Annotated in this window: 61 protein-coding genes and 1 riboswitch (2 of these 62 cut by a window edge); of the genes, 54 read left to right on the top strand and 7 right to left on the bottom strand. The window is 37.9% G+C overall.

Going from position 1 to position 57,671, the window contains the following annotated elements:
• The 14 genes from CWS20_RS19635 to CWS20_RS19570 all read left to right on the top strand — a co-directional run.
• Positions 1–413, top strand: partial view of a superoxide dismutase gene (locus tag CWS20_RS19635; protein WP_066200748.1) — the 3' portion only. The gene continues 478 nt to the left of window position 1, outside the view; 413 of the gene's 891 nt are visible here — the last part of the coding sequence; its start codon lies off the left edge, out of view; its stop codon occupies positions 411–413.
• Positions 414–874: 461 nt separating this feature from the next.
• Entirely contained in the window at positions 875–2,026 is a 1,152-nt protein-coding gene (locus CWS20_RS19630; protein ID WP_066200745.1) for a D-alanyl-D-alanine carboxypeptidase family protein, read from the top strand.
• A complete protein-coding gene (locus tag CWS20_RS19625) occupies positions 2,019–2,606 on the top strand; it encodes a nucleoside recognition domain-containing protein (RefSeq protein WP_066200742.1) in 588 nt (195 codons plus the stop codon). The genes CWS20_RS19630 and CWS20_RS19625 overlap by 8 nt, the downstream gene beginning before the upstream one ends.
• A gap of 6 nt (positions 2,607–2,612) precedes the next feature.
• On the top strand, positions 2,613–3,146 hold the full coding sequence (locus CWS20_RS19620) for a spore maturation protein (RefSeq protein WP_066200739.1): 534 nt from the start codon (positions 2,613–2,615) through the stop codon (positions 3,144–3,146).
• A 376-nt stretch (positions 3,147–3,522) separates the two neighbouring features.
• Positions 3,523–4,248 (top strand): pseudouridine synthase, encoded by a 726-nt coding sequence (locus CWS20_RS19615; protein WP_066200736.1) that lies wholly within the window; start codon positions 3,523–3,525, stop codon positions 4,246–4,248.
• A gap of 255 nt (positions 4,249–4,503) precedes the next feature.
• Complete coding sequence (gene resA / locus CWS20_RS19610) at positions 4,504–5,028, top strand: thiol-disulfide oxidoreductase ResA (protein ID WP_066200733.1); 525 nt, start codon at positions 4,504–4,506, stop codon at positions 5,026–5,028.
• A 20-nt stretch (positions 5,029–5,048) separates the two neighbouring features.
• Entirely contained in the window at positions 5,049–6,698 is a 1,650-nt protein-coding gene (resB, locus tag CWS20_RS19605) for a cytochrome c biogenesis protein ResB (protein ID WP_066201858.1), read from the top strand.
• 3 nt (positions 6,699–6,701) lie between these two features.
• Positions 6,702–7,889, top strand: a complete 1,188-nt coding sequence (gene ccsB / locus CWS20_RS19600; protein ID WP_066200730.1) for a c-type cytochrome biogenesis protein CcsB — start codon at positions 6,702–6,704, stop codon at positions 7,887–7,889.
• 116 nt (positions 7,890–8,005) lie between these two features.
• Entirely contained in the window at positions 8,006–8,722 is a 717-nt protein-coding gene (locus CWS20_RS19595; protein ID WP_066200727.1) for a response regulator transcription factor, read from the top strand.
• Positions 8,719–10,500, top strand: a complete 1,782-nt coding sequence (locus CWS20_RS19590) for an ATP-binding protein (RefSeq protein WP_101226369.1) — start codon at positions 8,719–8,721, stop codon at positions 10,498–10,500. Before CWS20_RS19595 ends, CWS20_RS19590 begins: the two co-directional genes overlap by 4 nt.
• A 440-nt stretch (positions 10,501–10,940) precedes the next feature.
• Positions 10,941–11,492 carry an RNA polymerase sigma factor SigX gene (sigX, locus tag CWS20_RS19585; RefSeq protein WP_066200721.1) on the top strand — a complete coding sequence of 184 codons (552 nt, stop codon included), beginning with the start codon at positions 10,941–10,943 and terminating at the stop codon, positions 11,490–11,492.
• A complete protein-coding gene (locus tag CWS20_RS19580) occupies positions 11,467–12,765 on the top strand; it encodes an RsiX family anti-sigma factor (RefSeq protein WP_066200718.1) in 1,299 nt (432 codons plus the stop codon). Before sigX ends, CWS20_RS19580 begins: the two co-directional genes overlap by 26 nt.
• Before the next feature lie 179 nt (positions 12,766–12,944).
• Entirely contained in the window at positions 12,945–13,775 is an 831-nt protein-coding gene (locus CWS20_RS29065) for a M23 family metallopeptidase (protein WP_066200714.1), read from the top strand.
• A 63-nt stretch (positions 13,776–13,838) separates the two neighbouring features.
• Positions 13,839–14,651, top strand: coding sequence for a histidinol-phosphatase (locus tag CWS20_RS19570; protein WP_066200710.1), 813 nt, complete (start codon positions 13,839–13,841; stop codon positions 14,649–14,651).
• A gap of 409 nt (positions 14,652–15,060) precedes the next feature.
• Here the strand turns inward: CWS20_RS19570 and serA are convergent, their stop codons facing one another.
• Positions 15,061–16,635, bottom strand: coding sequence for a phosphoglycerate dehydrogenase (gene serA / locus CWS20_RS19565; protein ID WP_066200706.1), 1,575 nt, complete (start codon positions 16,633–16,635; stop codon positions 15,061–15,063).
• Positions 16,636–16,855: 220 nt separating this feature from the next.
• A riboswitch (FMN riboswitch) is annotated at positions 16,856–17,038 on the top strand.
• Between the two features lie 160 nt (positions 17,039–17,198).
• Here serA and CWS20_RS19560 point away from each other — a divergent pair.
• Complete coding sequence (locus tag CWS20_RS19560; RefSeq protein ID WP_066200701.1) at positions 17,199–17,783, top strand: ECF transporter S component; 585 nt, start codon at positions 17,199–17,201, stop codon at positions 17,781–17,783.
• A 108-nt stretch (positions 17,784–17,891) separates the two neighbouring features.
• Here CWS20_RS19560 and CWS20_RS19555 read toward each other — a convergent pair whose 3' ends face one another.
• Entirely contained in the window at positions 17,892–18,140 is a 249-nt protein-coding gene (locus tag CWS20_RS19555) for a ferredoxin (RefSeq protein WP_066200694.1), read from the bottom strand.
• A gap of 384 nt (positions 18,141–18,524) precedes the next feature.
• Between CWS20_RS19555 and CWS20_RS19550 the strand changes: the two genes are divergently transcribed.
• The 5 genes from CWS20_RS19550 (at position 18,525) to CWS20_RS19530 (ending at position 22,994) form a co-directional block, all read left to right on the top strand.
• Positions 18,525–19,577, top strand: a complete 1,053-nt coding sequence (locus CWS20_RS19550; RefSeq protein WP_066200691.1) for a YpbB family protein — start codon at positions 18,525–18,527, stop codon at positions 19,575–19,577.
• Positions 19,578–19,583: 6 nt separating this feature from the next.
• On the top strand, positions 19,584–21,065 hold the full coding sequence (locus tag CWS20_RS19545; protein ID WP_066200688.1) for a RecQ family ATP-dependent DNA helicase: 1,482 nt from the start codon (positions 19,584–19,586) through the stop codon (positions 21,063–21,065).
• A 13-nt stretch (positions 21,066–21,078) separates the two neighbouring features.
• Positions 21,079–21,663 (top strand): CPBP family intramembrane glutamic endopeptidase, encoded by a 585-nt coding sequence (locus CWS20_RS19540; RefSeq protein WP_066200685.1) that lies wholly within the window; start codon positions 21,079–21,081, stop codon positions 21,661–21,663.
• Positions 21,664–21,680: 17 nt separating this feature from the next.
• Positions 21,681–22,457, top strand: a complete 777-nt coding sequence (locus CWS20_RS19535; protein WP_066200683.1) for a LysM peptidoglycan-binding domain-containing protein — start codon at positions 21,681–21,683, stop codon at positions 22,455–22,457.
• Between the two features lie 78 nt (positions 22,458–22,535).
• Positions 22,536–22,994, top strand: a complete 459-nt coding sequence (locus CWS20_RS19530) for a YpbF family protein (protein WP_066200680.1) — start codon at positions 22,536–22,538, stop codon at positions 22,992–22,994.
• Positions 22,995–23,122: 128 nt separating this feature from the next.
• Here the strand turns inward: CWS20_RS19530 and CWS20_RS19525 are convergent, their stop codons facing one another.
• Genes CWS20_RS19525 through CWS20_RS19515 form a run of 3 tightly spaced genes read right to left on the bottom strand, consistent with a single transcriptional unit; the run spans position 23,123 to position 24,224 of the window.
• Complete coding sequence (locus CWS20_RS19525) at positions 23,123–23,692, bottom strand: manganese catalase family protein (RefSeq protein ID WP_066200677.1); 570 nt, start codon at positions 23,690–23,692, stop codon at positions 23,123–23,125.
• 45 nt (positions 23,693–23,737) lie between these two features.
• Positions 23,738–23,998: a spore coat protein CotJB gene (locus CWS20_RS19520; protein WP_066200675.1), complete on the bottom strand. Its 261-nt coding sequence runs from the start codon at positions 23,996–23,998 to the stop codon at positions 23,738–23,740.
• 1 nt (position 23,999) lies between these two features.
• On the bottom strand, positions 24,000–24,224 hold the full coding sequence (locus CWS20_RS19515; protein ID WP_066200671.1) for a spore coat associated protein CotJA: 225 nt from the start codon (positions 24,222–24,224) through the stop codon (positions 24,000–24,002).
• Between the two features lie 90 nt (positions 24,225–24,314).
• Here CWS20_RS19515 and CWS20_RS19510 point away from each other — a divergent pair, with 90 nt between their 5' ends.
• The 4 genes from CWS20_RS19510 to CWS20_RS19495 all read left to right on the top strand — a co-directional run bounded on the left by CWS20_RS19510 (position 24,315) and on the right by CWS20_RS19495 (position 28,627).
• Entirely contained in the window at positions 24,315–25,142 is an 828-nt protein-coding gene (locus tag CWS20_RS19510) for a metallophosphoesterase (RefSeq protein WP_411814283.1), read from the top strand.
• A 105-nt stretch (positions 25,143–25,247) separates the two neighbouring features.
• The gene (locus CWS20_RS19505) at positions 25,248–25,832 is read left to right on the top strand and encodes a genetic competence negative regulator (protein ID WP_066200667.1); all 585 of its coding nucleotides are present in this window, start codon (positions 25,248–25,250) and stop codon (positions 25,830–25,832) included.
• Between the two features lie 376 nt (positions 25,833–26,208).
• On the top strand, positions 26,209–27,486 hold the full coding sequence (locus CWS20_RS19500) for a Glu/Leu/Phe/Val family dehydrogenase (protein ID WP_066201855.1): 1,278 nt from the start codon (positions 26,209–26,211) through the stop codon (positions 27,484–27,486).
• 169 nt (positions 27,487–27,655) lie between these two features.
• Positions 27,656–28,627, top strand: coding sequence for a YpdA family putative bacillithiol disulfide reductase (locus CWS20_RS19495; RefSeq protein WP_066200663.1), 972 nt, complete (start codon positions 27,656–27,658; stop codon positions 28,625–28,627).
• 47 nt (positions 28,628–28,674) lie between these two features.
• Here the strand turns inward: CWS20_RS19495 and CWS20_RS19490 are convergent, their stop codons facing one another.
• Positions 28,675–29,652, bottom strand: coding sequence for an asparaginase (locus CWS20_RS19490; protein ID WP_066200660.1), 978 nt, complete (start codon positions 29,650–29,652; stop codon positions 28,675–28,677).
• A gap of 138 nt (positions 29,653–29,790) precedes the next feature.
• Here CWS20_RS19490 and prsW point away from each other — a divergent pair, with 138 nt between their 5' ends.
• The 9 genes from prsW to fni all read left to right on the top strand — a co-directional run bounded on the left by prsW (position 29,791) and on the right by fni (position 38,268).
• Positions 29,791–30,474 carry a glutamic-type intramembrane protease PrsW gene (prsW, locus tag CWS20_RS19485; protein WP_066200657.1) on the top strand — a complete coding sequence of 228 codons (684 nt, stop codon included), beginning with the start codon at positions 29,791–29,793 and terminating at the stop codon, positions 30,472–30,474.
• A gap of 307 nt (positions 30,475–30,781) precedes the next feature.
• Positions 30,782–31,660 (top strand): spore cortex-lytic enzyme, encoded by an 879-nt coding sequence (gene sleB / locus CWS20_RS19480; protein WP_066200654.1) that lies wholly within the window; start codon positions 30,782–30,784, stop codon positions 31,658–31,660.
• Positions 31,661–31,674: 14 nt separating this feature from the next.
• Positions 31,675–33,024 (top strand): germination protein YpeB, encoded by a 1,350-nt coding sequence (gene ypeB, locus CWS20_RS19475; RefSeq protein WP_066200652.1) that lies wholly within the window; start codon positions 31,675–31,677, stop codon positions 33,022–33,024.
• 356 nt (positions 33,025–33,380) lie between these two features.
• Positions 33,381–34,049, top strand: coding sequence for a flagellar brake protein (locus tag CWS20_RS19470; protein ID WP_066200649.1), 669 nt, complete (start codon positions 33,381–33,383; stop codon positions 34,047–34,049).
• A gap of 49 nt (positions 34,050–34,098) precedes the next feature.
• Positions 34,099–34,287 (top strand): YpfB family protein, encoded by a 189-nt coding sequence (locus CWS20_RS19465; RefSeq protein WP_066200646.1) that lies wholly within the window; start codon positions 34,099–34,101, stop codon positions 34,285–34,287.
• A gap of 298 nt (positions 34,288–34,585) precedes the next feature.
• A complete protein-coding gene (cmk, locus tag CWS20_RS19460; RefSeq protein ID WP_066200644.1) occupies positions 34,586–35,257 on the top strand; it encodes a (d)CMP kinase in 672 nt (223 codons plus the stop codon).
• A gap of 2 nt (positions 35,258–35,259) precedes the next feature.
• Positions 35,260–35,841 (top strand): lysophospholipid acyltransferase family protein, encoded by a 582-nt coding sequence (locus tag CWS20_RS19455; RefSeq protein WP_066200641.1) that lies wholly within the window; start codon positions 35,260–35,262, stop codon positions 35,839–35,841.
• A 215-nt stretch (positions 35,842–36,056) separates the two neighbouring features.
• Positions 36,057–37,196 (top strand): 30S ribosomal protein S1, encoded by a 1,140-nt coding sequence (gene rpsA / locus CWS20_RS19450; protein ID WP_066200640.1) that lies wholly within the window; start codon positions 36,057–36,059, stop codon positions 37,194–37,196.
• Between the two features lie 13 nt (positions 37,197–37,209).
• Positions 37,210–38,268, top strand: a complete 1,059-nt coding sequence (gene fni / locus CWS20_RS19445; protein ID WP_066200637.1) for a type 2 isopentenyl-diphosphate Delta-isomerase — start codon at positions 37,210–37,212, stop codon at positions 38,266–38,268.
• Positions 38,269–38,551: 283 nt separating this feature from the next.
• Here fni and CWS20_RS19440 read toward each other — a convergent pair whose 3' ends face one another.
• Positions 38,552–38,692 carry a YpzI family protein gene (locus tag CWS20_RS19440; protein WP_066200633.1) on the bottom strand — a complete coding sequence of 47 codons (141 nt, stop codon included), beginning with the start codon at positions 38,690–38,692 and terminating at the stop codon, positions 38,552–38,554.
• Between the two features lie 108 nt (positions 38,693–38,800).
• Between CWS20_RS19440 and CWS20_RS19435 the strand changes: the two genes are divergently transcribed.
• The 21 genes from CWS20_RS19435 to CWS20_RS19335 form a co-directional block, all read left to right on the top strand.
• Positions 38,801–39,412: a YphA family membrane protein gene (locus CWS20_RS19435; protein ID WP_066200630.1), complete on the top strand. Its 612-nt coding sequence runs from the start codon at positions 38,801–38,803 to the stop codon at positions 39,410–39,412.
• Positions 39,405–40,283 (top strand): YIEGIA family protein, encoded by an 879-nt coding sequence (locus CWS20_RS19430; RefSeq protein ID WP_066200627.1) that lies wholly within the window; start codon positions 39,405–39,407, stop codon positions 40,281–40,283. Before CWS20_RS19435 ends, CWS20_RS19430 begins: the two co-directional genes overlap by 8 nt.
• Before the next feature lie 13 nt (positions 40,284–40,296).
• The gene (locus CWS20_RS19425) at positions 40,297–40,482 is read left to right on the top strand and encodes a capping complex subunit for YIEGIA (RefSeq protein WP_066200624.1); all 186 of its coding nucleotides are present in this window, start codon (positions 40,297–40,299) and stop codon (positions 40,480–40,482) included.
• Positions 40,483–40,862: 380 nt separating this feature from the next.
• A complete protein-coding gene (der, locus tag CWS20_RS19420) occupies positions 40,863–42,173 on the top strand; it encodes a ribosome biogenesis GTPase Der (protein ID WP_066200621.1) in 1,311 nt (436 codons plus the stop codon).
• Between the two features lie 159 nt (positions 42,174–42,332).
• Positions 42,333–43,400 carry an NAD(P)H-dependent glycerol-3-phosphate dehydrogenase gene (locus tag CWS20_RS19415; RefSeq protein WP_066200618.1) on the top strand — a complete coding sequence of 356 codons (1,068 nt, stop codon included), beginning with the start codon at positions 42,333–42,335 and terminating at the stop codon, positions 43,398–43,400.
• Between the two features lie 319 nt (positions 43,401–43,719).
• Positions 43,720–43,923, top strand: coding sequence for a DUF2768 domain-containing protein (locus tag CWS20_RS19410; protein WP_066200615.1), 204 nt, complete (start codon positions 43,720–43,722; stop codon positions 43,921–43,923).
• Positions 43,924–44,013: 90 nt separating this feature from the next.
• Positions 44,014–44,727 carry a YphF family lipoprotein gene (locus tag CWS20_RS19405; RefSeq protein ID WP_066200613.1) on the top strand — a complete coding sequence of 238 codons (714 nt, stop codon included), beginning with the start codon at positions 44,014–44,016 and terminating at the stop codon, positions 44,725–44,727.
• 256 nt (positions 44,728–44,983) lie between these two features.
• On the top strand, positions 44,984–46,462 hold the full coding sequence (spoIVA, locus tag CWS20_RS19400; RefSeq protein WP_066200610.1) for a stage IV sporulation protein A: 1,479 nt from the start codon (positions 44,984–44,986) through the stop codon (positions 46,460–46,462).
• Positions 46,463–46,872: 410 nt separating this feature from the next.
• Positions 46,873–47,145 carry a non-specific DNA-binding protein Hbs gene (gene hbs / locus CWS20_RS19395; protein WP_066200607.1) on the top strand — a complete coding sequence of 91 codons (273 nt, stop codon included), beginning with the start codon at positions 46,873–46,875 and terminating at the stop codon, positions 47,143–47,145.
• A 274-nt stretch (positions 47,146–47,419) separates the two neighbouring features.
• Complete coding sequence (gene folE / locus CWS20_RS19390; protein WP_066200604.1) at positions 47,420–47,986, top strand: GTP cyclohydrolase I FolE; 567 nt, start codon at positions 47,420–47,422, stop codon at positions 47,984–47,986.
• Positions 47,987–48,066: 80 nt separating this feature from the next.
• Positions 48,067–48,306 (top strand): trp RNA-binding attenuation protein MtrB, encoded by a 240-nt coding sequence (gene mtrB, locus CWS20_RS19385; RefSeq protein WP_066200601.1) that lies wholly within the window; start codon positions 48,067–48,069, stop codon positions 48,304–48,306.
• Between the two features lie 327 nt (positions 48,307–48,633).
• Entirely contained in the window at positions 48,634–49,458 is an 825-nt protein-coding gene (locus tag CWS20_RS19380; RefSeq protein ID WP_083957466.1) for a heptaprenyl diphosphate synthase component 1, read from the top strand.
• 4 nt (positions 49,459–49,462) lie between these two features.
• Entirely contained in the window at positions 49,463–50,170 is a 708-nt protein-coding gene (locus CWS20_RS19375; protein WP_066200598.1) for a demethylmenaquinone methyltransferase, read from the top strand.
• A 78-nt stretch (positions 50,171–50,248) separates the two neighbouring features.
• Positions 50,249–51,211 (top strand): heptaprenyl diphosphate synthase component II, encoded by a 963-nt coding sequence (hepT, locus tag CWS20_RS19370; RefSeq protein ID WP_066200596.1) that lies wholly within the window; start codon positions 50,249–50,251, stop codon positions 51,209–51,211.
• Between the two features lie 136 nt (positions 51,212–51,347).
• A complete protein-coding gene (ndk, locus tag CWS20_RS19365) occupies positions 51,348–51,794 on the top strand; it encodes a nucleoside-diphosphate kinase (RefSeq protein ID WP_066200593.1) in 447 nt (148 codons plus the stop codon).
• Positions 51,795–51,934: 140 nt separating this feature from the next.
• Complete coding sequence (locus CWS20_RS19360; RefSeq protein WP_066200590.1) at positions 51,935–52,747, top strand: CheR family methyltransferase; 813 nt, start codon at positions 51,935–51,937, stop codon at positions 52,745–52,747.
• A 141-nt stretch (positions 52,748–52,888) separates the two neighbouring features.
• Entirely contained in the window at positions 52,889–54,061 is a 1,173-nt protein-coding gene (gene aroC, locus CWS20_RS19355) for a chorismate synthase (RefSeq protein WP_066200587.1), read from the top strand.
• Entirely contained in the window at positions 54,061–55,131 is a 1,071-nt protein-coding gene (aroB, locus tag CWS20_RS19350) for a 3-dehydroquinate synthase (protein ID WP_066200582.1), read from the top strand. Before aroC ends, aroB begins: the two co-directional genes overlap by 1 nt.
• Before the next feature lie 18 nt (positions 55,132–55,149).
• Positions 55,150–55,530: a chorismate mutase gene (gene aroH, locus CWS20_RS19345; protein WP_066200579.1), complete on the top strand. Its 381-nt coding sequence runs from the start codon at positions 55,150–55,152 to the stop codon at positions 55,528–55,530.
• A gap of 39 nt (positions 55,531–55,569) precedes the next feature.
• Positions 55,570–56,670 (top strand): histidinol-phosphate transaminase, encoded by a 1,101-nt coding sequence (gene hisC, locus CWS20_RS19340; protein WP_066200576.1) that lies wholly within the window; start codon positions 55,570–55,572, stop codon positions 56,668–56,670.
• Positions 56,671–57,074: 404 nt separating this feature from the next.
• A protein-coding gene (locus CWS20_RS19335) for a prephenate dehydrogenase (protein ID WP_066201850.1) crosses the window boundary here: on the top strand, positions 57,075–57,671 show its 5' portion. The gene runs 510 nt beyond the window's last position; 597 of the gene's 1,107 nt are visible here — the first part of the coding sequence; it begins with the start codon at positions 57,075–57,077; its stop codon lies beyond the right edge, outside the window.

The raw sequence follows: 57,671 nt of genomic DNA, 5'->3' as shown, positions 1-57,671 counted from the left end.
ATGGTTCTGGCCATTATTTGCATACGATTTTTTGGAATAATATGAGCCCTGAAGGCGGCGGAAAACCATCAGGGCCACTGCTGAAACAGATTGAAAAATCTTTTGGCAGCTTTGAAAAATTCAAGAATCAATTTACAGCAGCAGCCAAAGAAGTGGAAGGTGTCGGCTGGGCAATCCTTGTCTGGTCGCCCCGTGCGCGCCATCTCGAAATACTGCAATCAGAAAGGCATCAGCTTCAGACCCAGTGGGATACAATTCCTCTGCTTGTCCTCGATGTATGGGAGCATGCCTATTATTTACAATATAAAAACAATCGGGGAGATTATGTGGCAAACTGGTGGAACATCGTTAATTGGCAAGACGTTGAACAGAGATTCCAGCATGCATCACAACTAAAGTGGAAACCTGCTTAGGCTAAAAGACTAACTTTTGGTTAGTCTTTTAGCAAGGAGAGTTTGGGATTTTCCATGGCCTACTGCTCCCTCCATAAAGATTTGAACAATATGTGTGCTTCGTTGGTACACAATGCCTCGAAATAGGGAAAATGAGTAAAATGAACACTTTCTTCGCAAAAGCAGTGCCCGAAAACGGGAACTACGTCGAAAAAGCGCGACTGTCTCGCTTCTCTCTCGCAGGAGTCGTGCGGAAACCTCTCCAAGTTCAACTTTTCTTATTATGGCTTTCTCTACACTCTGAAAGACTAGCTTTCGGGTTAGTCTTTTTAATTGTGCTTCTTCGGTGACCCAATGTGTGCAGAAGACTAGAGAAACTCTCTTGAAATCATTTCCATTTGTTTTTCAAAGATGAAATTGTCATAACGGAACTTGTCCTGCATAAACTTGTACAAACCAATAAATGAGGCGGGGTCTGTACAATGAAAAAATGGAACAAGCTCATAGTCTTTTCAATCATAACCGTTCTATTATTTGCAATTGTTCCGCAAAAGGCAGCGGCAAATGTTTCTGTCAGCGCCAGAAATGCGATATTAATTGAACAAGAATCCGGACGAATATTATATGAAAAAGCGGCAAACGATCAAAACCGGATTGCAAGTATAACAAAAATTATGACTGCTGTTTTAGCAATTGAATCTGGCAAGCTGGAAGATATGGTGAAAATAAGTGAATCAGCAGTCAAGGCTGAGGGTTCTTCTGTATATTTGAAGCCGGGTGAAGAGGTGAAGCTGGAGGACTTAGTTTATGGACTTATGCTTAGGTCCGGTAACGATGCCGCTGTAGCGATTGCGGAATATGTCGGAGGCAGTCTCGATGGATTTGTTTATTTAATGAACCAAAAGGCAGATGAAATTGGCATGAAAAATACTCGCTTTGCCAATCCACATGGACTGGACGATCATGAGAATCATTTATCGACAGCATTTGATATGGCGATATTAACCCGCTATGCAATGGAAAATGAAACCTATCAAAAGATCGTCGGTACCGAAGTACATAGAGCGCCGAATCCGACAGAATCATGGGACCGTGTATGGAAAAATAAAAATCGCCTCTTAACTGGCTTATATAAGTATACAACTGGCGGAAAGACCGGCTATACGAAGCGGGCAAAAAGAACCTTAGTTTCATCTGCATCAAAAGATAATCTTGACTTAATTGCCGTTACTTTAAATGGGCCAGATGATTGGAATGATCATATCCAAATGTATGAAAACGGGTTTGATCATTATCAAAAAGTTGAAGTACTAAGCAAAGGTACGATTGAAAAGATTGAAGATGATTTTTATAAGGGGAAGGTTTATTTACATAGCGCCTTCACCTACCCTGTAACAAAAGAAGAGAAAGGCTCATTTGAAGTAGAGTACAAGCTCATTAAACCAAAGGAAGATTGGGAAGATCATGCGCGCGTGCCAGAGATTGTCGGGAAAGCGGTCGTCTACTTTGAAAATGAGAAAGTGAAAAGCCTCCCTATTTTCTATCAGCAGCCAGAGCGAAAAGAAAATCAATCCTTTTTTGATTATTTTCGCAGCTTATTTACCTCAATAGTTGGTGTTAGAACAGATGATTAATATTATATGGGCATTTTTAGCGATAGTAGGAATTGTGTTCGCTATGTTCAATGGCACAATCAGCGAAGTAAACGAAGCTGTTTTTAAAGGAGCAAAAGAAGCGGTGACGCTGTGCATCGGATTAATTAGTATTTTAGTATTTTGGCTTGGCATGATGAAGATTGCAGAACATGCGGGTCTTCTCGATAAGCTGGCGAAGCTATTTAGACCGCTTATCACTAGACTGTTTCCAGAAGTGCCAAAGGACCATCCGGCAATGGGCTATATACTCTCAAATATGATGGCAAATCTGTTTGGGCTCGGAAATGCAGCCACACCGCTTGGCATAAAGGCGATGGAAGAGCTAAAAACATTAAATGGCGGAAGCACAGAAGCGAGCCGTTCGATGATTACTTTTCTTGCTATCAATACATCAAGTATTACATTAATCCCGACAACCATCATTGCCATCCGTATGAATTATGGGTCCGCTTCACCAACTGACATCGTGGGGCCGACATTAGTGGCTACTATTTGCTCAACCATTTCTGCCATTTTAATAGACCGCTATTTTTATTACCGAAGAACCCGTAAAGGATGAGATAGCATGCAGATTGTATCATTAATTTCCCTCTGGTTTATACCTGCATTAATAGGATTCATTTTATTATATGGAACATATAAAAGGGTTCCTACCTACGAGAGCTTTGTTGAGGGAGGCAAAGACGGAATAAAAATTGCGATTTCGATTATTCCCTTTCTTGTAGGGATGCTAGTCGCCATATCGATTTTTAGAGCTTCTGGCGCATTAGAGTTTTTTCTCGATATGATTCGGCCGTTATTCACTGCGATCGGGATTCCTCCTGATGTTGTGCCACTGGCTATTATACGCCCGATTTCCGGTAATGCTGCATTGGGAATGACAAGTGACTTAATCGCTGAACATGGGCCTGACTCATTGATCGGAAGAATGGCGTCAGTAATTCAAGGAAGCACGGATACCACATTTTATGTCCTGACAGTTTACTTTGGTGCGGTTGGCATTAAAAAGATGGGAGACGCTTTGAAAGTTGGTCTGTTAGCAGACCTTGCCGGTTTCATTGCAGCAATTGTGATTGTGTTAATAGTTTTTGGCGGATAATATTCATATTAGAAAAGAGCAGCTATCAATTAAATGTGCAGAGACTGGGACATAACTAAACCATTCTTAAAACCGAATCATTTCTAATTTAATTTAGTGATGTTATTAAATAAACCGACTATTACGAAACTCTAATCAGAATTTCGCTTGATAGTTCGGTTTTTTCATTGGCTGAAATACTTCTGTCCAAGCCTCTTTTTCTATTATTTTGAAGAGTTCTTTCTATTTGTAATATAAAAAAGTTGCAAAGTTTAGTCAGTATATCATCCTGCAATCCTTCCTACTTTTTTTACCCACTTTGAAAAACGCTGAACTTATGGCATAATTCATAAGGATAGATATATGAGTGAATTTGAGATTTTTGAGGTGACTTATAATGGAAAGGTTACAAAAAGTCATTGCCCATGCAGGCATTGCATCACGTAGAAAAGCCGAAGAGCTGATTGCGGAAGGCCGGGTAAAGGTGAATGGCAAGATTGTAAAAGAACAAGGGGTAAAAGTCTCCCCATCTGATAAAGTGGAAGTAGACGGGATTCCGGTTGAAAGAGAACAGCCAGTATATTTCCTTCTTTATAAACCTAGAGGAGTACTATCAGCTGTTTCTGATGACAAGGGCAGACAAGTGGTAACAGATTATTTTTCAGAAGTGGAACAAAGAGTCTACCCGGTAGGCAGACTGGATTATGATACATCTGGCTTATTAATTCTCACTAATGATGGTGAATTTGCTAATCTGCTTATGCATCCACGTAATGAAGTAGAAAAAGTGTATGTTGCCAAAGTGAAGGGAATACCAACAAAAGAAAGCCTGCGCACTTTGCAAAGAGGTGTAAAATTGGAAGATGGAAAAACAGCTCCAGCTAGAGCAAAAGTAATTTCCGCCGACAAGAAGAAACAGACGGCAATCATTGAGCTGGTTATTCATGAAGGGCGCAATAGACAAGTGAGAAGAATGATGGAAGCTATTGGGCACTCAGTATTGAAGCTGAAGCGTGAGCGCTATGGATTTCTTACATTAAAAGGATTATCCGCTGGCGAGGGCAGAGAACTATCTGCTCATGAAGTCAAGCAATTAAGAACGCTTGCTACACAGAAAAAGTAATAAACTGGCTGAAAATTCATAGAGTTGTCACAGTTACTTCACACCGTTTACAAGGTCTAATATGGAAGTAATGATATAATAAATACCAAATGTTTAGAAAAACTTGGCTTTTGCCAAGTACTTCTGCGAATGCCTGAGTTTTTCTTAAGCATTATTTTAACAAGACTTCAAAGGATATAGGGAGTTTATATTCTTTATCTTTCGAATTGATTAAAATAATGCTACAATACCTAGAATTTTTTAGGGGGAATTTTTATGAAAAAACGGCGGCTGGTAATGCGTTCGGTCATACTACTCATTTTGGGAGCGGCCGTTGCCTACACTTTATATGCGAATTTTAGTAAAGATAAAATTCATAAAGTGGAAATGGGAAAGGAAGCACCTGATTTTGTCCTTGTAGATATGGATGGTGAGACACATCGTTTATCAGATTATAAAGGACAGGGCGTCTTTTTGAACTTTTGGGGTACATGGTGTAAGCCATGTGAAAAAGAAATGCCATACATAAACAATCAGTATAAGCAATTTAAGGATCAAGGGGTACAAACGATAGCAGTCAACATAAGCGAGTCTAAACTTGTCGTAAATAAATTTTTGGAACGGCATGATCTTGAATTCCCAGTAGTTATTGACAAGGACAGGCAAGTAGAGAATGCTTATGGAATTGGCCCGCTGCCGGCTACATTTTTAATCGATCCAGAGGGGAAAGTTGTTAAATATCACACGGGGACATTAACAGAACCTATGGTCAGGGAGTTTATGGAACAAGTTAAACCATAGTTTATGGGGAGTTTTTTATGATGAAACAGGTAAAATGTGAATGTGGTCATGTGAACCCACATGGTACAGTACTTTGTGAATCTTGCGGAAGAGTTTTAGTAGAAGAAGAAAAGAAGAAAAAATTAGTAGACATGCGCTATGAAGGAAGTGCAAGAAGATCCCAAACGTATAATAAAACAATCATAGATAAAATTTGGAACTTCTTTTCTTCCGTAAAAGTGGGCGTCACACTGATTATTATTACACTCGCTGCATCTGCAATTGGAACGATATTCCCGCAAGAAATGTACATTCCGACGACTGAACCGGCTTCAGTATACTACGAAAGCCAATACGGTGTTGCCGGAAAGCTATATTATCTTCTTGGCTTTCATAATTTATATAGCTCATGGTGGTATTTGCTATTAATTGCGTCTATTGGAATATCACTTGTAATATGCAGTCTTGACCGTGTCGTACCATTATATCGGGCATTGAAAAATCAAAAGGTCAGCAGACATGAAGGATTTCTTAAGCGCCAACGGCTATTCGGTACATCACAGGTTGAAGAATTGGACAGCTCTTATGAATTAGTGAAGGAAAAACTGAAAAAAAATCGCTATAATATTCGCGAAGAAAACGGTAACATTTTAGCGGAAAAAGGCAGATTCTCCAGATGGGGTCCTTATATCAATCATATTGGACTTATTATTTTCTTAGCAGGCGGTATGTTGCGATTCGTGCCAGGTATGTATGTGGATGAACTGTTATGGGTTCGTGAAGGAGAAACAGCAGTCATCCCGGAGACGGATGGAGAGTATTATTTAGAAAATCATCAGTTTATTCTTGAAGTTTATGATAAAGATAAAGATAATGAGGCATTTAATAATGCAATAGAAAATAGCGGTATGGTAGCAAAGAATTTTCAGTCAGATGTTACTTTATATAAGAAATCTGCTGAAACAGTGGCAGGAGAAGAACCTATTTTAGATAAGGTTCAAGACTACGAGCTGCGCGTCAATGAGCCTTTAAAATTTGAAAACTTCGCACTATACCAACAAAGCTACAAGCTTGATGAACTGAATAAAATGAGTTTTGCTTTGACTAATAAAGAAAATAATGAAGAATTTGGTGATTTAACCATCGATTTATATAACCCTCAGGATGAATATGATTTAGGAGATGGCTATAAGGTGGAGGTTATGAGCTACTTCCCTGATTTTGAGTTTGATGAAAATTCTGAGCCTGTCACTAAGTCGCGAATTCCAAATAATCCTGCGTTTATATTCAAGATGATCACACCGGATAAACCAGATGGTGAAGTCAGCTTCGTTGCGATTAAACAAACAATTGAGCCATTTGGGGATAATGAATTTAAAATGGCATTCAAAGGTGTGGAAACGAAAAACGTGACTGCCTTAACCGTTAGAAAAGACTTAACGTTAGGAGTACTGGCGGTCGGCGGCTTTATCTTTATGGTAGGTGTCGTTCAAGGAGCTTATTGGAATCATCGCCGTATTTGGATTCGTCGTGTAGATGGAGAGGTTTGGGTTGCCGGCCATACAAATAAAAACTGGCACGGTCTTAAACGTGAAATTTCTACTATTTTCGATGGCACAGGTATTAACGAGCCAAAAGATCAATCAGATGAATCGGACAAGTCGATTGAAAGTAATAGTAAGGAGGAATAAACGGTGGTTAGTTTAAGCGGAAATTTATTATTTGCTTCATTTCTTCTTTATTTAGTTGGTACAGTTGTCTTTGCTGGCTCAATTAAAGATAAGAAAGGCAGAGAGAAAGATCATGGCCCGAATAAATGGGCGAAAATAGGTGTAGGAATAACGATCGCCGGGTTCTTATCCCAATTAGGTTATTTCATTACAAGATGGATTGCTGCTGGTCATGCACCAGTAAGTAATCTATTCGAATTTACAACATTTTTTGGCATGTGTTTAGTCGGCGCTTTTATTGTCATTTATTTTATTTATAAACTTCCAGCTTTAGGTTTATTTACATTACCAGTCGCACTGTTATTAATCGGGTATGCTGCTATGTTCCCGCGTGATATTTCGCCACTCGTGCCATCATTGCAAAGTAACTGGCTCCATATTCACGTAACAACTGCTGCACTGGGGCAGGCGATATTAGCGATTAGCTTTGTTGCTGGACTAATCTATTTAATCAAAGCAATCGATCATACGAAAAGCTCAAAGGAATCAAATTGGCTTGAAGCGGTTCTATTTGGAGTGGTTTGTACTGTAGGCTTTATCGTCATTTCATCGATTTTCTCATTTTCTGGTTACAAGTCGGAATTCCATTGGGTAGACAACAATGATGTAGAAGCTAATGTAGAATTTCATTTGCCAGCACTAGTGGGTCCTCATGAAGGAGAGCATTTAACGCCTGAAAAATTTAGTCCGCTAGTGGAAGCACCAGGTATTATTGATGCGAAAAAACTCAATACAGTGATTTGGTCTTTAATGACGGGTGTAATCCTCTATCTTTTATTTAGACTGATATTCCGCAAGCGAATTGCTCAAGTTTTACAGCCGCTTACAAAACGGGCAAATTTAGATTTAGTTGATGAAATCGGCTATCGTTCCGTACTGATTGGCTTCCCAGTCTTTACCCTCGGTGCATTAATATTTGCGATGATTTGGGCACAAATTGCCTGGTCGCGTTTCTGGGGTTGGGATCCGAAAGAAGTATGGGCATTGATTACATGGTTATTTTATGCAGCGTACTTGCATTTGCGCCTTTCTAAAGGATGGCATGGGAAAAAGTCAGCATGGCTTGGCGTTATTGGCTTTCTCATCATTATGTTTAATCTGATTGTTGTCAATCTCGTAATCGCTGGTCTTCATTCCTATGCAGGATCGTAATCAACTGGTAAAATAGATATATGTAAAAGGTATACTATGATGCCTTCACTTCACTATAGTGAGGTGAAGGTTTTTTACTATTAACAATGGTATCAATGATAAGGAGTTGTAATCCTATGGAAAAAGATATTAAAGTTTTAGTTGTTGATGATGAGGAAAGAATTCGCAGATTATTAAAAATGTATTTAGAAAGAGAAGATTATATGATTGAAGAAGCTGAGGACGGAGAAACAGCTCTAGTAAAAGCGTTGGAAAACGAATATGATGTCATCCTGCTTGATTTAATGATGCCTGGTAAAGATGGCATTGAGGTTTGCAAAGAGATTCGTGAGAAAAAGGGAACGCCAATTATCATGCTGACAGCTAAAGGTGAAGAAGTTAATCGTGTGCAAGGATTTGAAGCTGGCACAGATGATTATATCGTAAAGCCGTTTAGCCCGAGAGAAGTCGTTCTTCGTGTAAAAGCATTGCTTAGGCGTTCTTCTAAAACAACCTTTGTGCAATCAGAATCATCTGCAAAAGATGTCATTGTATTTCCATTTTTAACAATTGATAATGATGCACATCGCGTCCTTGCCGATGGCAAAGAAGTAAGTCTGACACCGAAAGAATACGAGCTTCTATATTTTTTGGCAAAAGCACCGGATAAGGTATTTGACCGTGAACAGCTATTAAAAGAAGTTTGGCATTATGAATTTTTTGGTGATTTAAGAACGGTAGACACGCATGTGAAAAGATTAAGGGAAAAATTGAATAAAGTTTCAGAACAGGCAGCTAGAATGATTGTAACCGTTTGGGGTGTAGGCTATAAATTTGAGGTTATTAATGAATGAGACTTTGGCGCAGTGTTGTAGGTAAGCTGTGGGCTACCTTTTTAATATTAGTTTCATTTGTTTTATTTATATTAACGATTATGCTCCTTGAGTTTTTTGAGAATTATCATATCGACCAAACGGAAAAAGGGCTGACTAATACTGCAAATAAAATTGCGCGGATTTTAGAAGAGCACGACCGTGATGTCGGCTTGGAGATTGCATGGGAGCTAGTCGACGATGTCACAAAAGTCATTATTATTAAGGGGGATGATGAATACTATTATTCACCTAATGATGACAATGCATTTGAGCTCCCGCTATCCTATTTACATGACGATAAAGAGTTAAGAGCGGTGTTTACTGAAAACAAACCAGTGAAAAAAGTATCCTCTTATTTTGCAATAGATGATGAGCAGATAGATGATCCTGATATATTGATTATCGGTGTACCGTTGCCTGAGTCAAATTCTGAAGACGGCGCCGTTTTTATCTATCAATCGCTGGAAGTCATGCAGGAAACCACCCAATCTACGACCCAATATATTTTATTGGCTGCTGGAGTGGCCATCGTCTTAACAACTATATTTGCTTTTTTTCTGTCAACTCGAATTACCTCCCCGCTTAGGAAAATGAAAGAAGCAGTATCTGCGGCAGCAAAAGGTAATTTCGACACGAAAGTACCTTATTTGTCCAGGGATGAAATTGGCGAGCTTGCGATTGCCTTCAATCGGATGGGCAGGCAATTAAAATACAACATGGATGCTTTAAGTCAAGAGAAAGAGCAGCTCGCCAGCATTTTAAGTAGCATGGCAGATAGTGTCTTTACATTTAGCAAGGATGGAGAAATATTGATTACAAATCCTCCTGCTGATCGTTTTCTTTATAATTGGGAATACGAACAAGGGAACGAGCATAATCGAACGGTTCCTCCACTTGTGATGGAGCTTTTTCAAAGTGCCGTTGAAACGGAAAGTGAACAAATTGCTGAAATCAATGTTCAAGGCCGTAATTGGGTCATGATAATCAGTCCGCTCTACAATGATAAATATATACGCGGTGCTGTCGCCGTCATAAGGGATATGACAGAGGAAAGGCAGCTGGACAAGCTGCGCAAAGATTTTATCGCAAATGTTTCGCATGAATTGCGCACGCCAATCGCGATGATGCAAGGCTATAGTGAAGCCATCGTCGATGATATTGCCGGTACCGAGGAAGATAAAAAGGAAATGGCAAAAGTTATTTATGATGAATCATTAAGAATGGGCAGACTTGTAAACGAACTTCTAGATATTGCCCGCATGGAAGCCGGTCATATTCAATTGACAAAAGAAGCAATTGATGTGAAGCCGTTTATAAAGAAAATTGTACGTAAATTCCAAGGCTTAGCAAAGGAAAAAAACATTCAGCTTCAAGAATCACTTGAAAGCAAAGGCGTTTGGTCAAGCTTTGATCCAGATCGGATTGAACAAGTATTAACCAATCTGATTGATAATGCCATCAGGCACACCCCTGAAGGCGGAGAAGTAATCGTCTCAGAGCAGAGCAATGACCGTGGATTAATTATTGAGGTTATCGACTCTGGCTCTGGAATCCCGGGTGAAGATTTGCCATTTGTGTTTGAACGCTTTTACAAAGCAGATAAAGCAAGAACTAGGACAAAAGGCCGATCGGGGACAGGCTTAGGTCTAGCGATTGCAAAAAATATCATTGATGCCCATAAAGGTCAAATTACAGTACAGAGCAAACTGGGACAAGGAACGACATTTTCCATATTTATTCCCCGTAATAATGATTAATTGGGAGAATTATGCCGATTGTTCTTGATTCATGAGAAACATGAATAAAAAGGGAAGGATTTTCGCAGAATATCCTTCCCTTTCTTTTTTTTCAGGAAAAGTGTATGAAAGAGAATATACCTCAATTCCAAATTTAAGCTATAATAATCGAATAAGGCTAAATAGGATGTCATATTGGCATAGCCTATTTTACGAATTATACATGATAAAAAAATTTGAGTTATAATAATGGCATATGAAAAGGATTGGTTCCTGATTAAAACTTGATACATTTGTTTTTAAGTTAAAAATAGCGCATAAATGAAACGAAGGCATTTGCGGGAAGGACTCGTCGAACGCCAAGTTTGTCTAATTATATACGTACTTTTTAATACAATCGTTCGATTGTAACTTTTATTTGCTTGATTACGACTATATTTATAGAACGGGGAGGGGAAGCGATGGACTCCGTTTTTGATGACCTATATAAAAATTACCATCAAGATGTATTTCAGTTTCTTTTTTATATGGTCAGAAACAGAGAATTAGCAGAAGATTTAATGCAGGAAGTATATATAAGGGTATTAAAATCATATGAGAAATTTGAAGGGAAGAGCAGTGAGAAAACATGGCTATTTTCAATTGCCCGCAATGTAGCAATTGATTCCTTCCGTAAAGATAAAGGCTGGAAGCAAAAATTAATCGAGAAGTTTGATTGGTCGCAGCAGCAAGTGAAAGACGATCATCCGCTTCCTGAAGAGATTGCATTGCAAAATGAGGATGTCCAAATGATATATCGCGGCTTGGAAAGCTGTACTGTTGATCAGCGATTAGTGATTATAATGAGGTATATCCAGGATATGTCAATAGCAGAAACCGCAGAAAGCCTTGGCTGGACAGAAAGCAAAGTTAAAACGACCCAGCATCGCGCCTTAAAGGTATTGAAACGGCATATTGTTGAATTGATGGATAAGGAGGGAATGGATAGTGAGGAAACAGGATTGGAGCGATAATCACCTTGAAGACTTGTTAAGGCAGATGCCTAAAGTAGAAGATCTTCGCGAGAAACATGAAATCTATCAACAAGTCTCAATGAAAATGAATAAAAGAAAACAACGAAAATGGATTATCCCTTCCGCTGCTACTGCTGCTGCCTTGCTTCTAATATTTATTCTCGTTCCTTCAATGATAGACTGGCAAGAGTCTGCTGACAGTTCTATCGAAAGTCAAGAGAACGGTTCAGGTAATTCACGCAATGATGAAGTTGTACTGCAGCAATCCAATAGCAATAATAATAAAGAAGAGCCCGCCTCCAGTGCAGCTGAAGATAATCATGAAGAAGAGAAATATATAGAAGAAGAGAATGATGCAGAAGAGCAAACGGAAGTAATAAATGATAAAGCCGAAGATGGTCAGCAGCAGGATGATTTCTCTAATGAAGCAAAATATGCTGCCGTTAATTATGAAACAACCGCTGTATATGATGAGGAAGTCGGTGATCAGGAAGTACTTACTTACTCAATTCCTGATACTGAAAGCCAGAACTTCATTCCAGTCAGTATTATTGTCCAAGAGGAGCCCGGAAAATCAAGAATTGATTTGTTTATAGATCATATCGATCATCTGAAAGAAAAAGAGTGGGGGCTAAGTGATTTTAATCCATTCAATGCAGCATTTAAATTTAGTAACAGCGATCGTGTGCTTCATATGGATTTTCCAAAAGAGGCGAATATTACATCAAGCGCGAACACGATGATGCTCACTGCAGCTTTGAATGATATGATGTATAACTACGATATTAGTGAAATTGCATTCTCTACTGCTGGTGAGCCAGGTTTATATTATGGCAATGAAGGATTTAGAGAAACATTTATGCCTGAAGAGGAACCTGGAAACTATGCTTATTATTTCTATTATCCGGAAGAAAGCAACGCAAAACCTTTTATCGTTCCTTATCGAAAGAAATTAAATTCGATTAAGGATGCGTTTGCAGCAATGAAAACGAATATTGCAGATAATAGGCTACAAGCTTCCATCTCCGAAGATATTGAATTTGAAGCCAAGGAAGTTTCAGATGAACAGCTTGTTATTGAGTTTATCAATGATGGAGATATGGGTAATGATGAAAAAACACTCCATACGATTGAAGCGATATTGCTAACTGCAAAGGAATTTGATTACACTGAAGTAAAAATGGAAAATGTTGAGATAGATCAAGTCGGCAATTTTGATTTAAGTGATGAATTAAAAGTGCCTGTAGCTGCCAATAAGAGAACGATTAATTAGTAAAAAAAGACTAAGACATCCATGTTTTAGTCTTTTTTATTGAATAAAAACCATTAAAGTTCAAATAATAATATACGTACTTTTTATTCATGCCTAATTGTTCTAAAAATGGACAAGCTATCATAGTGTGAATAGGAGTAATAGTTAAGCTAAGTTTTGTAATTTAGGAGGAAATGATTTTGAAAGATTATATCAGACGCATCTTAATTGCAGGCATTATGCTCGTTTGTGTCAGCCTATTGTTTTTAGGAGGCAAATCGGCAAAGGCGGAGTCGACGAATGATTGGATGTGGCCTGCTGAAGGTGTGATTACCGATACTTTTGGTACGAGAAATGGTCATCATAAAGGAATCGATATTGCTGCTGAGCCGGGAACCCCTGTCCATTCTGTTGAGCAAGGGACAGTGGCGAAATCCTATTATTCAGATTCCTATGGAAACGTTGTGTTTATCCGTCATGAAAATCAAACTGAAACCATTTATGCGCATCTTCAAAATAGATATGTACAGGAAGGGCAAAAGGTAGCGCGAGGAGAGACGATTGGCACGATGGGCAATACTGGGGATTCTTCAGGTGTTCATTTGCATTTTGAGCTTCATCAAAAAGAGTGGACGTATAATAAAAAGAATGCGATTGATCCATTTGTCGCCTTTGGAGATAAAGAAATTGGTCATGCAATTACAGTTGCTGGACAGCCGATGAATTCAATAGAACATACATATATAGTTAAGCAAGGTGACAGCCTATGGTCAATTGCAAAAAAATCAGGAACTTCTGTAGAGGAAATAAAAGCGGTTAATCATTTGTCTCACGATGAAATTTCATTAGGACAACAGCTAATCCTGCCAGATGAATTAGAAGATTATACATATATTGTTCAAGAAGGAGACACGTTAACAGAAATCTCTTTAAAATATAATACAACGATTGATTCGTTAATACAGATAAATAGAATAGATAATCAAACAATTTATCCTAAACAAGTATTGATTATTCAAAAAAATAAATAAATTGAATTGTCCAAGCTCCTTTAAAGGCGTATAATAATTACGTACAATCAAGGAGGCTTACATATGTTAACTGACTATCATAACCATCTGGAAAATGGAACATTAACAATGGACTATTTGCAAAAGTTCACAGATGCTGCTGCAGCCAAAGGCATTGGAAGCTTCGGCATTTCTGAGCATGCCTATCACTTCTACCAAACAGCAGATATATTGCAAAATCCATGGGTGAATGAGAGACGATTCTATGATATGAAAGATTATGTCGCTCTTTTTCAGGAAGCATGGAACAAAGGTATGGATGTAAAAATGTCCATTGAGATGGATTATACTCCAGGAAAGCATGCAGAAATGGAAAAGTTCATACAATCATACGCATTTGATTATGTTATTGGGTCTATTCACTGGGTAGGCGACTTTGGCATAGATTTAGCTGAATATAGAAAAGAATGGGACCGCCGCGATGTGAACGAGGTATACAAAAAGTATTTTGATCAAGTCGTTACTTTAGCCGAATCAAACTTATTTGACATTGTCGGGCATTTGGATTTAGTGAAAATATTTAAATATGTTCCAAAAGACGAAGAGTTTTTACTAGAACAATATGAACGGGCAACAGACGCATTGGCAAATTCTAAAACATGTGTAGAAATTAGCAGTGCTGGCCTGCGAAAGCCAGTTGGCGAGTTATATCCTGATAAACGCTTGCTGCAAAAATGCTTCGATAAAAATATACCCATCGTCCTGTCATCTGATGCACACTTCCCTGAGCATGTTGGTGCTGACTTCGATCAATCTCTCGCACTTGCGAAAGAAGTTGGCTACAACACCATCATGACTTTTTCAAATGGGGAAAGAAAAGAATACCCTCTTGGTTAAATGCTCATTTTGCTGAGCTATTCACTAGCTGTTTTTTTGCTATTGAATGGCTTTTTTTGTTTGCCTCGTAGTGGCTTCATCTGAATAGCGAGCAAATGTTGGAAATGTTCATTCGAAAGAAGAAGGGGAGAGTAGCTTTAACGAAACAAAAAAATTTATTCGGCAGAAATCGAGGGGAAAGAGTAAGTGAAGCAGAATAATCCGAATTTATTCCGCTGAATTCGCAGAGGAAGAGTAAGCCAGCGGAAAGCCAAATTGCTTCATGGCGGAATAAACCGAACGAGAAACAAGCGGGTATCTTTATTTGATAAACAGAGTGTACTCTCCTGAAGATGAACCGTCTCCCATAAAAAAGAGCAATCCAATCGTCCCGAAAAAAATCGACTGATTGGTTTGCTCATTCTTACCATTATAAAATAATAGGATTAATTGAAACGATTTCATCCAGTTTTTCTAATGAAGTCAATTCAGCTTCGCTTAGTGGTTTGTCAAACGCTAGAACCATGATGGCTTCGCCTCCAGCTTTTTTCCGTCCGACTTGCATGGTTGCGATATTGATGCCCTGATCTCCCAGGATTTGGCCGACATGTCCAATGACTCCGGGTCTATCCATATGCTGGATGTACAGCAAGTTTCCTTCTGGAAGGAAATCGATGTTGAATCCATTTAAATAAACGATTCTTGGTCCGTAATGATCAATAAAAGTTCCTCTGACTGTAAAGGCGCTCTCTTCCCCTTTTGCGGTAACGGCAATGCAATTATCATAGCCAAATGCATCTGTTGATATTTTTTCGCCGACTGTGATGCCTCTTTCTTTTGCGGTGAGAAGCGCATTGACTTCGTTCACGTTCACATCAATTCTATTTTTGAAGAAACCGGATAACATAGCTTTAGTTAAGTAAGTGGTTTCAAGGTCAGTAACTGAACCTGAATATGTAACTGAAAGTTCATGAACGCCTTCTTTTACACATTGTGACAGGATGTGGCCAATTTGTTTAGAAATTTGATAAAACGGCTGTATTTTTTCATACACATCATTGGAGATAGCAGGCAAGTTGATTGAGCTTGATACAGGCTTGCCTTCAAAGAAGGAGCGGACCTCCTTTGCAACTTGTGTAGCGACATTCAATTGTGCCTCTTTTGTTGATGCACCAAGATGAGGTGTAACAATCACATTGTCATATTTCAATAACGGATGCTCACCAGGAGGCTCCGCTTCAAATACATCAAGTGCAACACCGCCGACATGACCATTTGCTACATATTTAGCCAAGTCCTGCTCATCGATAATTCCACCGCGGGCGCAGTTTAGTAAATAAATACCTTTTTTTGTCTTTTTTAAAGCTTCCTCGTTGATTATGCCTTTAGTTTCTGGAGTAAGAGGTGTATGCACAGTAATGATATCTGCCCCTCCGAGCAGTTCATCTAATGTAGAAGATTCTACTCCAAGTTTGGCGGCTCTTTCTTTTGTTAAAAATGGATCAAACACATTCACATTCATGCCAAATACTTTTGCTCGTTTAGCGATTTCGGAGCCGATTCTACCCATGCCGACAATGCCGAGACGCTTGCCATATAATTCTGTCCCGATAAATGCATTTCGTTTCCACTCTAGATTCTTGACAGAGCTATGTGCTTGAGGAATATTTCTCATTAATGAAGCCATCATCGCAAAAGTGTGCTCGGCCGTTGAGATGGTGTTTCCATCTGGTGCATTAATAACGATAATTCCTTTTTTAGTAGCTGCGGGAACATCTATATTATCTACACCGACGCCTGCCCTGGCAATGATTTTTAAGCGCGGCATCTGATTTAGAAGTGCTTCAGTAACTTTAGTTGCACTGCGGACGAGCAATGCGTCAATGTCTTCTAAACGAACTTCAGGATCGTCCGTTTTCTTTTCGATAATTTCGGCTTCTTCTAAGCCTAACAGCGGTTCGAGACCTTCTGCGTTAATCGCATCAGCAACTAATATTTGATACATTATGAACCCTCCTAAGATAGTGGACCAATTATCTGATAATTTTACAAGACGAATATTATTCTGTCAATTTAAATTATTGTTTGTATTTACCATGGAAACGCTTTAATGTGGTAAAAATAAGGGGTTCATTAAAAAAATATTTAATTTGAGATAAATAAGTGCAGGAGACTTCACAAACGGAATCTTTTTCAGTATAATGAAGTTGTTAAAATAAAATATGGTCTATCTTCGGGGCAGGGTGAAATTCCCGACCGGCGGTGATAAGCGTTTAGTTTTTTCTTGCTTTAAGCCCGCGAGCCTGATAGTGCTGTTCAGTTGGATATTAACTGCAGTACGCTATAATCGGGCAGGATTTGGTGCGAATCCAAAGCCGACAGTAAAGTCTGGATGGGAGAAGATGGAGGTTCTGCGTACGTTCAAAAAATATTTATTGATTGAACGTTTCTTAAGAATGTCTTTGTAATTCTCCCTCAAGTTAATGCTTGAGGGTTTTTTATTGCAAAGATGCTTATTTGCTGAACCTTTCTTCTATAGGAGAGATAGCCTACCAAGGAGAGAGGAAAATGAAAAAACTGAATGTAAAAGCTTTCGTTTCAATCGGAATGCTTAGTAGCATTGCTTATATTTTAATGCTATTAAACTTTCCGCTGCCGCCATTTCCAAACTTTTTAATGATCGATTTTAGCGATATTCCCGCTTTAATCGCCGCATTGATTTTTGGACCAATTGCTGGAATATTGGTGGAGCTTTTTAAAAACATTTTAGATTACTTTATGACAGGCAGTGCTACAGGAGTTCCTGTTGGTCATATCGCAAACTTTATTGCAGGCGTATTATTTATATTGCCTACCTATTATGTGTATACAAAATTAAAATCAAAAAAGGGCATGACAGTTGGGCTGATTATTGGAACGAGTGTGATGGCAGTATCAATGAGCTTGCTTAACTACTATGTATTCCTTCCTGCGTACACGCTATTCTTAAATATGCCGGCAATGTCAGCACCAGAGATGAAATCAACAGCGATTCTGTTTATCCTGCCGTTTAATTTTATTAAAGGGTTACTAATTGCTTTAGTATTCATGCTGATTTTTGCAAAAATGAATACTTGGATTGCAAAACAAAAGGCATTAAATTCAATTGCTTAATATAAATAAAAACAGCAGCCTATCATTGGCTGCTGTTTTTTTGTGTATGGGGAAAAAATAAAAAACTCCCTTGCCGGGAGTTTTTGGCTTGAAAAGTTTAGTTGAGGATTATTCGTATTTTAGAGGATCACCATCAAATGATTCATCGGCTACTTTAATGGAATCTGTAGGGCAGCCTTCAAATGCGTCCATCATGTCTTCAATTAGAACATCAGGAATCTCAACAATACCTTCGTTATCATCTAATGTTACAAAGGCGATGCCTTCATCATCATAGTCATAAATATCTGGCGCTGCTGCACCGCATGCTCCACATGCAATGCATGTTTCTTTGTCAACAATTGTATATTTTGCCATGAAAAAACCTCCTGAAATATTTAAATCTTATTTATAACCCTTGCTTCGCATTTTTAAGCCGAAACACTTACCACAATTACTATTGTAAAACTGTCTCGTTAACATTTCAATAGAAAACTGTTTTCGCAATGCTGAGCACATAAGGCTTTAAGCCCTATTAGACAAGTATTAAAGCGATTACAAACCTGAGAAAGATGTTTCGTGATAAAATAAATGAAAGACATAAATGTTAGAATGAAAAACCATTTTCAACAAAAATTAATTGAACAAATTATGAATAAAAATACTACCAATTTAACTGTAATATGCATAATTGAACTAGCCATATTATTGCCATGACCAATGAATTTATGAAAGAAAATATATACAGAAACAGGTGATTGAATGAGAATATCTTATACTGAAAAAGTGATATTGCATTGTTTAACTAAAATTGGCAATCAAAGAACCATTTTTTCAATTCTGCATTTGCTCAATGGAAAAAAAACTTCGCAAACGATTCAAGATGCCCATCTCTTTCATCTAACGGAATTCTTCCATCTCTTTCCTCGCCTGCAAAGAAATGAGTTTACTGAAATATACAAAAGGATGGAAAAAGTCAATATCATCATTGAAAAAGAAAACCTATCGTTTAAGCTGACCAATAAAGGGCAGAAAATAATAAATGGGTCATCAAATCCCTTGCCTGCTTATGTGAATGGTTGGCAATATCATCGCTATACTGCTCGTTTTTGGGAAAGGCTCTCTTTACTAGTGCAAGTTGTTTCTCAGTTAAATAAACAAAATCAACGATATATTCCAATCCAAACAAAGAAAGAAGTTCATTATTGGCTTAAAAGCCTCTTAAAACAATTAAAATGGAAGAGAGAAGATCTGGCTAAACAATTATTTGGCGAATTAAGCGCGTTATTAGGAAAAGATGAAAGCATCCGACCGATATTATTAGTGATAAGATTATCAGGTTATAGTAAAATTGGTCTAACAGCTGAACAAGTCTCTGACAAACTTCGCATGAATGAAGATGAGTACCATATTCATTTCTTAAATATCCTGCATTATATGATACAGCAGGTAGAAAAAAGTCGAACTGAATTTCCAATTCTGCAGCAGTTAATACTTGATGACGATCATTCATTTTCATTATTGACGAAATCGACGAGCAAGACCTATCAATTGTTGCAGCAAGGATTATCGATTGATGAGATAGCTGCGTATAGAAATTTGAAAAAAGGTACAATAGAAGATCATATTGTTGAGATCGCATTAAATATTCAAGACTTTACGATTGATAAATATGTTAGTCAGTTTAATCAACAGCAAATTGAAAGAGCATCAAAAAATGTATCTACAAAGCAGTTAAAATATATACGACAATCTGTACCAGGTGCAAATTATTTTGAAATTCGATTAGTGCTTGCTAAAAATGGAATACGGTGATGTTTTATGGAAAAAATGCTGCAGAAAATATTCGGTTATTCATCGTTCAGAAAAGGCCAGAGAGAAACAATCTCATCCATCTTATCAGGGAACGATACAGTAGCGATGCTGCCAACCGGTACGGGTAAGTCCTTGTGCTATCAATTGCCAGGTTATATGTTAGAAGGCTCAGTCATCGTTGTTTCCCCGCTGCTATCACTCATGCAAGATCAAGTGGACCAATTGATGATGATTGGTGAAAAACGAGTTATTGCATTCAATTCATTTTTATCTTATGAAGAAAAGTATCGTGCGTTACATCAATTGAATGAATATAAATTTATATTTACCTCACCGGAGATGTTGAAATCAGTGTCATTTATCGAGCGGTTAAGTAAATTAAATATCGCATTGTTTGTGATTGATGAGGCACACTGTATTTCTCAATGGGGATACGATTTCCGGCCTGATTATTTAAAAATTGGCGAGGTTAGAACAAGATTAGGCTCGCCATTGACATTAGCATTAACCGCAACAGCTACAGCTGAAGTGAAACAAGATATTAAAGCGTCTTTGGCCATTGAGAACAGCAATGAATTTATTTATTCTGTCGATCGGCCAAATATTGCACTTCTGGTAGAACATGTAAATAGTTCTCAAGAAAAAATGGATGTTATGCTCGATTATTTAAGAAAAATGAAAGGGCCGGGAATTATTTATTTTTCGAGTAAAAAGATGGCTGAGAGAACAGCGATGGTTTTAAAAGAGCAAGGGTTTGGCGATGTGATGGCATATCATGGCGGACTGACTCAGGAGAATCGAAAATTAATCCAACAGCAATTTTTATATGGTCAGCTGGACATTATTTGCGCAACGAGTGCATTTGGTATGGGGATCAATAAAGACAATCTCCGTTTTGTTATTCATTTTCATATGCCGATGCAGCTTGAATCTTATTTACAGGAAATTGGCCGAGCGGGTAGAGATGGCGGTAATAGCCTAGCATTGCTATTATACGCAGCTGGAGATGAACAGCTTCCTCTTCAGCTTGCAGAGGGAGAATTGCTGTCTGATATTCAAATTGATGCCCTATTACATTGGTTCTCTCAAGTTCCTGAAGGCTGGCATCAATTATCCGCTTATGAATCGGAAGTGACTGCAATAGCTGGTCTAACAGAAACAAATTATAGGCTGCTTAAATCCTTCAATGATCAAGCGGTGGCAGATGGACAAGGGTATGATTCCTTGCTTACTTTAAAACAGATGATGGCAAACCAATACAATGTAAAAAGGAAAAAAATTAACGATATGCTTCAGTGGATTTATTCATCCGCATGCCGCCGAAAAAAAATCTTGCAGTATTTTGACGAAGAGTTGACAATAAAGGTAGATAATTGTTGCGATATTTGTGGAATTGATGTAAATAATTTTACTATAAGCAATCATTTAGAAAAGCGTGAGGTCGAGTCCGACTGGGAAAAGCTTTTAGCAGAAATATTGATAAATTAAGCGAGTGAAATGAATGAGGGATAAATATTCTGACATTGTTAAAGAATTGACGGATCGGGAGTTATTATTTCATCTATATTTAACGCAATTACTATTGTTAGTCATTTCACTAATATTAGGTTTTTTGTTATTTGATTCTTTTTCAGACTTCACAGCACTATTTAAATGGGCGGATATAAATATTATCATTATTGGTGGGACAGCAGGGATCATTGTAGTGTTAATAGATTTGGCATTAATGAGAGTGCTGCCTTCTTCCTACTATGATGATGGAGGGTTAAATAATAAAATCTTTCGCTCACCTAGCCTCTTTCAAATTGCGTTTATCACGATGCTGGTGGCGTTTAGCGAAGAAATCCTATTTCGCGGCGTGATTCAAACCAATTTCGGTTTAATAGTATCAAGCATTATTTTTGCACTTGTCCATTACAGATATTTATTCAATTGGTTTCTATTCTTGAATGTTGTGCTACTTAGTTTTTTAATCGGATTTGTCTATTATTTCACAGAGAATTTAGTAGTTACTATTTTAATGCATTTTATTATTGATTTCTTGCTTGGTATGTCGATTAAATATCGTAATCAATATAATAGATGAATAGGAAGGGAAGATTTATGAACAAAGAAGCCCCGTTTAGAGAAAAGGCGGTTAGTCATCGACAAAGAATACATAAAAAACAAGACAGCAAAGAGCAGCAAGCTGATTTTAACGAGCCGGAAAAAGTTGTTGCCGGGCGTTCAAGAACAAGTATTCAGAGAGAAAAAAGACAAAAAAATAAAAGGAAATCAGAATATCCGGTGATACGGCTATTGGCTGCCTTCTTTATTACATTACCGATAGTCACCTTATCCGTATATTATTTTTTCCTGCCGGGAGCCTCATCAAATTCTGAGACTGCCTCCGATTTTGAAACTGTTGGATTTTCAGGCAATAACGGAACAACAGAAGCGAATGCAGTTGTAGATGATGAAGATAATGAAGAGGAGAAGAAGGCAAAAGAGCAGGCGGAGAAAGAAAAAGCACAAAAAGAACAAGAACAAAAAGAAAAAGAACAAAAAGAAAAAGAACTGAAAGAAAAAGAACAAAAGGAAAAAGAGCAAAAAGCAAAGGAAGAAGCAAAGAAACTGGAAGAAGAGAAGAAAAAACAGGCAGCTGCTGAAAAAGAACAGAGAGAAAAAGAAGAAAGAGAAAAACAGAAGCAACAGGAACAACAGCAACAGGAATCAAAAGAAAAAGTTATATATCATACAGTAAAACAAGAGGAAACAATGTACAGAATTGCAATGACCTACTATCAATCTCAAAACGGGATTGAGAAAATTAAGCGGGCAAATAATCTGCAATCCAATGAAATACATGTAGGACAAGTTTTAACTATCCCGTTAGATTAACAAATAGACATTTAATCTTTTATCCAATCATATAATGTGGTCAAGCATATGTATTGAGTATGATTGGAGTGATGATAAATGGAGACATCTATCATAATGCTGGATGAACGAACAGATCAGGCAACGAGGCAAATGCTGCAAAAGGTTGTTGAGAGAAAAAATAAATTCGAGCGTTTGAAAGAGTGGCATTTGGTCGTCATGTGGGCTGTCGTATTTCTATCCTTTAGTTACTTTGCGTTTCTTTATTATCAGTTGATGGTTCCTTACGCTTATTCGTTTGCTGCAATGTTTTCCGTATTTGTCAATCAGTCGGCCAATTTATATTGCCTTATTTTCATTATCGGCCTTTTTGGATTAATGAACGTTTTGCGCCAAAAAAGGGAGAAAGCGGAAAAGGAATATCATGCATTAAGGTGTGAAATTATTGATAAAAGTAAGGATTTATGGAAAAAGGAAGATGAGTGGAAAAATCGCCATATTGTCTATGATATGATGAAAAAAAATTACGACATCAATTTATTTCATGAAAATAAATAGAGGCAGGAAGCCCCGCGGAAGTTGCACTATAGCTGCGGGGCTTGATTTGTAAATAAATATACTGTTCAAACAGAAATTTTTCAGGAGGAGTATGGTTTTTCCTTTACCAATGTCAAATAAATGATGAATTAGAAGAACTTTTTCTTTCCTTGCTCACCTTTTAAAATTTCAACAGCTTCCCTGAAGCGCTGGGAATGAATGATTTCGCGTTCTCTTAAGAAACGAAGGCTGTCATTTAAGTCCGTATCATCACTAAGATTGATTAGCCATTGATAGGTGGCTCTTGCCTTTTCTTCAGCTGCAATATCCTCGTATAAATCAGCGATAGGGTCACCTTTTGCAGCGATATAGGTCGCTGTCCAAGGATTGCCAGCGGCGCTTTCATAATATAGAGCATTATCGTGGTTTGCATAATGAGTAGCAAGGCCTGCTGCTTTCATTTGTTCTGGAGTGGCATCTTTCGTTAACTTAAATACCATTGTTGCAATCATTTCTAAATGGGCAAACTCTTCTGTACCAATATCGGTTAATAGTCCAATTACTTTATCAGGAATAGTGTAGCGTTGGTTTAAATAACGCAGTGCTGCAGATAGTTCACCATCTGCACCACCGTACTGCTCGATTAAATATTTTGCCAGCATTGGGTTACAGGTGCTTACTCGAACAGGATACTGAAGCTTTTTTTCATAAACCCACATAATTCCTCTTCCTCCTAAGTTGAAATACGGTCATGTATGCTTATGTTACACTTGCCATGGCCATGGCGCATCATCCCAATTCCATGGGCTTCCAGAGTAGCTATTTCCGAATTGCAGCAATGGTCCATATTTGCTTTCATATTCCTTTTTAATTTTTTTTCTTTCTTTAGCGAAATAATTAAACTGATTAATTGCATCTTGATCATTATTATGAGTGTCTAAGTATAAAGTCAGTTCAACTAACACAAAGTCAACAGCTTGAAGATTTTCCAGCAGCTCATAATATTCAGGAGGCAGTTGTTTCATCCTATTGCCCCTCCTTTGCTTTTTCATATGGACTATAATACGGGTCGTAAAATGGCTTCCAAAGAGTACCAGCTCTTAGTGCTTCTTTAGGCGAGAATTGTGGGAAATCTGGGGGTTGAAATCCTATATATAAGTTTGGTGGAGTGGAATATGATTTTACTCTAATTGGTTTGCAAGGATCAAAAGGACTGATGTATGGGTAATAGAACTTTTCTGGTGTTGACATGCCTTCCCTCCTTTTTCAGGAATATCTTTAAAGCATATGAAAAAAAAGGCATAATGATGTTTTTTTTTAATAGGTAGGGCAGCAATTTTTATGGAGTATTTAATTCATAGGCCGATAAAAGAGATAGAGGTGTCGTTTATGTTGTTTATGCTGTTGATTGTAATAATTATTTGCATAATCGCATTCATAGTGATCAAAATGTTTAGGCAGGCATTTGAAGACAGAGTGCTGTATCATGATATGAAAATGGATAACTTCCCAAAAAGCATGGGCGAAATAAAAATCTTTTTTATATCTGATATCCATCGTAGGCTGATTGGTGAGAACATCATTACGGAAGTGAAAAAAAGCCATGTAGATTTAATAATTATTGGTGGGGACCTAACGGAAAAAGGGGTGCCGTTTTCCAGAGTAAGAGAAAATATCCAACGCTTGCGAACGATTGGGCCTACATATTTTGTATGGGGAAATAATGACTATGAGACAGATTATCATGAATTAGATGCAATGCTTCTTGACATGGGTGTAAAGATTTTGGACAATTCGGCAGTATCCTTCATTGGCGAAGAAGGAGAACGCTTCACTCTGCTAGGAACCGACGATTTAAGCAGGGAAAGAGATCGTCTGGATTTGGCTTTATCTGATGCGGAAGATGATGGATTTAAGCTATTAGTAAGCCATGACCCTGCAATTATAGAAAAAATAGAAGAACACCACCATATCTCGCTTGTTTTATGCGGTCATACTCATGGTGGGCAAATTCGGATATTTGGCTTTGGGCCTTACGAACTTGGAGGTATAAAAACAGTCAAAGGTCTAAAATTATTTGTAAGCAATGGGTATGGAACGACTGCTTTACCGTTGAGATTAGGTGCAAAAGCTGAAACGCATATAGTCACTTTATCAGCGACAAAGTGACTTTTATACGACTTAAAGCGGGAGAAAAAAGCAGGACGACTCACCAACTTAGGAAATGTTCATAAACTAAACACATGAGTTGGTTCATGGGCAGGGGGTAAAGAAATGCATTTGGAGCGTTTGAACTTTAATAAAATTAAGATTTTTCTTACGTTGGATGATCTGATAGATAGAGGATTAACAAAGGAAGATATTTGGAAGGACTCTCTAAAGTGGCATCAACTATTTCAAGATATGCTCGAAGAAGCAAGTGAGAAATTTGGCGTGGATATTTACGGTACCGTTGCAGTTGAAGTTTTTTCAATGCAAGCACAAGGTATGGTAATGATTGTTACAATGCAAGAAGAAGCAGAAGAAGATGAAGAGTTACTGAAGGAAGGCTTTGTCGATTTGCAAATCGATTTTGGTGAACAAGATTATATTTTATATGAATTTAATGATATTGAGGATGTAATTGCTTTATGTAAAATATTAAACATTTTATATATTGCTGAAAGCACTCTTTTTGCAAAAGACGGGAAGTATTATTTATATGTTAGATGTAATGATAAAGCTTATGATAATAAAGTTATTCCCATTCTTGCCGAATATGGAACATTATCACTAAAAAGCATTCATGTTCTCCATGAATATGGTAAGGTAATCATTGAAAATAAAGCAATTGAAAACATTATTCGGTATTTTATATAACAGCAGGAGACGGGTATCCCGCTCCTTTTTACATTGATTTTTTCGTCGGAATTGCTCGCGTCAGCGGAATCTATCACGTACATTCGGCAGCAACACAGACAAAATACTCGCCCGTCCTAATAAATCGATTTTATTTTGACATTTGAATAGATTTCAATTTAATGGAAGGATAAAATGCAAGCAGTTTAAGATAATAATAAAAGGCGAATGGATTTGTTTGAATATAGGGAAAATTACTATTTGTAAAAGGGATGATAGCGTTTACATAAAAATTCAAAAAAATAAGCTTTTTCTTCTTGCATAAATTAAGTAAAGGTGTATACTATGTCATGAAAGCGGACAACTAAAGAATGTGATTTTTTCTAGGAGGTTTCAAATAGTGGCCGATAAAGGTACTGATCATATTAATCAAGAAGAGAAACTTGACGTTTTGAAGTCAACACAAATCGTAATACACAAAGCGTTGGAAAAGCTTGGATATCCTGACGAGGTTTTTGAGTTACTAAAAGAGCCTATGCGCTTATTAACTGTAAAAATTCCGGTCAGGATGGATGATGGGACGGTGAAAATCTTTACTGGATACCGCGCTCAGCATAATGATTCAGTCGGTCCTACAAAAGGGGGAATTCGTTTCCACCCGAATGTAACTGAAAAGGAAGTTAAAGCACTTTCAATTTGGATGAGTTTAAAATGTGGTATTGTTGACCTTCCGTATGGTGGAGGAAAAGGCGGCATTATATGTGATCCACGAGATATGTCATTCCGTGAACTTGAGAGATTAAGCCGCGGCTATGTACGTGCAATTAGTCAAATTGTTGGACCAACAAAAGATATTCCTGCACCAGACGTATTTACCAATTCGCAAATTATGGCGTGGATGATGGACGAATACAGTCGGATGGATGAATTTAACTCACCTGGCTTTATTACAGGTAAACCGCTTGTTCTTGGCGGTTCTCATGGAAGAGAATCAGCTACTGCTAAAGGTGTAACGATTTGTATCCATGAGGCAGCGAAGAAGCGTGGTATTGAATTAAAAGGGGCACGTGTTGTCGTTCAAGGTTTCGGTAATGCTGGAAGCTTCCTTGCTAAATTCATGCATGATGCCGGTGCGAAAGTAGTTGGTATTTCTGATGCTTACGGTGGCTTGTATGATCCAAATGGACTTGACATTGATTATTTATTAGATCGTCGCGATAGCTTTGGAACAGTGACTAAACTATTTAATGATACAATTTCCAATAAAGAATTATTAGAATTGGATTGCGATATTTTAGTTCCGGCCGCTATTGAGAATCAAATTACTGAAGAGAACGCCCATAAGATTAAAGCGAATATCGTTGTTGAAGCAGCAAATGGACCAACCACGCTTGAAGCAACAGAGATTTTAACTGAAAGAGGCATTTTGCTTGTACCAGATGTACTCGCTTCATCTGGAGGAGTAACAGTTTCTTATTTCGAATGGGTACAAAATAACCAAGGCTACTATTGGTCTGAAGAAGAAGTAGAAGAAAAACTTGAAAAAATACTTGTAAAATCGTTTAATAATATTTATGAAACAGCACAAACTCGCCGTGTTAACATGCGATTAGCAGCTTACATGGTCGGAGTTCGCAAGATGGCTGAAGCATCTAGATTCAGAGGTTGGATTTAACGGTTAAATCCAAATGAAATTGCTATCATAAGTTTTTGCAATTGAAACTCAATGGAAAATCTCCTATCATGAATGATAGGAGATTTTTTTAGAGAAAGAACGAGTGTAATTGTCTAAAGAAATTAATAAATTGATATTATTTTGGGTTACTGCTAAGGGGTGAATCAGCATGATAAAAAAAGATGTAATTGTTATTGGAGGAGGACCGTGTGGATTAGCAGCTTCAATTGCAATGAATGAGATTGGAAAAGAAACACTTGTTATTGAAAAAGGTAATGTTGTAAATGCCATTTATCGGTACCCAACTCATCAAACATTTTTCAGCTCAAGTGAGAAGCTTGAAATTGGGGAGGTTCCATTTGTAACGGTTGAGCAAAAGCCTCACAGAAATCAAGCGCTCACCTATTATAGAGAGGTAGTTAAAAGAAAACAGCTTTCAGTAAATGCCTATGAAAAAGTATTGAAGGTTGAGAAGAATGAGGACGGTTCATTTACAACTACTACAGAGAAAGAAGCTTATCAGTCTACATATGTCATTGTGGCAACCGGGTATTATGATCAGCCGAATTATATGAATATACCGGGTGAAAATTCATCAAAAGTTTTTCACTACTTTAAGGAAGCGCATCCGTTTTTTGATAAAAAGGTAGTCGTAGTAGGCGGGAAAAATTCTAGCGTCGATGCAGCAATAGAACTTGAAAAAGCAGGTGCGCATGTTACTGTCCTTTATCGTGGGAGCGGTTATTCTCCAAGTGTGAAGCCGTGGATATTACCGCAATTTGACTCATTAGTGCGTAATGGTTTAATAAATATGGAGTTTGAAGCACATTTATCTGAAGTAAAAGAAGAATCAATTGTTTATAAAAAAGATGGACAAACCATTGAAATCGAGAACGATTTTGTTTTTGCAATGACAGGCTACCATCCTGATCATGAATTCCTTCAATCAATGGGGATTGAGAAGGATGATTTAACTGGTAAGCCGATTCATAATCCAGATACTTTTGAAACGAATGTTTCAGGAATATTTATCGCCGGAGTGATCGCGGCAGGCAATAATGCAAATGAAATTTTCATTGAGAATGGCCGTTTCCACGGAGGGAAAATTGCTGTGGCAATTAGAGAAAAAGAGAAACGTTAAAGTAAAGATATAGGCGCTGGAGATGATCTGACATCTCCAGCACTTTTTTATAGTTGAAACATTTCTTCAATTTCATCAAATTTTTTATGACTGGCTAGTCCGATTAATAATTTTATCCTTGCTTTTTGACCATTAAGACCATTTGTGAAAATAAGTCCCAAACCTTTTAATTGCTTGCCCCCGCCTTCATAGCTGTATATATCTTGTGCAATTCCGTTGAAACAGCGTGACACAAGAACAATAGGGACTTTTTGATTGATTAAGGCATTAATGCCGGGCAGCATCGCAGGAGGAAGGTTTCCTTGACCGAGTGCCTCGATGACAATGCCATCACAATTTGTTTTGGCAATCGCTTCTAAAAGTGAGGAATCCATGCCTGCATGTGCTTTTAATAGCATAACCTGTTTATTGACATCTTCTATTGTGTACTGATGCCGATGGACAGGCAGGTGATGAAAAAGTACGCCTCTTTTTGTAACAATGCCAATCGGACCGAATTGCGGACTTTGAAAGGTAGATACATTGCTAGTATGCGTTTTCGTTACGTTTTCAGCCGTATGGATTTCATCATTTAAGACGACTAATACGCCTTTATTCATGGCCTCATCACATGTAGCGACCCTGATGGAAGAGATTAAATTATACAAGCCATCAGCTCCAATTTCATTGCTCGATCTCATCGCACCAGTAACTACAATTGGCAGTGTATGCTGTACAGTCAGGTCAAGAAAATAAGCTGTTTCTTCCAATGTATCTGTCCCATGAGTGATGACAACTCCTGCAATCGCTTCTTTCTTGACATAGTCATCTATCATTTCCTTTAGTAAAAGCATTTCTTTAGGGGTTATATGTGGAGAAGGAAGATGAAAGGGCTCTTCTACTAGCAATTCTGCCAATGAATATAATTCCTTCGTCTGCCTTTTTAATGGGTTCTCTTCATTAGGTTTTACCGCTCCTGTTTCAGTATCTTCGCTCATTGAGATGGTGCCGCCTGTATGGATAAGGAGTATCTTTTTTTTAGTCATTAAACTTCCTCCTGGTTATTCATTTGACATTGCTGTCATTCGTTTGTTTTTTTTCCTTTACTTACTTTTACAAAATCCATTTTCAATCTCACTTTATCATGATACGATTAAGAAAAAGGATTGAAAAGAGGACAGCTCATGCTGGGTATTTTGTCTGCAGGAATCGCTCCTGGATTAGCACTATTAAGTTATTTTTATTTAAAAGATCAATACGAGTCTGAGCCCTTTTCAATGGTATTTAAAACATTTATTTTCGGGGCGCTGCTTGTGTTTCCGATTATGTTTATACAATATGTATTTCAGGCCGAACAAATATTTCAGTCGAATTTAGTATCAGCCTTTTTATCTACAAGCTTACTGGAAGAGTTTTTTAAATGGTTTATTCTGCTTAGTGTGATTTATCCCCATGTAACCTTCGATGAGCCATATGATGGCATTGTTTATGGTGCATCAGTCTCACTTGGCTTTGCTACGGTTGAAAATATCTTCTACCTATTTACACTTGGTATAGAGCATGCCATTGGAAGGGCGTTGCTTCCGGTTTCCAGCCATGCGCTTTTTGGTGTCATCATGGGTTATTATATTGGAAAAGGTAAATTCTCTGCAACTAATAATCGAAAATGGATCTTCATTTCATTGGCGGCTCCTTTTTTTCTTCATGGCACTTATGATTATATTTTAATTACTTTAAAGTACTGGCAATATTATATGGTTCCATTTATGATTTTTCTGTGGTGGCTTGCTTTGAGAAAAGCTAAAAAAGCGCGTATACTCAGCGGTCATTTTCATCAAATGAAATATGAAAGAACGTTTCATCAATGATCCCCCCTTCTAAACGTGTTCAGGCTGTAGAGAAACTCATTTTGAAAAAAAGTGGGGATTCTCCGAGGCTTACCACTCGCTTTTTAGTGGGGCGGGCAGACACCTTCACAAAATCCAACTAAATTTACTTTATCACTTTCTCAACACTACCCCCTTTCAAAAGGGGGTTTTTCTTTTGAAAATATACTCATATAGTCTTGTGTAAAATATATCCATATGGTGAATTGAGACATCTTTGAATAAAAAACCAGTTGCTACAAAAAATAGGTGTAATGTTAAATAGATTTACTTTTGGAGGGTACTATCCATGAAAAAGACATTTATGGTTTCAAAGGTATTTATTATCCTGGCTTTAATTGCAGCCATTACACCTATCAGTGAAATGGACCAAAGTGCCAATGCTTTTTCACAACAAGTGATACAGCATGGTGCAGTGGGTGATGATGTTATTGAGCTTCAGTCAAGGCTTCAGTATTTAGGTTTTTACAATGGCAAGATAGATGGTGTATTTGGCTGGGGGACTTATTGGGCTTTGAGGAATTTTCAATACGAATTTGGCCTCGATATTGATGGACTCGCAGGGCAAAAAACTAAAGACAAGTTAGTACAGGCGTCAGATTATAATGAGGGCTTTGTCAAAGAGCAAATCAATAAAGGCAATAAGTTCTCTCATTATGGAGGTACAGACTTAAATAAGCAGAAGCAACCTTCTAGCTCTGGCGGAGGGGCTGCTGGACAAGGCGGCGGAACGGGAACGGCTGATCAAAATGGAGGTTCACAGGGATCAGCTGGGCAAGGAACAGTGTCTGCAACCAATGTACCAAATGGATTTTCTGATAATGATATCCAAATTATGGCGAATGCAGTTTATGGGGAAGCACGCGGTGAACCGTATATCGGTCAAGTTGCTGTTGCTGCAGTAATAATCAATCGTGTCGGTAGTGCATCATTCCCGGATACTGTCTCAGGTGTAATATTTGAACCAAGGGCGTTTACAGCAGTAGCTGATGGTCAAATCTGGCTGACGCCAAATGAAACGGCAAGACAAGCAGTTTTAGATGCGATAAATGGATGGGATCCGAGCGGCAGTGCGTTATATTATTTTAATCCAGATACGGCAACGAGTCCGTGGATATGGACACGCCCGCAAATCAAGAAAATTGGACAGCATATATTCTGTAAATAAGGGGTGAAGTACAAATGCTAAGAGGAGTATTAATCGGTGCCCTTTCAGTCGGATTAGTAGGAGCTGCTGTTTGGGGCTATCAGGAACATCGCGAGAAAAATGCGATCCTAATTAATGCGGAAAATAACTATCAGCGCGCATTTCATGAATTAACCTATCAAGTTGATTTGCTGCATGACAAGATTGGATCAACATTGGCAATGAATTCTAGAAGCTCATTATCACCAGCGTTAGCTGATGTGTGGAGGATTACATCTGAAGCCCATTCCGATGTAGGGCAGCTCCCGCTTGCATTATTGCCGTTTAATAAAACGGAAGAGTTTTTATCTCAGATAGGCGATTTTAGTTATCGGACAGCAGTGAGAGATTTGGATAAAGATCCATTGACCGATGAGGAATATCAATCACTGCAAAACTTGTATAAACAGGCAGCTGACATTCAAGATGAATTAAGACAAGTACAGCATATGGTATTGAAAAACGACCTGCGCTGGATGGATGTCGAAACCGCACTTGCTTCAGGAAACGAAGCTGCCGACAATACAATAATCGATGGTTTTCAAACGGTTGAAAAGACGGTCGAAGGATATGATGAAACTGACTTAGGACCTGCCTTTGTCAACATGCAGAAAAAAGATGAAAACTTCAAATATTTGGAAGGTGAGGAAATAACGAAAGAAGAAGCAGTGAAAGAAGCGAGAAAATATGCTGGCCTTCCAAAAGATTCAAAGGTCCGTGTAACGGAAAGTGGAGAAGGATCAAAATATGGGTTCTATAGTGTGACGATAGAAGCGCCAAATAGTCAAATAGAAGCTAATATGGATATCACTAAAAAGGGAGGCTATCCAATTTGGTTCATCATGGCTAGAGATGTGAAGGAACAAAATATCAGTTTAAATGACGCGAGTAATATTGCCATTGAATTTTTAAAGGAAAATGGCTTTGAAGATCTAGACTTATTTGAAAGTGCTCAATATGATCAAACCGGTGTCTTTACCTTTGTATCAAAACAGGATGATGTAAGGATTTATCCTGATTCAATAAAAATGAAAGTTGCATTGGATGATGGGAAAATATTAGGATTTGCTGCTGAAGATTATTTAAAATCACATCATCAAAGAGAAATACCTGAAGCTCAATTATCTCTCGAAGAAGCTAGAGCAAAATTAAATCCCCAAGTGGAAATAATGGAAGACCGGATGGCAGTTATTTTAAATGACCTCAATCAGGAAGTCCTTTGCTATGAATTCATGGCTACACTAGGTAATGATACTTACAGAATTTTTATTAATAGTGAAGATGGAAGAGAAGAGAAAGTAGAAAAATTACAAAATGCTGAACGGATATATGAAGATGTAGTTTAAAATATGAGAGCCCCTTAAGTCGATAACGACATTTGGGGCTTTTTTTTTGTAAAAAAATATTAAAAGCTATATTCAAAACTTTGCTTAAAACCGCATTTATTCCGCTTAAGCAATTGAGAAGTGTAGTCATGCCTCCCAATAAAAACCGATATAATAATCTTACCTGTCCTGCTGGAAAGGTCTCGCAAATATAACACCAATCTCTTAAAACCATTAAAAAACGTTGGTAAATTGTAGAAATATTATATATAATTTGAATGATATCTTTTTGGAAAAGTAAAGAGTAAAAAATACTATTTTTAAAAGTATTTTCTAATCTTATGTAAACGAATATTCATTAAGGATTGGTGATTTCATTGATTAATGTTGGTGATGAAATAATTTTGACACCTTATTTTACTGATAATGAAGAAAAGTACAAATGTGAAATAATCGCTATTTGTGATCAGCAATTACATGTGAGTTACCCAGTGAATATAGAAACAAATAAAACAACATTTCTCTTGGAAGGGACTCAAGCTAAGTGCATGGTTTTGTCTAAAAGAGAAGGACTATTTTCATTTGATTGTGAAGTCACTGGAAGAGAAAAGAAGAACATCCCTGTAATTAAGCTGTCTTATTCTGATAAGGAAATAATGGTAAAGATGCAAAAGCGCGAATTTGTCCGTGTAGACGCAGCGGTTGATGCCGCAGTTCATCCAATAGGCAATCAATTCGCCCCGTTTGTTACTGTAACAGAGGATATTAGTGCTGGCGGCATTGCCATTCGCGTGAAGAATCCATTTTCTTACTTAGCAGGAATGAGCTTTATCACTTGGCTGGTGTTGCCGATGAAAGACGGACAGTTTCATTATGTGAAAACCGAATGCGAAGTTGTCCGCCTCAGGGCAGTGAACGAGTTAAAATCAGTTTTGTCGTTAAAATTCAAGACAGTGCCATCTGATGTCCGTCAAAAGCTTATCCGCTTTTGCTTTGAGCGTCAGCTTACCCTAATGAAAAAGCGAGATAATCATATTGCTAAATAGAATAAAACGCATATCTCCTTGCCATAATGTTATAAATAGGAGGGATTGCATGAAAACCTTTGAAAGAATCTTATTAAAAATAATTATTATTCAATTTTTCTTTTTGCTGCTTTCTCAAGTCTTTTTTCACCATATTGGTGCTTTTCCAGAGTTGAAGCAATTAACGCAATATGAAGGTGTGACAGATCAAAATTTTAGTGAATTCCTAGAAACCTTTTCTTCACATAAGGAGAAATAGATAAAGAGGGTGTCCGCTCGACTCCAGCGGGAGTAACGAGTCAGTCGAGCGGAAAGCTTAGAAGATCCCAAACTTTGAAATTTATTCCTACAGGTGATCAATTTATTTTTTCTTATATGTTTACAATTCCCACAAAAGCAACCCCTCTAATCTCCTTTCTTCATTTTTTCCATAAAAAACAAAAGATTGCACAATATAACTAATAGAAAGATATTACATTCACTGAATAGATTCAATCTATGATAAAATAGTACGGTAAAAGATTATTTTTAATGGGAAAGGCAATACAGGAGGGTTTATGAGAAAAATATCGATAGCAATAGATGGTCCTGCTGCAGCGGGCAAGAGTACAGTAGCGAAAATAATAGCTGAAAAGCTAAATTATATTTATATTGATACTGGAGCAATGTACAGGGCGCTAACATATAAAGCAATTATGAATAATATTGATTTTAATAGCGAGAGGGAACTCATTTCTTTATTGAAAGAAACGAAAATAGAGTTATTGCCTAGTGATGAAGGCCAACTGATTTATCTTGATGGGAAGGATGTAACAACAGAAATTCGTACTTCTGAAGTAACCAACTCTGTGTCGACGGTTTCAATGCACAAATTAGTCAGAGAAGAGATGGTCAGAAGACAACAGAGCTTTGGTTTGGATGGCGGAGTCGTAATGGATGGCAGAGATATCGGTACACATGTGTTACCACAAGCTGAAGTAAAGGTGTTTTTATTAGCCTCAGTTGAGGAGAGGGCTGCGCGAAGACATGTGGAAAACGTCAATAAGGGTTTTTCGTCTGACTTGGAACAATTAAAGCAGGAAATTGCCAATAGAGATAAGCTCGATTCAGAAAGGGAAATCGCCCCGCTAAAGAAAGCGGATGATGCGGTAGAAATGGATACAACTTCCTTAAGCATCCATCAAGTGGTCGACAAAATCATGAGCTTGGTTGATGAAAGGATTAATTAATTATGGGGTTATATCATTTTGCTAAATCATTAGTTTACGGCCTATTAAAGCCGGTGTATAGAATGGAAGTAATCGGGACTGAGAATTTTCCAAAGGACGGGGGCGTATTATTATGCTCCAACCATATTGATAATCTTGATCCGCCGATGGTTGGTATAACTGCACCAAGAACAATCCACTTTATGGCTAAAGAGGAGCTGTTTGAAGTTCCTGTACTAGGAAAAATCTTACCAAACATTAATGCTTTTCCAGTTAAACGGGGAATGAGCGATAGGGAAGCATTGCGGAAAGGTCTTAAAGTATTAAAAGAAGGAAATGTTCTTGGATTATTTCCTGAGGGGACAAGAAGTAAGTCAGGAGAACTTGGCAAAGGAATGGCAGGAGCAGGATTTTTTGCATTAAGATCAGATGCCTATGTTGTGCCATGCGCAATTATAGGACCGTATAAGGCGTTTACCAAACTTAAGGTTGTATATGGTCAGCCGATTGATATGGGCCCGATAAGGGAAAGAAAGGCATCTGCTGAAGAGACAACGGAATTAATTATGGCAGAAATCGGTAAATTAATTGAGGTTCATAGATAAGCCTTCTTACTTGACAAAAGCGGGTATTTGTAAGAAGTTTATAAAAAGGCATTTTATATTTCAAGAGTATAAACGGTATGTAAAATCTTCAAGGTTTTTAATAAATCATGAAGTTGTTCTATGTTTATTCATGCAATAAATCTTATATTAATAAATAATAAGTTTGCATTATTATTTAAACAAGAGAGCAGCCATTGGATTAAGGAGGAATACATATGTCAGAAGAAATGAATGAAATTGAAGTGAAAAATTACGAGATTGGCGACAAAGTCAATGGTCAAGTAACTAAGGTTGAAGAAAAACAAGTAATCGTAAATATTAGTGACAGTAAATTAGATGGAATTATTCCAATTAGTGAGCTATCAAGCCTTCATATTGAAAAAGCAAGTGATGCTGTTGCAGAAGGTGACGAACTACAATTGGAAGTATTAAAAGTCGAAGAAGAGGCTTTAATCCTTTCTAAGCGCAAAGTAGATGCTGAGAAGTCATGGGAGGATTTAGAAGCAAAATTTAATCGCGGTGAAGTTTTTGAAGCTGAAATTAAAGATGTTGTTAAAGGCGGCCTAGTAGTTGATTTAGGCGTGCGTGGTTTTGTGCCAGCATCTTTAGTAGAGGCGCATTTTGTAGAGGATTTCTCCGATTATAAAGGCAAAACGATTACTTTCAAAATTGTTGAACTTGATAAAGAGAAAAACCGCTTAATTCTCTCTCATCGCGCAGTCGTTGAAGAGGAACAAGGAAAGCAAAAGCAATCCGTATTACAATCTTTAGAAGCAGGACAAGTTTTGGATGGAACGGTCCAACGAATCACTAACTTCGGTGCATTTGTTGATATTGGCGGAATTGACGGACTTGTTCATATTTCCCAATTATCGTATCAGCATGTAGAAAAACCATCAGATGTTGTAACAGAAGGTCAGGAAGTGAAAGTGAAAGTTTTAAGTGTTGATCTTGATAACGAAAGAATCTCACTTTCAATTAAAGATACATTGCCTGGACCATGGGATCAAATTAGTGAGAAAGCGCCAAAAGGCAGTGTGCTTCAAGGAACTGTTAAGCGACTCGTCTCATACGGTGCTTTTATCGAAGTGTTCCCAGGTGTTGAAGGACTTGTTCACATCTCTCAAATTGCTCATAAGCATATCGGCACACCTCATGAAGTGTTAAAAGAAGGACAAGAATTGCAAGTGAAAGTCCTTGATGTAAACGAAAATGATCATCGTCTTTCATTAAGTATTAAAGAGCTATTGGAGAAGGAAGAAGAAGAATCAACAGATTATGAGCTGCCTGAAGAGTCAAAGGGTTTTCAGCTTGGTGAAATGATTGGTGAGCAATTAAAGAAATTAAATAAATAATGGTGGGAATCTAGTGTCAAGATCAAAAAGAAAATGGGACCATATACAATATGCATTAGCAACAGGTCAATCATTAAAGACCGGATTTGATTGTGTATCCTTTGTCCACCAAAGTCTACCTAATACAAAGGTGGATGAAATAGATTTGCAAACAAAAATTGGCGAGCTCTCCTGCAGTTCGCCAATTTTTATCAATGCAATGACCGGTGGAGGCGGTGAGCGGACAATAGATATCAACCGTGATTTGGCAAGGGCAGCTAAAGAAACAGGAGTAGCGATAGCGGTTGGTTCACAAATGTCAGCCATAAAGGATGCAAATGAGAGGGATTCGTATAAAATTGTACGAGTGGAAAATCCTCATGGTTTAATATTTGCGAATTTAGGTAGCGAAGCAACTGTAGAACAAGCAAAAACAGCTGTTGATATGGTTGAAGCAAATGCAATGCAAATACATTTGAATGTTGTGCAAGAGCTAACAATGCCTGAAGGGGATCGAGACTTTACAGAAGCACTCAAAAGGATTGAAAAAATTGTACAAGGCATCGATGTTCCGGTAATTGTAAAAGAAGTTGGTTTCGGAATGAGTAATGAAACTGTTTCTGCTCTCCAATCAGTAGGTGTATCAATTGTTGATGTTGGCGGTTTCGGTGGAACTAATTTTTCGCGAATAGAAAATGAAAGACGGAAACGTCTCCTGTCATTTTTTGACGATTGGGGCATTCCGACGGCCGCTTCAATCGTTGAAGCACGGACGAATCATAAAAACATAACAGTGCTGGCTTCTGGTGGAATCAAATCGAGTCTCGATATCGCCAAATCCATTGCGCTAGGAGCAAATGCAGCTGGAATGGCTGGTTATTTGTTAAAAGTCCTCATCGAACAAGGATATCATCAACTAATTGAAGAAATTCATTATATACACGATGAATTAAAGTATATAATGTCTGCCTTAGGTGCTAATAATATAGATGAATTGCAAAACGCACCTGTCGTACTGACAGGGGAGGTTCATCACTGGTTGAACGAGCGAAATATTAAAACATCTATTTATAGCACCCGGAAAATGAAATAAATAAAACTCGTTAAAAGCCTAAAAGAAAACCAAATCGTTTTCCTTTAGGCTTTTTTTTATTGTTAAATAATTTGGGTACCTGTCACCCACAAAATTCGACAAAATGTGGCAAATTTAGATGAAAAAACAGGTTGAGTTCATGCTGGGTATGTGAAAATGGTGAGTCTCCGCATGTGTGGAATACTGGTAAGGGATATTCACCGGATACCGATGGGATGCGACGTGTGATCAGTATGCCGATTAAGTAGCAGCTGACGTTACTAAAAGAGTTCTTGCATCTCCATCATTGTTTATTATCGTTCAATTCGCGTGCTTCTTCGGGGCTTTGTAGCTCTGTCGCCCCTTTATAATGAAGTGCTTGGTCACGATCAGATTCCACTTTATGACTTCTTTTTAATTTCTTTTCTTGACGATCTTTACCCATTAGTAACACCTCCCTCTTATTAAGATGATATACCACGCTATTTTTATGCAAATAAGATTAAAGTGCATAAAAACAAGCCATAATGGAGATAGTAGGAGGTGTGTATTTTTGGAAGGAATCGTATTTTATTGGATTTCTTGGTCTATATGGATAGCTGTCACTTTTTTATTAGATAAAAAAAATAAGATAAGATATCCGCTGTCACTCGGAGTTTTATTGATTATTATTGGATCAATCTATACTCTGGATTTTGGTGAATTTTCAATAAGCGTTACAGCACTTATTATTTTATCTCTAACCTATTACTTCATTGCGAGATTGAGAAAAGCAGGAGCAATTTATGTATTTATCTGCAATTTGATTATATTGCTAGCATATTGCAGCTTCTTATTGTTTGAATTATTTGATCCTGTTTGGGTTGTTTTTGATAGGAAGTGGATGTTATCTATCATACTTGTTTACTTGACATTAATGGTCCATGAAAACCATTTGATGAGAATTTTAATTATATTAATGGGAACATTGAATGGTGAAGTGCTATTTGCGTTGATTATTAGACAGTATCAATTTCCATATATTGTTGGATCGCTTGCTTTTTTAGATGTGGTAAGTATGGCGGCAGCCGTTATTTTGTTATGGAATGCTTTGGAATACATTGCAGCCTATTTGGAAAGCTATGTCAATCCGCTTGTGAAGGAGAAGCAAAACTATCATGAATGAATATACTTATCCAATTTTACTTGGATTAATTGTTGGCACAGCCACAAGAATCTATATGTTACGGACGGATTATCGGCAATATCCCACCTATCTACACGGAAAAATCATTCATATTGCTCTAGGATTTATTGCAGCTGGTTTAGGCAGTGTAGCGATTCCTTCTATTATGGAAGAGGACTTTACGGCAATTACTTTTCTAACTGTGGCTGCCTCTCAATTTAGAGAAGTAAGAAATATGGAGAGAAATACATTAACAGAATTGGATAGCTTTGAGATGGTCCCGAGAGGTAGAACATATATTGAAGGAATTGCCATTGCTTTTGAGAGCAGAAATTATCTCGTTATGTTTACAGCTTTAGTGAGCACGCTTGCTTATCTTGTATTTAATCTTTGGGTGGCAATTATTGTTGCGACTATAGCCATCATCCTCTCTAAAATAATGATGAGCGGCGGCAAATTAAGTGATATCGTCGACATCGAATATGTTGAGCCTCATTTTGAAGATGCGGGCTTGTATGTTGATAATATATATATTATGAATATCGGCTTGCCTGAAAGGCAGAAGGAAGTGCTGAAATACGGAATGGGGTTCATCCTTAAGCCGAAAAACTTTAATGTACGAACAACGATTGCCAACCTTGGGCAAAGGCAGGCGATTCTTCATGATGTATCGACAGCTATGGGCGTTTTTCGAGATTCGGGCACACCAGCGCTCGTGCCTTTAGCAAAAAGGGACTTAGATGACGGCAGAGTCGCTGTGTTCATCTTGCCTCAGGAAAGAAATATAAAGCGGGCAATTGACGTAATTGGTGAAGTGCCAACATTGGAAAATGCCATTAAAATGCCTAGCGAAGTTCATGCGGAATCTTAAGGAGGAATAAGCTATGGATATAGAAAAGTTTATCCTTGCAATAATCACTACAAATCCTGCTAAAGTACCTAGTGGAACGTCAGTCTTTCACTGTGAAAATAAAGAGGAAATGGAAGTCATTGCCACAAATCTGGAAGCAATTCTAGACGGGATTGCCCATTTGTTAACCGAAGAAATTTATGTGATTGTTAAACATTAACACGATAACAAAAAGCTTTTCTTGTAAGGTTGTTAACACTTTGATAATATAAGATAGTTAGGCCCTTCTTAAAGAAGGGTTTATTTTAGCTGATAGGTAGGAATAATCTTCTTAAAGCACCTTAATAAGGAGATTAAAACTCAGAGAAAGATACAGTTTTAAAGTCGCATTAGAAAAACTAAGGATTTTTTACTAAATGCCTTTGAAATTCTAAAGGTCATACCTATAATCCAATTAAATCAAGTGTGGAGTCCTGCAAGGTTTATTTCAAAATGAGGATTGTTTTAGACTGTATATATATTTAGCGAGCATGCCTAAGAATGAACTGATAGAGGATAGGTGCTAACGCTTTACTATAAAGAAATGAAGGGGTGATGTTCATGACAAAACCAGTATTGGCCATTGTCGGACGTCCGAACGTTGGAAAATCTACCATTTTTAACAGAATTGTAGGGGAACGCATATCGATTGTAGAAGATATCCCAGGTGTAACAAGAGACCGGATATACAGCTCTGCAGACTGGTTAACACATGAATTTAATATTATTGATACAGGCGGAATTGACATTGGTGATGAGCCGTTTCTAGAGCAAATTCGACAGCAAGCAGAAATTGCTATAGATGAGGCAGATGTCATTGTATTTCTAGTTAATGGACGCGAGGGCGTTACCTCTGCGGATGAAGAAGTAGCAAAAATTCTTTACAAGGCGAAAAAGCCTGTTGTTTTAGGCGTAAATAAGATTGATAATCCGGAAATGCGCCAGCAAATTTATGACTTCTATTCCCTTGGATTTGGTGAGCCATTCCCGATCTCCGGATCACATGGATTAGGTTTAGGCGATTTGCTAGATGAAGCAGCAAAGCATTTTCCAAAGCATGATGAAATTAAATATGATGATGATGTCATTAAATTTTCACTCATTGGCCGGCCGAATGTAGGTAAATCCTCTTTAGTAAATGCAATATTAGGCGAGGATCGAGTGATTGTTTCTGATGTAGCTGGAACGACAAGAGACGCAATTGACTCCCAGTTAACATATAACGGAGATAAATATGTCATTATCGATACAGCTGGTATGAGGAAAAAAGGGAAGGTATACGAAACAACTGAGAAATACAGCGTGTTGCGTGCCCTCCGTGCCATTGAACGGTCAGATGTCGTGCTCGTTGTCATTGATGGTGAAGAAGGTATTCTTGAACAAGATAAAAAAATTGCAGGCTATGCCCATGACGCAGGAAGAGCAATCGTGATTGTTGTAAACAAGTGGGATGCGGTAGAAAAAGATGAAAAAACGATGAAAACTTTTGAGCAAAAGATTCGAGACCATTTTCAGTTTCTTGATTATGCCCCGATTGTTTTCTTATCAGCTTTAACTAAAAAGAGAATTCACACATTAATTCCGATGATCAATACCGCAAGCGAAAATCATGCGCTGCGAGTTGAAACAAGTGTGTTGAACGATGTCATTATGGATGCAGTAGCGATGAATCCGACGCCTACAGATAAAGGAAGAAGATTAAGAATTTATTACACTACACAAGTAGCTGTTAAGCCGCCAACATTTGTTGTGTTTGTGAACGAGCCTGAGCTGCTACATTTCTCATATGAAAGATTTTTAGAAAACAGAATCAGAGATGCATTCGGTTTTGAGGGTACGCCGATAAAAATCTTTGCCCGTGAACGCAAGTAACAGAAAATTTAACAATGCTGTCAAAAAGGTGTCATCAAGGAACCTGTTTGGCAGCCTCTTTTTTACATATTTCTTGTGAATTTGAAATGGAAGTAATACAATTTAGTGTAAATTGCCAAATGAAAGCAATCATTATAAAAAAATAAAGGTAGTGATTGGATGAAGAAGAAAATAGAAAAGGTTGCAGTAATTGGAGCTGGCAGCTGGGGAACAGCGCTGGCAATGGTATTAGCTGATAATGGACATGAAGTGCGAATTTGGGGACATAAAGAAGAGCAAATAACTGAAATAAATACGCTTCACACAAATGAAAAATATTTGCCAAGTGTTCCGTTACCTCATAATATTACAGGTTTTTCATCTTTAGATGAAGTATTATCTGAAATTGAAACAATTATTTTAGCCGTGCCGACAAAAGCGATAAGAGAGGTTCTAAATAAAATAGCGAATATAAGGTCTGAGCCGCTTATCATTGTACATGTCAGCAAAGGGATTGAGCCTGACAGCCTGTTGAGAATTTCTGAAATGATTGAGCAGGAAATGCCTGCCGATCTACTTAAAGATATTGTTGTCTTATCTGGGCCAAGCCATGCGGAAGAAGTAAGCTTAAGGCATCCGACAACTGTGTCAGTATCTGCGTCAAATATGGAAACTGCTGAGAAAGTGCAGGACATGTTTATTAATCAAAACTTCAGAGTCTATACGAACCCTGATATTGTAGGCGTGGAAATTGGCGGGGCGCTGAAGAATATCATTGCCCTTGCTGCTGGTATTTCTGACGGCCTTGGCTATGGTGACAATGCGAAGGCTGCGCTTGTCACTAGAGGTTTAGCCGAAATTACTCGACTCGGAGTAAAAATGGGCGCAAGTCCGTTAACCTTCTCAGGGCTGGCAGGTATAGGTGATTTAATCGTGACCTGTACGAGTAAGCATTCAAGGAATTGGCGTGCTGGAAATTTAATCGGCCAAGGCCATAACCTAGATGAAGTATTAAAAAATATGGGAATGGTTGTTGAAGGCGTCCGCACGACAAAGGCGGCTCATCAGCTTGCAGTAAAGTATGATGTGAAAATGCCGATAACCTCTGTGCTCTACGATATTCTCTTTAATGGAGTTAATGCAAAAGATGGTGTGGACATGCTGATGGCACGTTCAAAAACCAATGAGATGGAAGACATTGCGAATGTTTTTGACGACCAAAATAGCATTGTACATGATAAAAAATAATGTTATCAAAAAAATATAGGCATATGAGGATGCGGGTAGCTCATCCCTTGCATACAATGCAACGAAGCAAACTGGTAAAATGAACAGGGTGATAGGGTATTTTAGTCATCATGCCGAGGGAAAGAACTGCCCCTTCTTTTCCTCGGTTATTTTTGTTTGACAGCTGATGGCTAATGTAAATATAAAATTTTGAAAATATATTATTATAATGTAAAGTGAAATGATCGAATTATTGCAATCATACACAAACTTACTTGTAAGGCTGGGAATACGTTATCACAATATGGTATAATACATTTCGGAAAAAGGAGTGGATAGTATGTCACCTGGATTAATGAAAATGTGGATTTCCTTTGCTGCTATGGGATTTATGATTATTGCTATTATCTTAATTTACTTTAGCCGTTTTAAAATTAACAATGGCGCAGTAAAATTTGTTACTGCATTCTTTGCTTACGGATTTATGGTTGTTAGTGGAATTATAATATTTTTAGTCGTATTCAGTGGACCGGTTCCGGAATAAATGTTTTAAGGGAGCACGCTTTAAAGCTGGACAAACATTCCCGCTCCCTTCGTGTAATAGAAAATACATATTCGATAAAGGTTGATTAAAATGAATAAAAAATGGATTGCATTAGCTATCATGGCTGTTGTTATGGCTATCTTAACAGGATGCATGTATCCAGAAGAGCAAATTGCAAAGAATCAGATTCCATACGAGGATCAAATCAATCAGGTTCAAAATGCTGTTGAACAGTATCAAAAAGATAGCGGTGGCCTCTTGCCGATTAAAACAACGGAAGAGGATACACCGATTTATCAGAAATATCCGATAGACTTTAAGAAAATAGTTCCAAAATATTTAGCTGAGTATCCAGGGAACTCATTTGAAGCCGGTGGTGTATTTCAATATGTGCTAGTAAATGCTGAAACGGAGCCTGAAGTAAAGCTATCAGACCTGAGAGTGGCAGAGACAATCAGAGATATTAGAATACGCATTGGTGCGCAAGGCTACCCTCCGTATAAAGAGAACATTCAAGATAGTGTGTTCTCCCTTGATTATTCAAAGATAGGATTTAAAGATGAACCTTTTGCGCATAGCCCGTTCACCGGGAAGGATCTTCCGTTTGTAGTAACAGGTGATGGTCAGATTTATGTTGACTATCGAGTCGATCTCATGCAGCTAATGCAAGATGAGGAGCTGGATTTGAAAGAGGGAGAAGATATGAGAGACTATCTTGTTCAAAATTCATTTTTTGTTCCTGCATACTCGTTGCCATACACAATTGATGAAAAAACAAATGAACCAATCTTTTTATTGAATTAGTCATAACCCTTCTTTTGCAAAATATATTGTAGAGGAAGGGTTTTTTATTTGTGCTAGTCCTTTTCGATTTTAATATGAAATTTAACTCCCGAGTGTAATGCAAAAGAAATAAAGTTGCAGTTGAAAATTAAAGAAAGGGGTAATTTCTTAAAATAGTTGGCATATCAATATAGGACAACGTCATACACATATATTGTACAAATATATATGACTGGATAATATTATCCCACTAACTCAAGATTCAGGAGGGGATCACTTGGAAAAGGTAGATATTTTTAAAGATATTGCCGAAAGAACAGGCGGTGATATTTATTTTGGAGTAGTTGGTGCAGTACGTACCGGCAAATCAACATTTATAAAAAAATTCATGGAGCTTGCCGTACTGCCAAACATGGAAAATGAAGCAGACAGAGCGCGCACCCAGGATGAACTCCCTCAAAGTGCTGCCGGTAAAACAATCATGACGACAGAACCAAAATTTGTTCCAAATCAAGCAGCTAGTGTACATGTAGAAGAAGGATTGGATGTCAATATTCGGTTGGTGGATTGTGTCGGATACACGGTACCAGGCGCCAAAGGCTACGAGGACGAGAACGGCCCTAGAATGATTAATACTCCATGGTATGAGGAACCTATCCCGTTTCATGAAGCGGCTGAAATAGGCACCAGGAAGGTTATACAAGAGCATTCGACGATCGGTGTAGTTATCGCAACTGATGGTACTATCGGTGAAATCCCGAGAGCGAATTATATTGAAGCAGAAGAAAGAGTGATTGAGGAGCTGAAAGAGGTTGGAAAGCCTTTTATAATGGTTATCAACAGCGTTCAGCCGCATCACCCAAGCACAGAGGACTTAAGATTAAAATTATCAGAAAAGTATGACATACCAGTACTTTCAATGAGCGTAGAAGGAATGAGAGAATCCGATGTAATAAATGTGATGCGAGAAGCATTATATGAATTCCCGGTTCTTGAAGTAAATGTTAACCTTCCGAGCTGGGTCATGGTTCTTCATGAGGACCATTGGTTGAGAGAGAGCTATCAGGAAGCTGTTAAAGAAACCGTCAAGGATATTAAAAGATTAAGAGACGTTGACCGTGTGGTCCATCAATTCAGTGATTTTGAATTCATTGACCGGGCAGGCCTTGCAGGCATTGAAATGGGGCAAGGGGTAGCAGAAATTGACCTTTATGCACCTGATGATTTATATGATGAAGTCTTAAAAGAAATTGTTGGGGTCGAAATTCGCGGTAAAGACCATTTGTTAGAGCTTATGCAGGAGTTTGCACATGCGAAAGCAGAATATGATCAAATTTCTGATGCTCTTCGGATGGTGAAACAGACCGGTTACGGCATCGCGGCACCATCCCTTGCTGATATGAGCCTCGATGAACCTGAAATTACCCGGCATGGCTCACGCTTTGGCGTCAGGTTAAAAGCGGTGGCACCATCCATTCATATGATTAAGGTAGATGTAGAATCGGAATTTTCGCCAATCATTGGCACTGAGAAGCAGAGTGAGGAGCTTGTCCGCTATTTAATGCAGGATTTTGAAGATGATCCACTTTCCATCTGGAATTCAGATATATTTGGTCGCAGCCTAAGCTCTATCGTAAGAGAAGGCATACAAGCGAAATTATCACTTATGCCAGAAAATGCCCGCTATAAATTAAAAGAGACGTTAGAAAGAATTATCAACGAAGGATCAGGTGGGCTAATTGCCATTATTTTGTAAGCAACCTAAGGCGAATGTCATTCGAAAATTGAATGATAATCGTCTTTTTTGTGTTTTCGAAAAAAGTATATTATACTGTATACTCCTTGATACGCAGTAAAATGAACAGCTTATTACAAAAATGTTGCAAATAAGAAAAGATTCCCATCAAATAATGAAATATTCTTGATTAGCTCAATCTATTATGATAATCTTTTAACAGAATTATCGTTGTGACGGCTGAAACCCTTATATTATAAGGATTTCACAGCAAAAAAGTTGAAAAAACATATATTTTGATATATGATAAGTTCTGCTAAAACAAAAATACGTCACAACGTATAGAATTCAGTAATTTTGTTTACAAATGTATGTAAGGAATCTTTATTTTACTGGGTTTAACATTATATCTTTGGGAGGAGGTGAAAGTAATGAACAAGACTGAACTAATCAATGCTGTTGCTGAAGCTAGTGAGCTTTCTAAAAAGGATGCTACTAAAGCCGTTGATGCTGTATTTGATACAGTATTAGATGCTTTGAAAAATGGTGATAAAGTACAACTAATTGGTTTTGGAAACTTTGAAGTTCGCGAACGTGCAGCACGTAAAGGCCGCAACCCGCAAACAGGCGAAGAAATCGAAATCGCTGCGAGCAAAGTTCCTGCTTTCAAACCAGGTAAAGCGCTTAAAGATGCAGTTAAGTAATTAATTACATATAAGTGCTTTAAATGAAATAGTTTGTATGTAAAACCGCGATTCTTATCGCGGTTTTTTTATTTGGGTGATTTTTTTGATTATATAGTAACAAATACTACTTTTACTAGAGGAATTCGGTTTTCGATTTTTGCAAGTGTTTGATATACTATAGAGCAGGGCTATAAATGAGGATGTGTATACTGTCTTCGACTTTGCCTGCATGGAAATGATTATGCTAATATGAAAATATTATGTACCTGTTTAGGTATAAGGAGGAAGCTGTATGTCGGAAATCAACCGTCCTCAAATAGAAAACGCTGTGCGGTTAATATTAGAAGCAATTGGTGAAGATCCTAGTAGAGAAGGACTTTTAGATACGCCTAAACGTGTGGCGAAGATGTATGAGGAAGTTTTTATGGGGATGAACCAGGACCCTGAAGAATACTTTGATACTGTGTTTGGAGAAGACCATGAGGAATTGGTTCTAGTGAAAGATATTCCTTTTTATTCTATGTGTGAACATCATTTGGTTCCGTTCTTTGGCAAAGCACATGTGGCTTATATTCCAAAGGATGGAAAGGTAACAGGGCTCAGCAAACTTGCGCGAGCAGTGGAAGCTGTAGCTAAGAGGCCTCAGCTGCAAGAACGGATAACTGCTACTGTAGCAGATGCAATTGTAGACAAGCTTAAGCCGCATGGAGTAATGGTGGTTGTCGAAGCCGAGCATATGTGCATGACAATGCGTGGAGTGAAAAAGCCAGGCTCTAAAACGATCACTTCCGCAGTTAGAGGAGTATTTGCTGAAGATGTAAGTGCAAGATCTGAGGTATTATCACTAATTAAATCATGATTTAAGCATAGGCTAAAAAGATATTTTTAGCCTATCATTCATTTTATTACTCGTTATTGCCGATATTAGGAGGGCTATCTATGAATAAATCAGCATCTAATAGTAATGATTATATTGTTATAAAGGCTAAGGAAGATGGAGTCAGTGTAATCGGATTGACAAGAGGTTCTGATACTAGATTCCATCACTCGGAAAAGCTCGATGAAGGTGAAGTGATGATTGCCCAGTTCACTGAACATACCTCAGCAATAAAGATTAGAGGACATGCAAAAATCTCGACTGCCTATGGAGAAGTTGAAAGTGAGAAGAAGCACGATTAAAAGACGGCATATCAGGATTAGGATATGAATGCACTTTTCCTATATATTACCCTAACATGAAGCCCTAATTTATGATATAATTGTCTCTGCCTTATCATTGAGGTCAAGCGTTTCACCATTCTTCTCACTAATGGTTCATTACTGTTTAGAATGGAAGATCCATGTTCACCGTAGTGAGGGGCTTTTTTTATGTCTGTTTATTGAAGTAAGAGACACTTTTTAGGGCACCTTAATTACATAGTATCCCTTAAAAGCTTATTATATAAGAAATAGCTATATCGGTAACCGTATAGATAATGGCGATTGCCAGTATCGGGGGAATGTTAGATGAATGCAAACAAGGACTATATACAGGATATAAACTTCAAAATTGCTAATTTAAAGGAGCAAGTGCAACAGAAGATAAACCAGCCATATTTATGTAAATTTATTAAAGCTCCTTTTATAGATGAGGATAAATTATTGCTACTGCTATCTATTTTTGAACGTTTACATCTTCCAGAAAGAAAGATGGATAAATATATTGTAACGACGATGCTCGTTCAAATTGCCCTTGATACTCATGAAAGTGTAGATAATCAAGCGTTGCCGCCTGAACAGCTTAAGAGCAGACAATTGACAATTTTAGCTGGAACATATTATAGCGGCCTTTATTATCAAATACTTGCAGAAATTGATGATATCAATATGATTCGAACTTTAGCAGAGGGAATTATGGATGTGAATGAACATAAAATTTCTGTTTATAGCAATTCCCGTGATACAGTTGAGTCGCTTATGGAATCATTAAAGAAAACGGAATCATCTTTGTTTGATCGCATAACTGGTCATTTTAAGAGAAATGATCTTGGCGAACTTGCAGCCAATATCGTATTTGTCAAACGCCTAATGGCTGAGAAGGATAAATTTGTTAAGGGTATGTATTCTGTTCTTTTCGATAGCATGCATAAACTTCTAATAAATGACAATCTATTCAAAGCAGATGATAATCAACAAGAGTACCTGCTGTCAATTAGCGATAAGTATATCGATCTCTCGATACAAGAGGCGGAAAAGTGGATAAAGCAGCTTTCTGAAACGGCCGTGCTTGCGGAGAAACTTGAATCGATTAAACTTAAGCAAACTGTTAAATCATTTGTAGAGGAAGGTTAAAGCGATGGGGCAATCTAAAGAAGAGCGCGTTCATAATGTATTTGAAAAGATTTATGGAAATTACGATAAAATGAATTCGGTTATCAGCTTCCAGCAGCATTTGCGCTGGAGAAAAGATACGATGAAACGCATGGATGTTCAGCCGGGTTCTAAAGCACTAGATGTATGCTGCGGAACAGGTGATTGGAGTATTGCACTATCAGAGGCTGTTGGTGAAAGCGGAAAAGTAGTTGGCCTTGATTTCAGTAAAAATATGCTGAAAATAGGTGAAGAGAAAGTTAAAGAACAAGGGATTAAGAATATTGAGCTAGTGCATGGCAATGCTATGGAACTTCCTTATCCAGACAGCTCGTTTGACTATGTAACTATTGGCTTTGGGTTAAGAAATGTACCAGATTATATGCAGGTCCTGAAGGAAATGCACCGCGTTGTTAAACCTGGCGGAATTGCCGTTTGTTTGGAAACATCACAGCCAACTATGTTTGGTTTTAAACAAGGATATTATTTATATTTCCGTTATATCATGCCTTTATTTGGAAAAATTTTCGCGAAGAGCTTTAATGAATATGCCTGGCTCCATGAATCGGCAAAAGATTTCCCTGGAATGAAAGAGCTGGCTGCTATGTTTGAAAAAGCTGGATTTGCAGATGTTAAATATAAACCCTATACAGGTGGAGTAGCAGCCGTTCATATAGGGAAGAAAGAAAAATAATATTTTGTTCTGAAATGTAATTCATCATTTGCATGTATGAATGTGCATGAGGGATTTATAAGCTGGGTGAGTATCGATATGAAATTGAAAATGATGTATTCATTTTTAAATTCGGATTTGAATGTGATAGAGAAGGCGCTGGAAGAAACGATGCAGGCAGAATCGCCTTTGCTTCATCATGCTTCGCTGCACTTATTACAAGCTGGAGGGAAGCGACTTCGACCTGTTTTCGTATTATTGGCAGGAAAATTTGGTGAATACGATATTAATAAAATAAAGAATGTTGCAGTTTCACTTGAACTTATTCATATGGCATCATTAGTTCATGATGATGTGATTGATGATGCAGAACTGCGCCGCGGCCAACTGACAATAAAAGCTAAATGGGATAATCGTATTGCCATGTACACTGGAGATTATTTATTTGCACGCGCCTTAGAGGTTTTATCTGCAATTGAAAAGCCCATTGCACATCAAATTTTAGCAAATACTTTGGTTGAATTATGTATTGGCGAAATTGAACAAATTAAAGATAAATTTAATTATGATCAATCAGTCAGAACGTATTTCCGTCGAATAAAAAGAAAAACAGCGATTCTTATTGCAGTGAGCTGTCAATTAGGTGCAATTGCCGCTCATGTGGAAGATGAGATACATAATAAGCTTTATAAGATTGGCTATTATATTGGTATGTCATATCAAATCATTGATGACGTTTTAGATTTCATGGCTACGGAAAAAGAGCTAGGCAAGCCGGCAGGCGGTGACTTGCAGCAGGGGAATATAACACTTCCTGTACTATTTGCTATGGAAGATAAGAAGGTGCGGGACGAAATCATCAAAGTGAATGAACATACAACTGCGCAGGAGCTTGGAAAAGTGTTAGCAATCATCAAAGAATCTGATGCCATTGACCGATCTTTAATAATAAGTGATCAATATTTACAAAAAGCTTTAACTCTTATAGAAGAACTTCCGCAAAATAGAGCGAGAAATACATTGCGCGATATTGCCAAAACAATTGGCAAGCGTAAATTTTAAAGAATCATTCCATTTTCCATATAGCACTGCCTCTCTTTTTTGTAAAAGTTGCTAAATTGTCAAAACAATGATAATATTTTTCGTGGATTGGTAAATATGCAGTCTACACTATACATATGTCTTAGGAGTGGAATTGATGGAAAAAACATTTTTAATGGTTAAACCTGATGGCGTTCAACGCAATTTAATTGGTGAAATCGTTTCTCGTTTTGAAAAAAAAGGCTTTCAACTAGTTGGCGGTAAACTAATGAGCATCCCTACTGAACTAGCACAAGAGCATTATGGTGAACATAAAGAACGTCCTTTCTTCGGTGAACTTGTTGACTTTATTACTTCCGGCCCAGTTTTTGCAATGGTTTGGGAAGGTGAAAATGTAATTTCAACTGCACGTCAAATGATGGGTGCAACAAACCCTAAAGACGCAGCACCTGGTACAATTCGTGGTGATTTCGGCATTACTGTTGGTAAAAACGTGATTCACGGTTCCGATTCTCCACAAAGTGCGGAAAGAGAAATCGGTTTATTCTTCAAAGAGGAAGAAGTTGTAGCATACAGCAAGCTTATTAACGAATGGATCAACTAATTACATGAAAGCGCTTGTCATAGACAGGCGTTTTTTTCTTCGGAAAATTTAGCCTCCAATGAATGATTTCTTTATCACTTCTGAATTTTTTCCTTTATACTAGAACAAACAACAATTTCGCAAGAAAGAGGAGATATTAATTGGATTCTCGGGATTATCAGGAATTTATCCAAAATATTAAGAACAAGACCGGAATTGACCTTGCTCTTTACAAAGAAGCACAGATGAAAAGGAGGCTCCAATCTTTTTATGAGAAGAAGGGGTATCGTTCCTTTCAAAATTTTTTTATAGGCATGAGTAATAATGACCAATTGTTAAATGAGTTTTTGGAGAGAATGACAATCAATGTGTCAGAATTTTATCGTAATATCAAAAGATGGGAAGTATTGGAGAATGAGATCATTCCACAATTATTGAAGCGCAAGCGTCAATTAAAGATTTGGAGTGCTGCATGTTCCACAGGGGAGGAGCCATATACGCTCGCCTTAATATTATCAAAATTTATGCCGCTTTCGGAAATCAAAATTATCGCAACAGACATTGATGATGCAGCGATAGCTAAAGCAAAGGCAGGCATTTATTCAGAACGTTCATTAAACGAAGTTCCGATGGATATAAAGCGTAAATACTTTACGACAAATGGAAATTTACATTATATCTCTGATGAGTTGAAAAAAACTGTTCAATTTAGAAAGCAAAATTTACTTTCAGATTCTTTTGATGAAAAATATGATTTAATTGTATGTAGGAATGTTTTGATTTATTTTACAGAGGAGGCGAAAGAACAATTATATAATAAATTTAGTCAAGCATTATTTAATGGCGGATATCTTTTTGTTGGAAGTACGGAACAAATATTTAATCCTTCTACATATGGTTTGAAAAATGAACAGTCCTTCTTCTATCAAAAAGTTTTGTCAAATAGTAATGCCGGTGCATTGAATAATGCTTAGCTCTGTCTTTTAATTGAGGGCTACAAGTTTAACATAATATTTTTCACTTATTAATTATTTTTTAATTTTTTACTATGTTTATATGTTTGCATATGTTATATTGGTACATAATCCTTTAAAGCGTTGAAGGGGGAAAGGGAATTGAGATATTTAACTTCGGGAGAATCACATGGACCGCAGCTAACAACGATAATTGAAGGGCTGCCAGCGGGAATGCCGCTGTTGGAAGATGATATAAATCAAGCGTTGGCTAGACGTCAAAAAGGATATGGCCGCGGAAGAAGAATGCAAATTGAAAAGGATACGGTTCAAATTACAGGTGGTGTAAGGCATGGCTATACACTTGGATCCCCTGTAGGATTAGTCGTTCAAAATGATGATTGGAAACATTGGACGAAAATTATGGGGCAAGGACCGTTGGACCAGGATGAAATGGATGAAGTCAAGCGTAAAATTAGCCGTCCGCGTCCAGGTCATGCAGATTTGAATGGGGCTCTTAAATATGGCCATAGAGATATGAGGAATGTATTGGAACGGTCTTCAGCCCGTGAAACAACTGTACGGGTGGCAGCAGGGTCAGTAGCTAAGAAGCTTCTTTCTTTATTAGGTATTGAGGTAGTTGGCCACGTCGTAGAGATTGGGGGAATTTCCTCCAATAAACGTGAATATAGTACGCTAGAGGAATTAAGAACGATAACAGAAGAGTCGCCAGTTCGCTGTTTGGATAGCGAGGCAGGGCAAAAAATGATGGACGCTATTGATCAAGCGAAAAATAATGGTGATTCTATCGGTGGGATTGTAGAAGTAATTGTGGAAGGGATGCCTGCAGGAGTAGGCAGTTATGTCCACTATGACCGCAAGCTCGATGCGAAGCTCGCAAGCGCTATTATTAGTATTAATGCTTTTAAAGGTGTGGAGTTTGGTATTGGTTTTGAAGCAGCAAAAAAACCTGGAAGTCAAGTTCATGATGAAATTGCATGGAATGAGGAAGAAGGCTATTATCGAAAAACAAATCGCCTAGGCGGTTTGGAAGGCGGCATGTCAACGGGAATGCCAATCATCGTCAGGGGCGTAATGAAACCTATTCCAACATTATATAAACCGCTGGAAAGCGTAGATATTGAAACGAAAGAACCTTTTACAGCCAGCATTGAACGATCTGACAGCTGCGCCGTACCTGCAGCCGCAGTCGTTGCTGAACATGTAATTGCTTGGGAGCTTGCTGCAGCAATTGTGGATCAATTTTATGCGGATAGGTTCGATGCATTAAAGAACACAATTGAGGAACAACGAGCGTTTGCGAGGGAATTTTAATGGAGCTGCTGCGAATTACCACTTCCTCAAAGGAATATCCAGTTTTTATAGGTAATGGAGTCATTCATCAGCTTACTGAATTTGTCAAAACCGAATTATCTTCATTCACAAAAGTTTGCCTCATTGTTGATTCAGCCGTTGCTGACCTGTATTTAAAGGATTTGCAGCCAGCATTAGCGGAGTTGGAGATAGCAATATACAAAGCGCCAAGTGGAGAACAGGCAAAAACATTTGATGTATATTATGAAATAATGAGTTTTTTATTAGATCAGAAGCTAGATAGGAAATCCATCATCGTTGCATTAGGCGGCGGCGCAATTGGTGACTTGGCAGGATTTGTTGCAGCAACTTATATGAGAGGCATACGATTTATTCAAGTGCCGACTACAATTCTTGCTCATGATAGTGCAGTTGGCGGCAAGGTAGCTATCAATCATCCAAAAGGAAAGAATATGATTGGCGCTTTCCATCAGCCAGAAGCGGTCTTTTATGATCTGGAATTCCTCCATACGCTTCCTGCAAAGGAAAAAAGATCCGGTTTTGCAGAAGTGATTAAACATGGACTTATACATGATGTGGTATTCTATGCACATTTAAGAGATCGTCTGCAATCGCTTGAAGAAGTTCCACCAAGCGATTTGCAGGCTTTCCTAAAAAGAGGGATAGAAATTAAAGGTGATTTTGTCTCAGAAGATGAAACGGAGCAAAATGTCCGCGCTTATTTAAACTTTGGCCATACATTAGGTCATGCAATTGAAGCGGAAATGGGCTATGGCGGATGGACGCATGGAGAGTCTGTTGCAGTAGGAATGATATTTGCACTGCAGTTAAGCAGAAAAAAACTTAAGCTGAAATTTAATGTTGAAGATTTTAAAAGCTGGCTGTCTATTTTAGGCTATGAAACAACGATTCCTGAATCTGTCAGTCATGAAAAGCTGCTGCAGCGGATGAAGCAGGATAAGAAATCGGTTGGTCAGCAGATTCACTTTGTATTGCTGAAGGAAATCGGCAAACCGGAATTATGTGAATTGTCAGATGAGGAATTATTAGAAGAACTGGCGCATTTTTGATATAACGGGGGGATAAATGTGATTCGTGGGGTGAGAGGAGCCATCACTGTTAATCAAAATGATGAAAACGAAATCGTACATGCAACAGAACTGTTAATTCGAGAAATGATTAAAGAGAATGAAATTGCACCGGATTCAGTCGCATCCGTTTTTATTTCTGTAACTGAGGACCTGTCTTCTGTTTTCCCTGCAAAGGCGATGAGAGCTATAGAGGGATGGACATTTGTTCCTGTCATGTGTATGAGGGAAATACCAGTTCCCTCTTCTCTCCCAAAGTGCATAAGAGTGATGATGCACGTGAACACAAATATTGAGCAGGAAAAGGTTTGCCATATTTATTTGCGGAATGCGGTAACATTAAGGCCCGACTTGCAAGGGGAAACAAATGCAAGATCTTAGTTGCTTTTCATAAAAAATTGAGGAAGAGGGGAAATTGATATGAAATGGAAAGAGCAGCTTTTAAGTTTAAAGCCATATCAGCCGGGGAAATCGATTGAAGAAGTGAAAAGACAATTCGGATTGAATGAGATCATTAAACTTGCATCAAATGAAAATCCATTTGGCTGTTCACCAAAGGCTACGGCAGCAATAAGCCAGCCTTCAACCTTCTTTGCTTTATATCCTGATGGCTATGCTACTAAATTACGGCAAGCCTTGGCAGCAGATTTAAATGTTGAACCCGAACAGCTTATCTTTGGCAACGGGTCTGATGAGACAATCATGATGCTGTCAAGAGCGTTGCTAACCCCTGAGACAAATACAGTGATGGCTACACCAACATTCCCGCAATATAAGCATAATGCAATAATTGAGGGGGCAGAGGTTAGGGAAATACCGCTTAAAGACGGAGAGCATGACTTAAATGCCATGTTAAAAGCTATTGATGAAAAGACAGCGATCGTCTGGCTGTGCAGTCCTAATAATCCAACCGGTACTTATATTCCTGCGGATAAGCTGCGTGAGTTTATGCTGCAAGTCCCAGAAGATGTACTCATTGTTCTTGATGAAGCCTATTGCGAGTATACGACAGTGAACGATTATCATGATTCTATTGAACTCGTAAAGGATTTCCCGAATGTGATTGCATTAAGAACCTTTTCAAAAATTTATGGTTTGGCAAGCTTGCGAATCGGCTATGGTATTGCACAGCGAGAGCTCATTCAGGCAATGGAACCGGTGAGAGAACCGTTTAACGCCAACCGTTTTGCTCAGGAAGTTGCAATTCATGCTTTAAATGATAAAGCCTTTATTGAAAACTGCCGACAAACCAATCAAGAGGGACTGGCACAGTATTATCAATTTTGTGAAGAAGAAGGGTTGAGTTATTACCCGTCACAAGGAAACTTCATATTAATCGACTTCAATGTTGATGGCGATGAAGTATTTCAATTTTTATTAGAGCAGGGTTATATCGTACGATCCGGCCAGGCATTAGGTTTTCCAACAAGTGTCCGCGTAACAGTTGGCTCACCAGAACAAAATGAAGGTGTCATTAAAGTGATGAAGCAATTTATCCAGGAAAGAGCATCATTATCTTAATAATTTTTGAAAAATAAGAGGAAATTCGAATCGTTTACTTATTTCAGAGGTACTATCAGCCTCTGAAATTATTTTTTAGCAAAACTAAATAGGAACATGGATTTGAAAGGGGTGTCCGTTCGACGCTCGAACCGCTAAAAAGCGAGCGGTAAGCCTCGGAGAATCCTAACTCCAATCCTTCATTTTATATTTGTGATGAGTAGGATTTATCGTTATAAAACAATTAGCTTAAGCGCCTATCGCCTCATAACCGCAGGCATTCCTTGTTCAGCTGAAAATCGGATTACCCTATGCTTACATGATTCGCTCCAGCTTGTTGTGTAACGTTGAATAAGGGAAGTTGTCTTTGAGGATTACGATGGATGGAGGCGGCTTGAGCACTATATTTAAAGAGGTGAAGAATGGTGAAAGGCCGCGTTTTTATCATCGGCTTAGGTTTAATCGGTGGTTCTTTGGCATTATCTATAAAAAATAAACATCGTGATTGCATCGTCATGGGATATGACATTAATGAAGAGCAGACTAAGCTTGGAAAAATGCTCGGTGTAATTGATGAAACGATTTCAACAATAAAATCGGGTGCTGAAAAAGCTGACTTGATTATTATTTCTGCACCAGTAAATGAAACATGTAAAATTTTATTTAGCTTGTCAAACATGAATTTAAAAGAGAATGTCATCATCTCAGATGCGGGCAGTACAAAAAAAGAAGTTGTTGAGGCAGCTTCTATATTAAAGGATAAGGGCATTCCGTTCATTGGCGGTCACCCAATGGCGGGTTCTCATAAAAGTGGGGTTTCCGCTGCAAAGCCGCTGCTATTTGAAAATGCGTTTTATTTATTGACGCCCCAGCCGCATATTGATGTCAGCCTAATAGAATCTTTGAAAACATGGCTTGCAGGAACGAATGCACGCTTTTTAACAGTTTCCCCAGAGGAGCATGACTATTTAACTGGTGTCATTAGTCATTTTCCGCATATTATTGCTGCTTCTCTTGTTCAT

The sequence above is a fragment of the Cytobacillus horneckiae genome, from assembly GCF_002835735.1.
Classification (GTDB): domain Bacteria; phylum Bacillota; class Bacilli; order Bacillales; family Cytobacillaceae; genus Cytobacillus; species Cytobacillus horneckiae.
The sequence above is the reverse complement of the archived record's forward strand: the minus strand, read 5'-3'. Positions and strand labels throughout refer to the sequence as shown.

Coding starts and splice junctions, on each gene's coding strand:
- der (WP_066200621.1), top strand. CDS start 40,863: ATGACAAAACCAGTATTGGCCATTGTCGGACGTCCGAACGTTGGAAAA.
- CWS20_RS19375 (WP_066200598.1), top strand. CDS start 49,463: ATGGGGCAATCTAAAGAAGAGCGCGTTCATAATGTATTTGAAAAGATT.
- serA (WP_066200706.1), bottom strand. CDS start 16,635: ATGTATCAAATATTAGTTGCTGATGCGATTAACGCAGAAGGTCTCGAA.
- sigX (WP_066200721.1), top strand. CDS start 10,941: ATGGACTCCGTTTTTGATGACCTATATAAAAATTACCATCAAGATGTA.
- CWS20_RS19550 (WP_066200691.1), top strand. CDS start 18,525: ATGAGAATATCTTATACTGAAAAAGTGATATTGCATTGTTTAACTAAA.
- CWS20_RS19630 (WP_066200745.1), top strand. CDS start 875: ATGAAAAAATGGAACAAGCTCATAGTCTTTTCAATCATAACCGTTCTA.
- cmk (WP_066200644.1), top strand. CDS start 34,586: ATGAGAAAAATATCGATAGCAATAGATGGTCCTGCTGCAGCGGGCAAG.
- CWS20_RS19490 (WP_066200660.1), bottom strand. CDS start 29,652: ATGACTAAAAAAAAGATACTCCTTATCCATACAGGCGGCACCATCTCA.
- CWS20_RS19515 (WP_066200671.1), bottom strand. CDS start 24,224: ATGTCAACACCAGAAAAGTTCTATTACCCATACATCAGTCCTTTTGAT.
- CWS20_RS19540 (WP_066200685.1), top strand. CDS start 21,079: ATGAGGGATAAATATTCTGACATTGTTAAAGAATTGACGGATCGGGAG.
- CWS20_RS19530 (WP_066200680.1), top strand. CDS start 22,536: ATGGAGACATCTATCATAATGCTGGATGAACGAACAGATCAGGCAACG.
- mtrB (WP_066200601.1), top strand. CDS start 48,067: ATGAATAAATCAGCATCTAATAGTAATGATTATATTGTTATAAAGGCT.
- CWS20_RS19430 (WP_066200627.1), top strand. CDS start 39,405: ATGAATGAATATACTTATCCAATTTTACTTGGATTAATTGTTGGCACA.
- CWS20_RS19425 (WP_066200624.1), top strand. CDS start 40,297: ATGGATATAGAAAAGTTTATCCTTGCAATAATCACTACAAATCCTGCT.
- CWS20_RS19615 (WP_066200736.1), top strand. CDS start 3,523: ATGGAAAGGTTACAAAAAGTCATTGCCCATGCAGGCATTGCATCACGT.
- hepT (WP_066200596.1), top strand. CDS start 50,249: ATGAAATTGAAAATGATGTATTCATTTTTAAATTCGGATTTGAATGTG.
- CWS20_RS19410 (WP_066200615.1), top strand. CDS start 43,720: ATGTCACCTGGATTAATGAAAATGTGGATTTCCTTTGCTGCTATGGGA.
- prsW (WP_066200657.1), top strand. CDS start 29,791: ATGCTGGGTATTTTGTCTGCAGGAATCGCTCCTGGATTAGCACTATTA.
- resB (WP_066201858.1), top strand. CDS start 5,049: ATGAAACAGGTAAAATGTGAATGTGGTCATGTGAACCCACATGGTACA.
- CWS20_RS19555 (WP_066200694.1), bottom strand. CDS start 18,140: ATGGCAAAATATACAATTGTTGACAAAGAAACATGCATTGCATGTGGA.
- CWS20_RS19625 (WP_066200742.1), top strand. CDS start 2,019: ATGATTAATATTATATGGGCATTTTTAGCGATAGTAGGAATTGTGTTC.
- CWS20_RS19455 (WP_066200641.1), top strand. CDS start 35,260: ATGGGGTTATATCATTTTGCTAAATCATTAGTTTACGGCCTATTAAAG.
- CWS20_RS19525 (WP_066200677.1), bottom strand. CDS start 23,692: ATGTGGGTTTATGAAAAAAAGCTTCAGTATCCTGTTCGAGTAAGCACC.
- CWS20_RS19535 (WP_066200683.1), top strand. CDS start 21,681: ATGAACAAAGAAGCCCCGTTTAGAGAAAAGGCGGTTAGTCATCGACAA.
- ndk (WP_066200593.1), top strand. CDS start 51,348: ATGGAAAAAACATTTTTAATGGTTAAACCTGATGGCGTTCAACGCAAT.
- CWS20_RS19465 (WP_066200646.1), top strand. CDS start 34,099: ATGAAAACCTTTGAAAGAATCTTATTAAAAATAATTATTATTCAATTT.
- CWS20_RS19545 (WP_066200688.1), top strand. CDS start 19,584: ATGGAAAAAATGCTGCAGAAAATATTCGGTTATTCATCGTTCAGAAAA.
- ypeB (WP_066200652.1), top strand. CDS start 31,675: ATGCTAAGAGGAGTATTAATCGGTGCCCTTTCAGTCGGATTAGTAGGA.
- hbs (WP_066200607.1), top strand. CDS start 46,873: ATGAACAAGACTGAACTAATCAATGCTGTTGCTGAAGCTAGTGAGCTT.
- resA (WP_066200733.1), top strand. CDS start 4,504: ATGAAAAAACGGCGGCTGGTAATGCGTTCGGTCATACTACTCATTTTG.
- CWS20_RS19595 (WP_066200727.1), top strand. CDS start 8,006: ATGGAAAAAGATATTAAAGTTTTAGTTGTTGATGATGAGGAAAGAATT.
- CWS20_RS19570 (WP_066200710.1), top strand. CDS start 13,839: ATGTTAACTGACTATCATAACCATCTGGAAAATGGAACATTAACAATG.
- CWS20_RS19520 (WP_066200675.1), bottom strand. CDS start 23,998: ATGAAACAACTGCCTCCTGAATATTATGAGCTGCTGGAAAATCTTCAA.
- CWS20_RS19495 (WP_066200663.1), top strand. CDS start 27,656: ATGATAAAAAAAGATGTAATTGTTATTGGAGGAGGACCGTGTGGATTA.
- CWS20_RS19510 (WP_411814283.1), top strand. CDS start 24,315: ATGGAGTATTTAATTCATAGGCCGATAAAAGAGATAGAGGTGTCGTTT.
- CWS20_RS19415 (WP_066200618.1), top strand. CDS start 42,333: ATGAAGAAGAAAATAGAAAAGGTTGCAGTAATTGGAGCTGGCAGCTGG.
- CWS20_RS19560 (WP_066200701.1), top strand. CDS start 17,199: ATGAAAAAACTGAATGTAAAAGCTTTCGTTTCAATCGGAATGCTTAGT.
- CWS20_RS19405 (WP_066200613.1), top strand. CDS start 44,014: ATGAATAAAAAATGGATTGCATTAGCTATCATGGCTGTTGTTATGGCT.
- sleB (WP_066200654.1), top strand. CDS start 30,782: ATGAAAAAGACATTTATGGTTTCAAAGGTATTTATTATCCTGGCTTTA.
- aroB (WP_066200582.1), top strand. CDS start 54,061: ATGGAGCTGCTGCGAATTACCACTTCCTCAAAGGAATATCCAGTTTTT.
- rpsA (WP_066200640.1), top strand. CDS start 36,057: ATGTCAGAAGAAATGAATGAAATTGAAGTGAAAAATTACGAGATTGGC.
- CWS20_RS19440 (WP_066200633.1), bottom strand. CDS start 38,692: ATGGGTAAAGATCGTCAAGAAAAGAAATTAAAAAGAAGTCATAAAGTG.
- CWS20_RS19590 (WP_101226369.1), top strand. CDS start 8,719: ATGAGACTTTGGCGCAGTGTTGTAGGTAAGCTGTGGGCTACCTTTTTA.
- hisC (WP_066200576.1), top strand. CDS start 55,570: ATGAAATGGAAAGAGCAGCTTTTAAGTTTAAAGCCATATCAGCCGGGG.
- CWS20_RS19505 (WP_066200667.1), top strand. CDS start 25,248: ATGCATTTGGAGCGTTTGAACTTTAATAAAATTAAGATTTTTCTTACG.
- CWS20_RS19620 (WP_066200739.1), top strand. CDS start 2,613: ATGCAGATTGTATCATTAATTTCCCTCTGGTTTATACCTGCATTAATA.
- folE (WP_066200604.1), top strand. CDS start 47,420: ATGTCGGAAATCAACCGTCCTCAAATAGAAAACGCTGTGCGGTTAATA.
- CWS20_RS19380 (WP_083957466.1), top strand. CDS start 48,634: ATGAATGCAAACAAGGACTATATACAGGATATAAACTTCAAAATTGCT.